At 64.6% G+C, this 54,159-nt stretch carries 59 protein-coding genes and 1 tRNA gene (2 of these 60 only partly in view); 31 read left to right on the plus strand and 29 right to left on the minus strand.

Translation table 11 applies throughout. The annotated features are described in order from the left end of the window. From ACSQ3O_RS17420 to ACSQ3O_RS17480, 13 genes are all read right to left on the minus strand, one after another. A protein-coding gene (locus ACSQ3O_RS17420; RefSeq protein ID WP_436139844.1) for a portal protein crosses the window boundary here: on the minus strand, window positions 1-647 show its 5' portion. The gene continues 1,021 nt to the left of window position 1, outside the view; only the first 647 of its 1,668 coding nucleotides appear in the window; it begins with the start codon at window positions 645-647; the stop codon falls past the left edge of the window. After that, a complete protein-coding gene (locus tag ACSQ3O_RS17425) occupies window positions 647-967 on the minus strand; it encodes a hypothetical protein (protein ID WP_291466664.1) in 321 nt (106 codons plus the stop codon). The genes ACSQ3O_RS17420 and ACSQ3O_RS17425 overlap by 1 nt, the downstream gene beginning before the upstream one ends. A 2-nt stretch (window positions 968-969) precedes the next feature. After that, complete coding sequence (locus ACSQ3O_RS17430) at window positions 970-1,431, minus strand: hypothetical protein (RefSeq protein ID WP_436139845.1); 462 nt, start codon at window positions 1,429-1,431, stop codon at window positions 970-972. After that, on the minus strand, window positions 1,428-1,889 hold the full coding sequence (locus ACSQ3O_RS17435) for a GNAT family N-acetyltransferase (protein ID WP_291466662.1): 462 nt from the start codon (window positions 1,887-1,889) through the stop codon (window positions 1,428-1,430). The genes ACSQ3O_RS17430 and ACSQ3O_RS17435 overlap by 4 nt, the downstream gene beginning before the upstream one ends. A 42-nt stretch (window positions 1,890-1,931) precedes the next feature. Then, the gene (locus tag ACSQ3O_RS17440; RefSeq protein WP_436139846.1) at window positions 1,932-3,389 is read right to left on the minus strand and encodes a terminase; all 1,458 of its coding nucleotides are present in this window, start codon (window positions 3,387-3,389) and stop codon (window positions 1,932-1,934) included. A gap of 7 nt (window positions 3,390-3,396) precedes the next feature. Beyond that, entirely contained in the window at window positions 3,397-3,846 is a 450-nt protein-coding gene (locus ACSQ3O_RS17445; protein ID WP_436139847.1) for a terminase, read from the minus strand. A 14-nt stretch (window positions 3,847-3,860) separates the two neighbouring features. Then, window positions 3,861-4,103, minus strand: coding sequence for a hypothetical protein (locus ACSQ3O_RS17450; RefSeq protein WP_436139848.1), 243 nt, complete (start codon window positions 4,101-4,103; stop codon window positions 3,861-3,863). A 5-nt stretch (window positions 4,104-4,108) separates the two neighbouring features. After that, the gene (locus ACSQ3O_RS17455) at window positions 4,109-4,303 is read right to left on the minus strand and encodes a hypothetical protein (protein WP_436139849.1); all 195 of its coding nucleotides are present in this window, start codon (window positions 4,301-4,303) and stop codon (window positions 4,109-4,111) included. 9 nt (window positions 4,304-4,312) lie between these two features. Next, window positions 4,313-4,546, minus strand: coding sequence for a hypothetical protein (locus ACSQ3O_RS17460; RefSeq protein WP_436139850.1), 234 nt, complete (start codon window positions 4,544-4,546; stop codon window positions 4,313-4,315). A gap of 11 nt (window positions 4,547-4,557) precedes the next feature. Further along, entirely contained in the window at window positions 4,558-5,931 is a 1,374-nt protein-coding gene (locus ACSQ3O_RS17465) for a replicative DNA helicase (RefSeq protein ID WP_436139851.1), read from the minus strand. Next, window positions 5,924-7,018, minus strand: coding sequence for a hypothetical protein (locus ACSQ3O_RS17470; protein WP_436139852.1), 1,095 nt, complete (start codon window positions 7,016-7,018; stop codon window positions 5,924-5,926). The genes ACSQ3O_RS17465 and ACSQ3O_RS17470 overlap by 8 nt, the downstream gene beginning before the upstream one ends. Next, complete coding sequence (locus tag ACSQ3O_RS17475; protein WP_436139853.1) at window positions 7,015-7,356, minus strand: hypothetical protein; 342 nt, start codon at window positions 7,354-7,356, stop codon at window positions 7,015-7,017. Before ACSQ3O_RS17475 ends, ACSQ3O_RS17470 begins: the two co-directional genes overlap by 4 nt. A 107-nt stretch (window positions 7,357-7,463) precedes the next feature. Then, complete coding sequence (locus ACSQ3O_RS17480) at window positions 7,464-7,865, minus strand: hypothetical protein (protein WP_436139854.1); 402 nt, start codon at window positions 7,863-7,865, stop codon at window positions 7,464-7,466. Window positions 7,866-8,015: 150 nt separating this feature from the next. Here ACSQ3O_RS17480 and ACSQ3O_RS17485 point away from each other — a divergent pair, with 150 nt between their 5' ends. Next, window positions 8,016-8,237, plus strand: coding sequence for a hypothetical protein (locus ACSQ3O_RS17485; protein ID WP_436139855.1), 222 nt, complete (start codon window positions 8,016-8,018; stop codon window positions 8,235-8,237). Window positions 8,238-8,244: 7 nt separating this feature from the next. Here the strand turns inward: ACSQ3O_RS17485 and ACSQ3O_RS17490 are convergent, their stop codons facing one another. Continuing rightward, window positions 8,245-8,490: a helix-turn-helix domain-containing protein gene (locus ACSQ3O_RS17490; RefSeq protein WP_436139856.1), complete on the minus strand. Its 246-nt coding sequence runs from the start codon at window positions 8,488-8,490 to the stop codon at window positions 8,245-8,247. Between the two features lie 82 nt (window positions 8,491-8,572). Here ACSQ3O_RS17490 and ACSQ3O_RS17495 point away from each other — a divergent pair, with 82 nt between their 5' ends. The 4 genes from ACSQ3O_RS17495 to ACSQ3O_RS17510 all read left to right on the plus strand — a co-directional run bounded on the left by ACSQ3O_RS17495 (window position 8,573) and on the right by ACSQ3O_RS17510 (window position 11,204). Next, window positions 8,573-9,331, plus strand: coding sequence for a S24 family peptidase (locus ACSQ3O_RS17495; protein WP_436139857.1), 759 nt, complete (start codon window positions 8,573-8,575; stop codon window positions 9,329-9,331). 107 nt (window positions 9,332-9,438) lie between these two features. Then, window positions 9,439-10,008, plus strand: a complete 570-nt coding sequence (locus ACSQ3O_RS17500; RefSeq protein ID WP_436139858.1) for an LPD29 domain-containing protein — start codon at window positions 9,439-9,441, stop codon at window positions 10,006-10,008. After that, on the plus strand, window positions 10,005-10,343 hold the full coding sequence (locus tag ACSQ3O_RS17505; protein ID WP_436139859.1) for a hypothetical protein: 339 nt from the start codon (window positions 10,005-10,007) through the stop codon (window positions 10,341-10,343). Before ACSQ3O_RS17500 ends, ACSQ3O_RS17505 begins: the two co-directional genes overlap by 4 nt. Before the next feature lie 252 nt (window positions 10,344-10,595). Beyond that, complete coding sequence (locus tag ACSQ3O_RS17510; protein WP_436139860.1) at window positions 10,596-11,204, plus strand: hypothetical protein; 609 nt, start codon at window positions 10,596-10,598, stop codon at window positions 11,202-11,204. A gap of 35 nt (window positions 11,205-11,239) precedes the next feature. Here ACSQ3O_RS17510 and ACSQ3O_RS17515 read toward each other — a convergent pair whose 3' ends face one another. After that, window positions 11,240-11,872 carry a toxin-antitoxin system HicB family antitoxin gene (locus ACSQ3O_RS17515; RefSeq protein ID WP_436139861.1) on the minus strand — a complete coding sequence of 211 codons (633 nt, stop codon included), beginning with the start codon at window positions 11,870-11,872 and terminating at the stop codon, window positions 11,240-11,242. Window positions 11,873-11,978: 106 nt separating this feature from the next. Between ACSQ3O_RS17515 and ACSQ3O_RS17520 the strand changes: the two genes are divergently transcribed. The 9 genes from ACSQ3O_RS17520 to ACSQ3O_RS17560 all read left to right on the plus strand — a co-directional run bounded on the left by ACSQ3O_RS17520 (window position 11,979) and on the right by ACSQ3O_RS17560 (window position 19,033). Beyond that, complete coding sequence (locus ACSQ3O_RS17520; RefSeq protein ID WP_436139862.1) at window positions 11,979-12,140, plus strand: YlcI/YnfO family protein; 162 nt, start codon at window positions 11,979-11,981, stop codon at window positions 12,138-12,140. After that, window positions 12,137-12,943 (plus strand): BRO-N domain-containing protein, encoded by an 807-nt coding sequence (locus tag ACSQ3O_RS17525; protein WP_436139863.1) that lies wholly within the window; start codon window positions 12,137-12,139, stop codon window positions 12,941-12,943. Before ACSQ3O_RS17520 ends, ACSQ3O_RS17525 begins: the two co-directional genes overlap by 4 nt. A 252-nt stretch (window positions 12,944-13,195) precedes the next feature. Next, the gene (locus ACSQ3O_RS17530; protein ID WP_436139864.1) at window positions 13,196-14,332 is read left to right on the plus strand and encodes a hypothetical protein; all 1,137 of its coding nucleotides are present in this window, start codon (window positions 13,196-13,198) and stop codon (window positions 14,330-14,332) included. After that, window positions 14,329-15,408 (plus strand): hypothetical protein, encoded by a 1,080-nt coding sequence (locus ACSQ3O_RS17535; RefSeq protein WP_436139865.1) that lies wholly within the window; start codon window positions 14,329-14,331, stop codon window positions 15,406-15,408. Before ACSQ3O_RS17530 ends, ACSQ3O_RS17535 begins: the two co-directional genes overlap by 4 nt. A gap of 2 nt (window positions 15,409-15,410) precedes the next feature. Then, window positions 15,411-15,806, plus strand: coding sequence for a hypothetical protein (locus tag ACSQ3O_RS17540; RefSeq protein WP_436139866.1), 396 nt, complete (start codon window positions 15,411-15,413; stop codon window positions 15,804-15,806). Between the two features lie 459 nt (window positions 15,807-16,265). Continuing rightward, complete coding sequence (locus ACSQ3O_RS17545; RefSeq protein ID WP_436139867.1) at window positions 16,266-16,976, plus strand: hypothetical protein; 711 nt, start codon at window positions 16,266-16,268, stop codon at window positions 16,974-16,976. Window positions 16,977-16,981: 5 nt separating this feature from the next. Beyond that, window positions 16,982-17,182 carry a hypothetical protein gene (locus ACSQ3O_RS17550; protein WP_436139868.1) on the plus strand — a complete coding sequence of 67 codons (201 nt, stop codon included), beginning with the start codon at window positions 16,982-16,984 and terminating at the stop codon, window positions 17,180-17,182. Continuing rightward, window positions 17,179-17,682, plus strand: a complete 504-nt coding sequence (locus tag ACSQ3O_RS17555; RefSeq protein WP_436139869.1) for a hypothetical protein — start codon at window positions 17,179-17,181, stop codon at window positions 17,680-17,682. The genes ACSQ3O_RS17550 and ACSQ3O_RS17555 overlap by 4 nt, the downstream gene beginning before the upstream one ends. Before the next feature lie 175 nt (window positions 17,683-17,857). Continuing rightward, the gene (locus ACSQ3O_RS17560) at window positions 17,858-19,033 is read left to right on the plus strand and encodes a tyrosine-type recombinase/integrase (RefSeq protein WP_436139870.1); all 1,176 of its coding nucleotides are present in this window, start codon (window positions 17,858-17,860) and stop codon (window positions 19,031-19,033) included. Between the two features lie 56 nt (window positions 19,034-19,089). Here ACSQ3O_RS17560 and ACSQ3O_RS17565 read toward each other — a convergent pair. From ACSQ3O_RS17565 to ACSQ3O_RS17575, 3 genes are all read right to left on the minus strand, one after another. Beyond that, window positions 19,090-19,166, minus strand: a tRNA-Val gene (locus ACSQ3O_RS17565). Window positions 19,167-19,286: 120 nt separating this feature from the next. Beyond that, a complete protein-coding gene (locus ACSQ3O_RS17570) occupies window positions 19,287-21,500 on the minus strand; it encodes a RelA/SpoT family protein (RefSeq protein WP_436139871.1) in 2,214 nt (737 codons plus the stop codon). Beyond that, window positions 21,497-22,465, minus strand: a complete 969-nt coding sequence (locus ACSQ3O_RS17575; RefSeq protein WP_436139872.1) for an alpha/beta fold hydrolase — start codon at window positions 22,463-22,465, stop codon at window positions 21,497-21,499. The genes ACSQ3O_RS17570 and ACSQ3O_RS17575 overlap by 4 nt, the downstream gene beginning before the upstream one ends. Before the next feature lie 117 nt (window positions 22,466-22,582). Here ACSQ3O_RS17575 and ACSQ3O_RS17580 point away from each other — a divergent pair, with 117 nt between their 5' ends. Together ACSQ3O_RS17580 and ACSQ3O_RS17585 are read left to right on the plus strand one after the other, a co-directional pair. Beyond that, window positions 22,583-23,365, plus strand: a complete 783-nt coding sequence (locus ACSQ3O_RS17580) for a 3-hydroxybutyrate dehydrogenase (protein WP_436139873.1) — start codon at window positions 22,583-22,585, stop codon at window positions 23,363-23,365. 209 nt (window positions 23,366-23,574) lie between these two features. Beyond that, window positions 23,575-23,997, plus strand: coding sequence for a hypothetical protein (locus ACSQ3O_RS17585; protein ID WP_298453808.1), 423 nt, complete (start codon window positions 23,575-23,577; stop codon window positions 23,995-23,997). A 34-nt stretch (window positions 23,998-24,031) separates the two neighbouring features. On the opposite strand, the gene ACSQ3O_RS17590 is transcribed toward ACSQ3O_RS17585, so the two are convergent. Continuing rightward, window positions 24,032-24,925 (minus strand): AraC family transcriptional regulator N-terminal domain-containing protein, encoded by an 894-nt coding sequence (locus ACSQ3O_RS17590; RefSeq protein ID WP_436139874.1) that lies wholly within the window; start codon window positions 24,923-24,925, stop codon window positions 24,032-24,034. 131 nt (window positions 24,926-25,056) lie between these two features. Between ACSQ3O_RS17590 and ACSQ3O_RS17595 the strand changes: the two genes are divergently transcribed. Then, window positions 25,057-25,836 carry an SDR family oxidoreductase gene (locus ACSQ3O_RS17595; protein ID WP_436139875.1) on the plus strand — a complete coding sequence of 260 codons (780 nt, stop codon included), beginning with the start codon at window positions 25,057-25,059 and terminating at the stop codon, window positions 25,834-25,836. A gap of 87 nt (window positions 25,837-25,923) precedes the next feature. On the opposite strand, the gene ACSQ3O_RS17600 is transcribed toward ACSQ3O_RS17595, so the two are convergent. Continuing rightward, window positions 25,924-26,637 carry an SIMPL domain-containing protein gene (locus tag ACSQ3O_RS17600; protein ID WP_436139876.1) on the minus strand — a complete coding sequence of 238 codons (714 nt, stop codon included), beginning with the start codon at window positions 26,635-26,637 and terminating at the stop codon, window positions 25,924-25,926. A gap of 216 nt (window positions 26,638-26,853) precedes the next feature. Between ACSQ3O_RS17600 and ompR the strand changes: the two genes are divergently transcribed. Together ompR and ACSQ3O_RS17610 are read left to right on the plus strand one after the other, a co-directional pair. Beyond that, window positions 26,854-27,585, plus strand: coding sequence for an osmolarity response regulator transcription factor OmpR (gene ompR / locus ACSQ3O_RS17605; protein WP_010460834.1), 732 nt, complete (start codon window positions 26,854-26,856; stop codon window positions 27,583-27,585). A 7-nt stretch (window positions 27,586-27,592) separates the two neighbouring features. Next, complete coding sequence (locus tag ACSQ3O_RS17610; protein ID WP_436139877.1) at window positions 27,593-29,116, plus strand: ATP-binding protein; 1,524 nt, start codon at window positions 27,593-27,595, stop codon at window positions 29,114-29,116. 90 nt (window positions 29,117-29,206) lie between these two features. Here the strand turns inward: ACSQ3O_RS17610 and ACSQ3O_RS17615 are convergent, their stop codons facing one another. Both ACSQ3O_RS17615 and ACSQ3O_RS17620 read right to left on the minus strand, forming a co-directional pair. Then, entirely contained in the window at window positions 29,207-29,647 is a 441-nt protein-coding gene (locus tag ACSQ3O_RS17615; RefSeq protein ID WP_007854945.1) for a nuclear transport factor 2 family protein, read from the minus strand. A gap of 36 nt (window positions 29,648-29,683) precedes the next feature. Beyond that, window positions 29,684-31,708: an FAD-dependent oxidoreductase gene (locus ACSQ3O_RS17620; protein WP_436141142.1), complete on the minus strand. Its 2,025-nt coding sequence runs from the start codon at window positions 31,706-31,708 to the stop codon at window positions 29,684-29,686. Between the two features lie 189 nt (window positions 31,709-31,897). Between ACSQ3O_RS17620 and ACSQ3O_RS17625 the strand changes: the two genes are divergently transcribed. Continuing rightward, window positions 31,898-32,431, plus strand: a complete 534-nt coding sequence (locus tag ACSQ3O_RS17625) for a PadR family transcriptional regulator (protein ID WP_436139878.1) — start codon at window positions 31,898-31,900, stop codon at window positions 32,429-32,431. A 96-nt stretch (window positions 32,432-32,527) separates the two neighbouring features. Here ACSQ3O_RS17625 and gudD read toward each other — a convergent pair whose 3' ends face one another. The 3 genes from gudD to kdgD form a co-directional block, all read right to left on the minus strand. After that, window positions 32,528-33,880 (minus strand): glucarate dehydratase, encoded by a 1,353-nt coding sequence (gene gudD, locus ACSQ3O_RS17630; protein ID WP_436139879.1) that lies wholly within the window; start codon window positions 33,878-33,880, stop codon window positions 32,528-32,530. 50 nt (window positions 33,881-33,930) lie between these two features. After that, a complete protein-coding gene (locus tag ACSQ3O_RS17635) occupies window positions 33,931-34,911 on the minus strand; it encodes a Bug family tripartite tricarboxylate transporter substrate binding protein (protein WP_436139880.1) in 981 nt (326 codons plus the stop codon). Between the two features lie 89 nt (window positions 34,912-35,000). Then, a complete protein-coding gene (gene kdgD, locus ACSQ3O_RS17640) occupies window positions 35,001-35,912 on the minus strand; it encodes a 5-dehydro-4-deoxyglucarate dehydratase (protein ID WP_436139084.1) in 912 nt (303 codons plus the stop codon). 226 nt (window positions 35,913-36,138) lie between these two features. Between kdgD and ACSQ3O_RS17645 the strand changes: the two genes are divergently transcribed. Next, entirely contained in the window at window positions 36,139-37,176 is a 1,038-nt protein-coding gene (locus ACSQ3O_RS17645; RefSeq protein WP_436139881.1) for a LacI family DNA-binding transcriptional regulator, read from the plus strand. Here ACSQ3O_RS17645 and ACSQ3O_RS17650 read toward each other — a convergent pair. Next, window positions 37,173-38,642: a PLP-dependent aminotransferase family protein gene (locus ACSQ3O_RS17650; RefSeq protein ID WP_436139882.1), complete on the minus strand. Its 1,470-nt coding sequence runs from the start codon at window positions 38,640-38,642 to the stop codon at window positions 37,173-37,175. The two genes, ACSQ3O_RS17645 and ACSQ3O_RS17650, sit on opposite strands and share 4 nt — an antisense overlap. A 105-nt stretch (window positions 38,643-38,747) precedes the next feature. On the opposite strand from ACSQ3O_RS17650, the gene ACSQ3O_RS17655 reads away from it, so the two are divergent. After that, a complete protein-coding gene (locus tag ACSQ3O_RS17655) occupies window positions 38,748-39,404 on the plus strand; it encodes a pyridoxamine 5'-phosphate oxidase family protein (protein WP_436139883.1) in 657 nt (218 codons plus the stop codon). A gap of 17 nt (window positions 39,405-39,421) precedes the next feature. On the opposite strand, the gene ispF is transcribed toward ACSQ3O_RS17655, so the two are convergent. Next, the gene (gene ispF, locus ACSQ3O_RS17660) at window positions 39,422-39,901 is read right to left on the minus strand and encodes a 2-C-methyl-D-erythritol 2,4-cyclodiphosphate synthase (RefSeq protein ID WP_436139884.1); all 480 of its coding nucleotides are present in this window, start codon (window positions 39,899-39,901) and stop codon (window positions 39,422-39,424) included. Between the two features lie 152 nt (window positions 39,902-40,053). Next, window positions 40,054-40,959 (minus strand): IspD/TarI family cytidylyltransferase, encoded by a 906-nt coding sequence (locus ACSQ3O_RS17665; protein WP_436139885.1) that lies wholly within the window; start codon window positions 40,957-40,959, stop codon window positions 40,054-40,056. A gap of 191 nt (window positions 40,960-41,150) precedes the next feature. On the opposite strand from ACSQ3O_RS17665, the gene mfd reads away from it, so the two are divergent. The 4 genes from mfd to ACSQ3O_RS17685 all read left to right on the plus strand — a co-directional run bounded on the left by mfd (window position 41,151) and on the right by ACSQ3O_RS17685 (window position 46,596). Then, window positions 41,151-44,627, plus strand: coding sequence for a transcription-repair coupling factor (gene mfd, locus ACSQ3O_RS17670; protein ID WP_436139886.1), 3,477 nt, complete (start codon window positions 41,151-41,153; stop codon window positions 44,625-44,627). Window positions 44,628-44,709: 82 nt separating this feature from the next. Further along, the gene (locus ACSQ3O_RS17675; RefSeq protein ID WP_436139887.1) at window positions 44,710-45,390 is read left to right on the plus strand and encodes a hypothetical protein; all 681 of its coding nucleotides are present in this window, start codon (window positions 44,710-44,712) and stop codon (window positions 45,388-45,390) included. Window positions 45,391-45,436: 46 nt separating this feature from the next. Continuing rightward, window positions 45,437-46,144: an alpha/beta hydrolase gene (locus ACSQ3O_RS17680; RefSeq protein ID WP_436139888.1), complete on the plus strand. Its 708-nt coding sequence runs from the start codon at window positions 45,437-45,439 to the stop codon at window positions 46,142-46,144. Window positions 46,145-46,422: 278 nt separating this feature from the next. Then, window positions 46,423-46,596 carry a DUF3149 domain-containing protein gene (locus tag ACSQ3O_RS17685; RefSeq protein WP_436139889.1) on the plus strand — a complete coding sequence of 58 codons (174 nt, stop codon included), beginning with the start codon at window positions 46,423-46,425 and terminating at the stop codon, window positions 46,594-46,596. Between the two features lie 117 nt (window positions 46,597-46,713). On the opposite strand, the gene ACSQ3O_RS17690 is transcribed toward ACSQ3O_RS17685, so the two are convergent. Next, entirely contained in the window at window positions 46,714-49,089 is a 2,376-nt protein-coding gene (locus tag ACSQ3O_RS17690) for a putative bifunctional diguanylate cyclase/phosphodiesterase (RefSeq protein WP_436139890.1), read from the minus strand. A gap of 203 nt (window positions 49,090-49,292) precedes the next feature. Here ACSQ3O_RS17690 and serB point away from each other — a divergent pair, with 203 nt between their 5' ends. The 5 genes from serB to ACSQ3O_RS17715 form a co-directional block, all read left to right on the plus strand. Further along, window positions 49,293-50,006 (plus strand): phosphoserine phosphatase SerB, encoded by a 714-nt coding sequence (serB, locus tag ACSQ3O_RS17695; RefSeq protein WP_436139891.1) that lies wholly within the window; start codon window positions 49,293-49,295, stop codon window positions 50,004-50,006. Between the two features lie 22 nt (window positions 50,007-50,028). Further along, window positions 50,029-50,616 (plus strand): redoxin domain-containing protein, encoded by a 588-nt coding sequence (locus ACSQ3O_RS17700; protein WP_137748459.1) that lies wholly within the window; start codon window positions 50,029-50,031, stop codon window positions 50,614-50,616. 166 nt (window positions 50,617-50,782) lie between these two features. Beyond that, window positions 50,783-51,262 (plus strand): (2Fe-2S)-binding protein, encoded by a 480-nt coding sequence (locus ACSQ3O_RS17705; protein WP_137748460.1) that lies wholly within the window; start codon window positions 50,783-50,785, stop codon window positions 51,260-51,262. Next, entirely contained in the window at window positions 51,259-53,370 is a 2,112-nt protein-coding gene (locus ACSQ3O_RS17710) for a xanthine dehydrogenase family protein molybdopterin-binding subunit (protein WP_137748461.1), read from the plus strand. The genes ACSQ3O_RS17705 and ACSQ3O_RS17710 overlap by 4 nt, the downstream gene beginning before the upstream one ends. Window positions 53,371-53,412: 42 nt before the next feature. Next, window positions 53,413-54,159 carry the 5' portion of a helix-turn-helix transcriptional regulator gene (locus tag ACSQ3O_RS17715; RefSeq protein ID WP_436139892.1) on the plus strand. It continues 291 nt past the right edge of the window, so 747 of the gene's 1,038 nt are visible here — the first part of the coding sequence; its start codon is at window positions 53,413-53,415; its stop codon lies off the right edge, out of view.

The following is a 54,159-nucleotide window of genomic DNA, read 5'->3' on the forward strand; positions in this document are numbered from 1 at the left end:
TCGATGGCGTGCATCACCGTCAGCCATTGGTCGAGGCGCCCCATGTCGTACAGGTTGCGCACCGTGCCGCTGCAGTTGGCATACCCAAACTGGCCCACCGCCTGGGCCACCGTCATCTGGAACTCGCGAAACAGGGTGTTCACCTTGCCCTCGGCATCCGTGGCAATGGCGAACTCGCCCGCCGTGAGCGGGTAGTGGTGGATCACCGTGTCGTAGTTGCTCAGGACGATGGTGCTGGCCGTGCCGAAGGCGCCCAGTTCCTCATACATCGAGTGCAGCGCGCGGTAGGTGTTCGACTTCGCAAAGACCATCTGCATGATGCGCGTGACCTCGGCCAGCCAGGCTTTCACGGCGGCGGACTCGTCCAGGTCAGGATCGGAGGTGGTCAAGCGAAACCAGGGGCGCGCCGGGCTGGTCATGCCCGCCATCATCCCAGCCGCCAGCACGCGCAGCGCACGGGTGCCGGTGTTGTCGTAGATCTTGTTGTGCCGCTTGTCGCCCTTGTTGCGGTCCTCAACGAAGAAGCGGCCAGAGCGAGGCAGCAGGCAATCGCTGATCTCCCGCCAGTGCGTCATCCAGCTGCTGCGCTCATCGCGCAGCGCCCCCCATCGTGCTGCAAGGAGTTGGCGTTCGGTCTTGCCCTGCATCACTGGCCCAGCAGAGTGTTACGGCCGAGGTTGAGCGCGCTGGCGTCCACGCCCTGCGGCCCGGTGAGCATGGTGCCCGAGGCACCACCCTTGCCCAGCAGGGATGCGGCATCAACGGCGGCCGAGGTGTTGGGGCGGCGCTGGTTGGCGCGGTTTGTCGCCTCGTCAGCAGCTTTGGCCTGCGCGTCTGCCTGGGTCTTGGCCTGGGTCTGGGCCGACTGCTGAGCCTTTTTCTGCTGCTGGCCGTTGATAGCCGAAATGGCCGTGCCTGCCACTGCTGCACCGGCCATGATGGCTGTGGCGCTGATTCCACCTGACATGGTTACTCTCCTGTGATGTTGATGTGGTTGACGGCCCCAAGCTGGCGCGAGAACAGCAGGTGCGCCTCGTCCGTGAATTCGTCCTCGGCCTCGGCAACGGTCTGGGCTTGGGTGGCGAACACCATGGTTAGACGGGTGTCGGCGTGCGCGATGAAGGCCTGGCGACGGCGCGCGCTGGCGGCCAGGACGTGGTAACCCTGCAGCTCGGCGGCGCCCTCCCCGGTGTTGACCGTGGCATGGCCATCGAACACCAACAGGGTGGGAATGCGGATGAAGGCGCCCGTGAGCACCACCCCCGCCGGGATGCAGATCGTGCGTGCATACAGGCCGCCATGCAGCACATGCTCGGTGGCGATCGGCACTTGGGGCAAACCCAACAGCACAACCTCCAGCGCGCGCACCTTCTGGATGGCCTGAGCGCTCATGGCCGGGATTCGGCTCTGCGCCACAACCAATTCGGTCATTTCAGCCCCCGAAAGAACACCAGATTCGTCGTGTGGTAGCCCACATGCGGCAGCAAGCGCTCCAGGCGCCCCCCAGCGGGTGCGGTCACATACAAGCCGCCCGCGCCTGCACGCACGGCAACGTCCTCTGCGGCGTGCAGGAGCATCAAACCCGCGCCCCCTGCCCGGTGCGCCTGGGCAACAAACAGCGTTTCGGTCGAGGCAATGACACGGCCCGCGAAGTGCAACACGGGCGTGATCAGCACCGCGCAAAACCCCGCCAGCTCGTCGCCCACAAAAACCCCCAGCGGACGCAACACACCCGCCTCGGCCAAGTGCGTGTAGCCCTGGCGGTCAGGCAACGCCCCCATCAAGCAGGGATTGCGCAGAGATTCGGCCTGGTACTCCGCACACAGCGCGGCAAACACGGGCGCGTCAAAGGCCTCATCGACGGTGATGGCGCGAACGGTGGGTTCCATGCGCGGGATGATGGTTCCCGCCCGCCCCGCTACGTGCACCCGTCAGGCGTAGGGGTCGTACTCTCCGCGCTGGCCCCGAGTGCGCAGGGCTTCCAAAGCGTGTCGCTTGACGACGGGGAAGGCGAACGACAGCACCAGCGAATCCGCGCGGTTGGGCGATGGGATGCCCCGCGCCTTCATTTCCTTCTTGGACTCGATCTGGATCTTGCCGTCCAGCCTTGGCACGATCTCGGGCGCCTGCAGCTCGTCGCGCAGCGTGGGGTCTTCTTCGATGGAGCCGCCCGCCTTGAGCCAGTCGCGGGCGGCCTTCCACATTTCCGCGCGCTTGTTGAGGCAGCCAATGTCCCCAGACGCGGCAGCGAACCACACCAGCGTCCAGTTGCGCCCCAGGCCCTGCCCCGCCGAGACAATGCCGGTGCCGTAGCCCGCATCAATGAACACGGCGTCCGCCTGCTCCTCGTCCTCAAACCTGGCGATGATCTGCGCGGCCACCAGGTCGTTGTCGTTCTTCGCCATCCGGTGCAGGATCCGGTAGACCAGCCCCTGGCGTAGCCCGATGACGAATTCATCATCCCCCTCCCAGGCAGGGTCCACGGTCAGAATCTTTGGGGCGAAGTTGTACTGCTCGGGGCGCAACACCCGCCCATAGGCGGCGGTAACGTCCGTCTCGCCGATGAACTGGCGCGCGGACATGGACGGGAACAAGCCGCGCACCCGCACCTTGAAAAAGTCCGAGTCCTCGCCATAGTCGGCCGCCCACTTGGCGATCTGCGCCTTGTTCGTGCCCTCAACCGTGCGGCTGTCGATCTGACGGTGTACCCATCGGTGTTTGAACCGACGGAAGCACTCACGGAACCGCCCAGTGTTTCGCGTGGGGTTCCCGAATGCGATCCAGATGATCTCAGTCCCTTCGTCGGTCAGCGCGCCTTCCGACACCTCCCACACCTTGTCTGCAATGGCCGAGGCCTCATCGAAGATCAGAACAATGCGCTTGCCAACGTTGTGCAGCCCGGCGAACGCCTCGGTGTTGTGCTCTGACCACGGCACGAAGTCCGCCCGCCAGCTCTTCGCGTGCGCCCTGTCTCGGGTCGCGATGCTGGTCGCCTGAACGTCGAGCCAGTGCGAGGTGATCGACATGCGTTGCCACTTCCCGACCTCGGGGGCCGTCTTGGTGCGCAGCTGGGTGTCGGTGTTGGCGGTGATGACGACTTTGCAGTCCTCGCAGGTGGACAGCGCCCAGTTCGTGATCATTCCGATCTCGGCCGACTTGCCGATGCCGTGGCCAGAAGCGACAGAAATCATCAGCGGCTGGTATCGGGTGGCCGGGTTGGACAGATGGTCCCGGATGTCGCCCATCACTTCGCGCTGCCAGGTTCGCGGGCCCGCATGCTCTGCCAGCTCGCCGCTCCCCCAGTCGTATGCCATCTCAGCCCAGCGCACCGGGTCTGTGGAGCACTGGGCAGCCAGCTCAATCAGCTCTTCATCGATGTTCGCAGCCACAGCGCCCCTACCCCGCCGCGCGGGCCCGGGCGCGAGCCAGGCGCTCGGCAAGCGAGTCATTCACCGTGAGGTCAACAGAGCGCTTCTCGCCGTACTTTTCCGGGCACCACTTCGCCAACAGCTTGAGCCGGGTTTCCACCTGCAGCTTCCGGTGCCCCAGCATGTCGCCCGTCTTGATCTTGACCTTCTCGCCGTCATCCTCGGTCTCCTCGCCGAGAACGGGCGTGTTCGCGATCTCCAGGGCTTCCTCTGCGATAGCATCGAACCCCAGTGCACGCGCGCGCGCGATGCGTGCGGCGAAGTCCTTGTCTGCCTCTATCCAGTCGTAAACGGTCCGCCATGCGGGCATGCCCGGCGCGCGGCAGATCTGGCGCAGCGGTTCCCCGTCTGCAATGCGCGCGCAAATCTCGGACTTCAAGTCCGGCTTCTTCGCGGATTTCTTTTCCCTGGTTGCCATCGGGCGATTCCACCCTACGCAGGCTCAGGGATGTGCACACGCACGAACGCGGCGGGCACCTGGCCCCGGCGCTCAAACCGGCAGATGCGGCCGATGGCCCATTTGCTGTACTCGAACTTCTCGGCCAGCACCTCGTAGCTCATCCCCTCGTCGTGCAGTTGGCGGATGAGTTCGATCTCGGCGTCCGTGGCCCGGGCGTTGTGGTGGTCCTCCCCGATGCGCAGGCCCTTGTCGTTCACGGCAACGGTTTTTTGCATGCTGCTCACCCCCGAAAATAGGCAGGCCACTCACGCTTCACGCGGGCGATCGCGCGTTCAATTGCCTTCACCCGGGCCAGTGGGTCCGCGGCGATGACTGTCTCGGCAGCCTGGCGCAGCAGCATTGCGGCGGCGGTAGGCAGCACCCGCGCCAGAGGAGCCACAGCAGCCGATTTCAGTTGATCGGTGTCAGTATTCATGGGATCCCTTCAGGTCGAAACAGATTCAGCGCGAGCGCCCTGGCGTGTGCGCATGGTCTGGCGGACAGCGTCGGCCGCCTGATGGCACTCTTCATCGCTTCCGAAGATGATCGGCACGTAGTCCATGCGTCGGTTCTCCGTGTAGGCCTGGCGGTTCTCACTGAGCATGTCGGCGATAGGTTCGATGTGCATGGCGCACTGGCTCTGGCTCCAAAGGAGCGCGTGTGTTGGTTGGTCTGACATACGGTTCTCCTTCAGAGGTTGCTCGGCGTACGCCGCGTCATGGTTTTTTCTGGCTCGGCCAGGCGCTTGGGGATGTCTCCCATCCAGTCGCCGATTTGCTGCAACTCGCCGATGAGATGCAGCGGCACCAAACCCTGTGGTCCGTTGCGGTGCGCGACGATCTCCAACTCGCAATACCCTTTGAACTGGCCGAGCTTCTTGCTCATGGGGTGGGCCCAGTCGTTGAACAGCAGCGCAACCTGGTCTGCAGCCGCCTCGATGGCACCGGAATCCCGCAGGTGGGTCATCTGCGGCCTGCCGTAGTGCTCATCGGCCTTGCGGCTCATTTGGCTCAGCAGCACCACCGCGAAATCAAGATCCATGGCCATCGCTTTGATGCCGTTGACGATCACGTCCAACTCGCGGTTGCGGCTCTCTTCGCCGCCCCCAGACATCAACTGTAGGAAGTCGATGAAAAGCACGTCGAGGCCGCTCTCACGCTTCACCTTGAGGGCCTTGCGCCGGATGTCCATCAGCGTGAGCCCGCCTTGCTGATCGTGGTGCAACTTCAGCTCCCCCAGTTTGCGGGCAGCCTCGGTAACACCAGTCCACATGTCGGCATCCTCTGGCTTTGCGGCCAGGATGCGCCCCAGATCGACACCACCGCTCGCGGCTGTATGCCGGTGCATCAGCTGGATGATGTTCATCTCTTGGCTCAGGAAAAGGACGCCATGGTCGCGAGCCATGTTTCGGGCCATCGTGAGTGAGAGCGCGGTCTTTCCGTGTTTCGGGCGCGCTCCGATCACCATCAGTTCGCCTCTACGAAGCCCACCATTGAGCATGCTGTCCAGGCCGCCTATCCCGGTGCGGATTGCCGGGTTCTTGCCTTCGCTCAGGTCTTGCAGCACGCCGAGGTAATCGACTATCGACTCGGTAATGCTCTTTGGCTCATGGCGGCTGCGGACAGTCGCCAGCTTCGCCAGCAGCATCTGCGCCTTGTCGATCTGCTCCGCCGAGTTGTAGCCAGGCGTCATGGCCAGCTCGCCAATTTCCCGACCCGCCTCCATCAACTGGCGCAGGCGGTAGCAGTCCATGACGGCACTTGCCAGCATCCGCACGCTTGCCGGACCAGGGGCCGAAGCGGAAAGGCTTTCAATGTCCCCAACGCCGATATCAACTCCTTGCGCCTGCATGTTCACGCTGACGGCTATGGCTTCGATCGGTTGCCCACTGGCGTACAGCCGCTGGATGGCGCTGAAAATGTCGGCGTGCTGCGGATGGTAGAAGGCCTCCGGAGCGAGGCCAGGAACTCGTGCCAGGGAATCTGGGTAGCGGATCAACCCACCCAGCAGCGAGGCCTCGGCATCGATACTGAACGGCACGGCAAAGCGAGGTTTCTCACGCATCTTCGCCTCCCGATTCATCGGTGTAGTTGCCCGAAAGCACCTTTTCGAAGTTGCCCAGCGTCATGAGCCAGCCGATGTCAGCCGACCACCTGCGCCCCCCTGCGACTCGTCGGCCGGTCAGAAAATCAGAGCCAGCGACAACGCTGAAAAACCGCTCGAACCACGCCACGCCTTCATCGACATTGCTCGCCATGCGCTGGCCAGCCAGTTCGCCGGTTTCGTAGTTCTCAGTCAAAACCCACGCCCATCGCTGGCGCATCGCGGTCGCGTTTTTCCCTTTGAGGAAAAGCGTGCGTCTCGGCTGCGGCAGCATCGGCAACGCTGCGGCATAGGCGTCAAGCACTCGGCCGTATGGACACGGTGGAACCCCTCCGGGCTTCGGCAGCTGCCCGTCAGGCTCGGCCAACGGCTCAATGCCGACCAGGCCCTGCTGCCCTGGATGCTGCGAATCGACGGCCGACGCCGCGCGGTCTGGCGGCGAAGCCGACGAAGACCCGATAGGGTCTTGTATAAATTCCTGCTTACTGCTTACTGCTTCCTGATTGGCGGTAGTCTTCGGGGAAGGCTTCCCGGTAGCCTTCCAGGTAGGCTCGCCTGCCTTGTGCTCTTGGTCGAAAAATTTCAATGGGCACGAGGACTTAAAGGCGTCCACGAACCCTTGCCCCAAGGAGCAAAGTGCGTCATGAAGAGCATTCCAGGCCTCGGTTTTCAGGTCACATTCGGGCACCCTGGCCCACATCGAGCCCCAGCTTTTCACCACGTTGGGAGACTGCGGAAGGTTGTGCTTGATGGCGTTCGGCACAAATATCAGGCGGGCTTTCCAGTCTGCTTTCGCTAAGCCTTCCCGGTAGGCTTCCGCAAAGGCTTCATCGAAGGCTTCCACCTCCCATCCCAACATCTCGGAAAACGCCAGACGGCCAACAGGCTGCACGCCGGGGATGTGAGTGGACTGCGGACCGACCATCAGCATCAAGAACAGCGCCTGCCCTGACGGCTGCAGAGGGGTGAGGTTCAACACCTTGCGGTCCGACCACGTCGCTGTCGAGACCTTGCGGTAGGGGTTGACGGTGGACTGGTCGTGGCTCATGCGCTGGCTGCGCCTCCCGCCTCGGCATGCGCCATCTCTGCCGCCTCATACTTGGCGTCCCACTGGGCCGCCAGTGCGGACGCTTCTACGCGCGCTTTATGAAGCGCTGCAACGAGTGCTGGGACGCAGTCAGGATCCAGAACAATGAATCTCGGATTGGCATCCTCATACTCTTGACTGGCCAGCACTACGCTCCCTAAATCGCCTGTGTACACAGCGAGTTTGGAGTCCTCCAGATCAACGATAAGCCGGCCGCTTTCGCGCAGCTCTTCCCAGGTTGGCGGGGCTTCGATCGCATCGTTGACTGGAACTTCTTTGGCTTGGATTACTTCAGGCATTTGCCACCTCAAAACATGATCGGCACCACATAGAAACCAGCGGCAGGCAGGTGGTGGAACTGCTTTTCGGTTTGGGGAGCTACCCCGCCCCTATCCGTGGCCACAACTCAAGCCACGGCCTTCAGGCCCGGTCCGCCTCCGCCCGAAGACTGCTGCAGCTGGGCCAGCGCTTTCAGTGCGGTGTTCAGGGTGGCAGTAGCCCCATCAATCACATCGGCGATGCGAGCGGCCTGGTCTTCGGCCGACTTGCGGTCTGGGCGGGCGTGGAGGGTCTCGTCGCACGCGTACATCAGGGGATCGAAAGTCCCGCAGAAACGCATGGCCGCGATGATTTGGCCGAAGGTCAGGCGCTCATCCTTCTCAGGATTGAGGCATGCACGCAGTCGCGCGTGGGCCGACTCCAGCTTCATGTGCGGGAACAGGTAAACAGCCAACTCCTTGGCCGTCTTGTCACTGCTGGCGATCATTTGAGCCAGCGCCTCGTATTCGTCGTCGTAGATGGTCTTCATGGTGCGATTGCGTTAAGTCGTTGATTCATAAGGGTTGCGGCGTGATCCCCTCGCTGCCACTCAATCTGAGGGGGTCTGAGGGGTGCTTTTTTTGGCCAAAAAAAAGACGATCCAGTCATCGCTGAATCCCAGCGCAACAGGACCACCGACATGAACACCATCACAGCCCCCTTCCACAGCAGCAGCCGCACGGCGATGTCTGTGAACACCGACCCGGTCACTGGCCAGCGAGTGCAGACCATGACCACATCGCAGCTGCAGCTGACCTGGGTGGCAGGGGAATTGCGCATCGCCTGCAAAGCGAGCCGGGTGCAGATGGGCGCGGCTCGCGACAAGCAGCGCCCTGGTGCACGCGGAATTCGCGGTGCGTGAATTGGGGTTAGGCATGAGCGACCTCGTGCTCCACGCTGGGCAGAGGCGCATCGCCATAAACGTGATCGAACGTGATGTGCAGCCCCCGCTCTTTCGCCGACGCGATCAACTTCGCGGCGCGGCGTTGCGGGATCGGCCTGGGATTCGCTTCACGCTCGTAGGCGGTGATGTTTCCCTGGACGCAGCCCATGATGTCGCCAAGCTCGGATTGCGAGAGGCCGAGACGGGAACGGATGGATTTCAGGTTTGCCATCCCCCGGTTTTATCACCGCCGGTGCTTTATTGCAACATCGGCAGTGTTTTGAAGTGCAATTACCTTCGCTGATGATCTCGCTATGTCCCCAAGCAGCTCCCGCACCTCAAAAATCACGACTGAGCATCTTGAAGAATCTGCCAAGCTCCGATCTCTCTGGGAATCAACTCCAGGCAAGCCGCCGCAGGCTGTCTTCGGCGAGTTGTACGGTATAGGTGGGCAAAGCGCGGTAGGTAACTTCCTGGGTGGACGGTCGCCCCTCTCTCTGAAGGCGGCACGCGGATTCGCCCGTGGCTTGAATGTTGCGCTGGAAGACTTCAGCCCCAGGCTTGCCGCTGAGGCGCGCGAAATCGCGGCCGCCGTGTCGCCTGGCGAGCGCCTACCGCAGCCAATAGCGCCCATTGATATGGATCTGCATGGCGACCTCGCACCCGTGCGGGTAGTGCGTCTCACGCTGAAGGCCGGCATGAGCGGTTTTGCCGTGGATGTGGACGAGAGCGAAGCCGCCCCGATCTTCTTTCGGACCGATTGGCTCCGCCGCAGGGGCTTCAAACCTTACAAGCTGATCGCCATCAAGATTCATGGGCACAGCATGGAGCCCACCCTATTTCATGACGATGTCGTGGTCATCAACACGGACGACATCGAGCCGAAGGATGGCGAGGTTTTCGCCTTCAACTTCGAGGGCGAGCCCGTCGTAAAACGCCTGCAGCGAGACGCCGCTACCTGGTGGATGACATCGGACAACCCGGATCAGCGGCGCTATCCGCGCAAGGAGTGCTCCGACGCTCATTGCATCATTCTTGGTCGAGTTGTTCACCGTCAGAGCGAGCGGATTTGAACACCGCAGAAAATATTTCGCCAAATAATCACCGCAAGTGTTGACTTGTTAAAACACTAGCGCTGATAATTCACTCCAACAGCCCACCCCGGGCGATGGAGTGAAGAATGTCAAAGCACGTTTCCTGCGTTGATACCGCCAAGCTGATCCGCCAAGCTCTGAAGGAAGCCTTCAAGGGCATCAAGTTCACCGTTCGCTCCAGCACTTACAGCGGCGGCGCGTCCATCAACATTGACTGGACCGATGGCCCAAACACCGCCCAGGTCGAGGCGGTTGCCAAGCGCTTCAGCGGCGCCTATTTCGACGGCCAGCAGGACTACAAGGGCTGCACCTTCGCCCTGCTGGACGGCCAAGTTGTGCGCTTCGGTGCCGACTTCGTGTTCTGCAACCGGTCCCACTCTGTCGAGCTGATCAGCAAAGCCTGCGCCAGCGTGGCCCGCCGCTTCGGCATGGCCTTCGTGCCCACGGCCGCCGACTTCAAGGCCGGTCGTCTGCACGAGATCTACGCCTCGGAATCGACCTGGGGCCGTACCGTAGGCCAACTGGTGCGCGAAGACCTCGCCAAGCGCAGCGACCGCCTCAGCGTGGGCCACACCAAGACCGCAGCCCGGGTGATCTACCTGGGCAACGATGGCCACAGCGAAGTCGCCGCCCTGGCTGGGGAGGCCGTCGCGTGAGCGCCCTCCCCTCGATCCTCAGCGCCAGCAAAGCGCGTACAGCCAGCACGGACGCTGAGCTGCTGGCCAAAGCCGCCATGAACGCCCAGGGCGCGCTCCAGTGGGCCATGGCCGCCAACCTGTACGACCAGGCCGCAGCGGCCCTGCCCGCAGATCCCCACACCGGCAAGGAAACCATGCAGGCCCAGGCCCACCGCCGCAGCGCCCGCAACTGCCGCGCCCTGGTGGGCACCAACGCGCCCAATCGACTGATCAAGGACGCCCCGGACTACGGCCACATGACCCGCCAAGCCATCGCCGAGCACGACGAGGAATGGCGCGGGCACGGACTTTAAAACCGGTCGCGCCGTTTTACCCCCTTTTTCTGCACCAACAGTCCGCGAGACCATTCGCAATCGAAAGGACGCACATGAAACAGATCACCCTCTTCTGCCGACTGGCCAGCATGCGCCGCGCCGCTGGTGCTGGGCCCGTGGAGTCGCTGGCCTGGGCCGGTGGCCTGCTGTGGCGCGCACGGCATTCCGCGTAACGCAAAAGTGACTTTTCAGTGAGTCGCAATTTCCTGGCAATCCACCTACGCTAACCCCATGCACCTCGAACTCACAGGCGCCGAGACAAGCGACCAACTTATCAAGCAGCTGGTCTACCTGCGCGGCATCGCACGCCGCATCGTCAATGTGCGCATTGAATCCCGGGAGGTACTGGCGGAAAACACGCGACTTCTGGACCGCCTGGGCACGGGCACACTAGAAGGTGCACGGGCAGCAGTCGTCGCGGCAAAGCTGCAGGAAGGCATGCTGCAAGCGGAATCGATGGAAATCGAGATCGGCAACTACCTGATGCCTCTGTGTGACGCACTCGACCGCGCCGCCACGCGCGAGCAGATCTTCGAAGCCCTCAACATCAACCCGGCCGACCGAGACACGGAGCAAGTCCGCGAGTATGGCGACGAAGCTCTGCACCTGATCACCGTGTTGCACCTGGAGAACTCGGCGATGAACCGCCGCGAGGATTGGGCCTCACCTCAAAGCCAGCCGCTGCAGTGGTGTCACACGATGGCCTTCATGCGCGCGATGAAGACCAGCCCGAAGCTGGACAGGATCGTGCACGAAGGCGCGAACGAATTCTTCGGCGGTGTGTTCGGTGAGTACCGCGAGCGCCCTCTGCTGGAGCGCCTCGCTGGGAGGGCGGTGTGATGAGGATGGTGTTTTGCCGCCCCCTTTCAGTGGGGTCAGGGCTTGGGCTTCGTCAGCGAGGACTTCGTTTGACTACCTGCCCGCTGGCGCTTCGTTTGATGCTCATTGACTGGCCCGGGCGCAGCGTTCGGAGGCGAATTCATTTCGGACTCCTCTACGGCGATCGACTTCAACAATTGGTGAAGCGACGGGTCCTCAGGGGCAATTTCGGCAAGCATTGCCGCCACGCCGACGCCACCTGCATCGATTTTATGAACAAGCGCCCGCGCCAAAGCAACATCGGGGTCTGCCAGCGTCTTTGGACTCGGGCTTTTCAGAAGCGTCCTCAAGCCCTGGGTCATCAACCGCATAAGCAGCCGGGATATGCGCTCGCCATCAATTCGCTGCTCTTCGAGTTTTTCCAAGCGAGCGATTTCCGCCTTGTGCCGCTCGGCCTGCCTACGCGCTACTTCGGCCTCATCCTGGGCAATGGCAACTTGAAGCTCAAATTTAATGAGCGTGTCTTTCAGCTTCTCCAACCTGGCGGCGCTCTCGAACCCGTAGGTCAGACTTTCGACGATCTGAGCATTCAGGCTCTTCGAGGTCCGGTCCGCCTCGGCAGTCAGCACCCCATGCAGGTCCTTGGGGATTCGTAGAGTGATTCGGGTGTAGCGGTCTTCGTCGTCCATGCGCCAATTTTCCACCAAAACAGTGTCACAGCCCATTGACACCAAAGCAGTGTCACATTCACAATCCAATAACGACACCAAAACAGTGTCTATTCAAGGAGGCCTTATGAGCCAGCAGAAGGTGCCGCACGAACGCATCACCTTGCGGATTCCGCAGGTGCTGCACGAGAAGGCCAAGGAGGAAGCCCAGGCCCAGCACGTCAGCCTCAACAGCTTCATCGTTCGTGCAGTTGAACGCGCAGCAGCGCAGAAAGGACAGCAGCAGTGAGCAACATCGTCCCATTTAACTTCGACGGCGCGAGCATCCGCGTGCTGGAAATTGACGGCGAGCCGTGGTTCGTTGGCAAGGATGTGGCCGAAGCCTTGGGATACAAGGACACGACCAACGCCATGAAGCAGCATTGCAAGGGGGTGGCGAAACACCACCCCCTTCAGACCCCAGGAGGCAAGCAGGATGTGCGCGTTCTGTCCGAGCCCGACGTGCTGCGCCTGATCGTCAATAGTTCCTTGCCCGCCGCAGAGCGTTTCGAGCGCTGGGTCTTCGAGGAGGTGCTGCCCAGCATCCGCAAGACTGGCAGCTACACCGTGCCCCAGGCCGTGCAGCCGAAGCCCTCCGACACCAGTGGCCTGCCGGAATTTCGCCGCGCCCGTGCCCTCGATCTGGCAGCCAAAACTGCCGAGCGCATCTTGGCCCAACTGCCCAGCCTGGGAGAGCGTGCACGCCAAGTGGTCTTCGCCAAGATCATCAACCCCGTCGCGGGCACTGAAGTGCTGGCGCTACCGCACGTCACGGAGAAGCACTACCAGGCAGGCGAGGTAGGCGAAATGCTGGGTATCACCGGCGCCAAGGTGGGGCGAATCGCCAACCACCACAACCTGAAGACGCCCGAGCATGGGGAGTACCGCATGGACAAGTCGCAGCATTCGGTAAAGCAGGTCGAGTCGTTCGTCTACAACCAGGCTGGCGTCGATGCCATCAAGCGGCACATGGACGCCGACCGGTCCCAGCAGCCAGCAAAGAAACGCCCAGCTGCGGTATCAGTACTTGAGTCCCAGGAAGCCCTGCTGTGAAAAGTGGAGCGCTCCATTTACCGATGCGATCAGCGCCGCGGCACAGTGATTTAGGACAGAAACATGGAAACGTCACGATTTAGCGCGTTTTTCGCCCCCCATTTGGACTGGACGGACCCCTAACATCAGCTATGTGAACCCGAGAAAAAGCAAAAAGCTGGCATAGAGCCAGCTTCCGCCCGAAGCGCCAGAGCAGGTGAGATGGCTCAGGCACTTCTTGATCAGAAACCCGTTTCAAAAAAGGATCAGACCATGTCTGAGGTTACCACTCGCCCGGCTACACGCGCAACCAAGGCCCCATCGAGTGCAAAAGCAGCGCCAGCGCACGCTGCAGCGGATGCACCACCGCCAGACGCGCCAGAAACTGCCTCCATCACACAGGAAGAAGCCCTAGTGGCCAATACGCTGGCCGGGCAGCTGCGGGGCATCTATGACGTGCACAACATGCAAATGAGCGTCAACGGCTCCGAGTTGCTGCACGCTGCCGCGGATGACCTTGAGGCTCCGCAAGATTGCGAACGGGCCATTCACAGAGCTGCCGCTGCTGTGTACGGAGCCATCGCAGTAGAGCGAGCAGAACGCCCCGGAAGTCCAGTCATTGCTCCTTTGGAAGTGGTGCATCAATCCCTGCGAACGGCCTCCAACGGATACAGTTTTGAGGAAGAAGGCTGCGAAGCTATGGCCGAAGGCATCCGTGCAGGCCAGCGCAGCGCGGCAGCCAAAGACGAGTTGACCATCGCCGCCAAAACAGCAGCGTTGTTGACACAGGCTGTTGACCTCATCAATGACGAGGCTGGTACTGTCTACGCTTCGACGTTGCTGGAGTTCGGCAAGAAGGTGCTCCAGCAGGTAGTGGATGGCAATCTACGGATGGGCACAGTTCAGGAGGCGTTCTTCTATGCTGCTGGAGCATGCGCCGGGGCCCTTGCCATGGAGCAGCGCGATCATCCATCGGCCAGACATCGCCATCAGCTACTTGATGCGGCATACCAGGTTCTCAACAATGCAGGCCTGAGTTACGACTGCGAACTGAACGCCAACGATGTCGCGGCTGCCGCAATCAAGGCCGGGGCCCGCCAGTTCCGTGACCGACCAGCCCCTCCGATTCGTAGAGTTGATGAATCTGCACCAACTCGTGGCTACTCCCGTGCACAGATGCTGTGTGTACTTGAGTTCATTGCCGGCGCCGCACACACCTCGCAGCACCTGCTCATGTTGGCGCAGCAATCAGACGAGCTTTTCGAAATTCAGCGCATGGTTGATGGCGTTGAGTTAGTGATGCGACAGATCGGAGGCGCCGCAGATGCAGCTTCCGGAAGCGGCATCGTCGGCGATTTTGCCAGCTGGAACTGCGGCCCAACGTTTCCTCGCACGGGGGTGACTGAATGACCACCGTCGAAGCACCGATCCGCAAAGCTGCTGCCACAGCTAACCCAGTGCCCTCCACCAATGTCGAAGCCCCTCCAGAATGGGAACGACTAGCAAAAGCAGTGGCCTTGGATCTCGCCGAGGCAACCGAAAGAACCAAGGCCCTGGCAGACCTCGCCGTGAACGAACTGACGCCCGTTGCTACTCTCTTGGACGAAGCTCACGTCTTGCTGGGCCAGATCACCTGCAGTGTCAACGCAAAGCCCCTCAACAGCGCGGTCACTGATGAGGCATACACAGCCCTGTTTAAGCCCATGGCATTCGTGCAAGGCGCCGCAGCGATAACCGCAGCAGGGAATGCAAACGTGCTTCTGCTGCCCTCTCTGCGTAGCCTTCACACTTCACTGGATGAGATTCAGAACAACCTGGGAGATCAGGTGCTTGGTGCAATGCTGCCGAATTCAACGGCAACAGCGCCCGACGCTACGCCGCAAAATGACGCAATTCAGGTTGCTTTCGGGCAGATCGAGTACCTGCTGAACCACGCACAGGGGACGGAAGAGGATCACTCTTGGAGTGGAGATTCAGAGCGCCTCATCCGAATTGCCCATGGGCTGGCAGACGAAGCAGCCCTCCGCCCGCCAAAAGGGGTCGAGATTGATCAAGTCGCATACGACATTGCCGCCCTGATCCGCGCTTCTCGCCTTGTGCCGGGAGACACGGAATCGAAGGAACGCACGGCCATTCTTACGCAGGTAGAGCAGCATCTTCGATCAATTACGGAGTGTCTAGAAGACTGCTGCGATCCGGGGGCGCCACGGCCACCAGCTCCGGGGGAAGCTGCGGAAGAGTCCGCTCAGAAAGCAGAAATGCGAGAGTGCGCGCGCACTGCCTGTTACGAGATCCAGTGTTTGGCCGAGGCAATGCAGACCGTCGCAGAGAAGTTCGGCAGCTCCGAAGACCAGCCAGTGGCCCACGGAATCATGGCCCGCATCATCGTCCTTTCGGAGATCGTCTATCACGCAGCGCAGCTTCACGGCGAGGCGCCCATGGCCACACTGGCCGAGTTGCGGAACAGCTTCAAGGGGAGGCTTTGAACATGCGCAACCGCATCGAGATTCACCCCGGCGTCTTCCGCCACCTGGACCACTACCAAGCCGTCTACACCGGCACGGCTGACCGCCTTGTCTCTGCCGGCCTGGTGCTGGCCGGGCAACTGCCTGGGCAGCCCGGGAATGGGCGCGGCATGTGCACGTACAACCCGGACGGCACCAAGGTCGGCAAGGGGAGCCCCACGGGTCGGGGCCCTGGCCGCAAGTACGTCATTGCCAAGAAGAGCGCCGAGGGGGTCGTGTTTGAGGTCCGTCTGAACCTGAGCCCCGAGCGCCGCGATTCCATCGAAGCCCTGCAGGCTCGCGCGTCAGCATGCTGGCCGTTTCCAGTGGTGCGCGGGATGCAGTTCCTGGGCGCCTCGGCGCTGGAGGCTCGCGCATGACCTATCGCCCCATCCCCGATAGCTTGGCCAGCCTGGTGCTGGGCTTCCTCACCCTCAACCCAGATGAAGAGCTGACCCTTGATGACATCGCGGCCAAGTTCATCCAGCCAGGGGACAGCCGCAACGTGCACACGCAGCTGATGGCCGCGCTCGATCACGACATGATCACCTATGACCCGGACGGCGACGTGTACCGAAAAGGGCCGGTGGGCCTGCCATCCATCCGCAGGCCCGATGACGGCGACGACGGCACTGGCGCGAAGCCGGGCGCGGCGGTCAAGGCACCACCACGCACCATCAAAGCAGCCACTCGGCCACCAGCATGTGAAGTGCCATCGACTCATACACAGCAAGCGCAGATTGCTATCAATAGTGAAGCAAAAGCGCAATTTGGCCACCAGCATCCGGCCACCCCTTTTGATGTGCTGAAGCGCATCCCACCGCGCGGCGGAGAGAGCAATGGAATGGACGGATCCGGAGATCGAGCTGGTGCGCCAGCTGCTGCCCACGGTATCAGTGAAGTCGCTGATGCAGTTGCTCCCGGGGCGGTCGGAGAAGGCGATCAGGAATTTGGCCGCAAGCCACGGACTGAAGCGGCAGGTTCCAGCGAACTGGCGCCCGATTGGGGCCGAGAGGATGGATCGCGGGTATCTGATCCGCAAGGTCACCGACACGGGCAATCCGAAGAAGGACTGGAAGCGCGTGGACGTGATCGAGTGGGAGACCATCCACGGGCCTGTGCCGCCGGGGATGGTCTTGGTTCAGGAACGGAATCCAACGACCTTGCAGGTGGATCTGGTGCCCGTGCCCAGGGATCAGCAGCTCATCAAGTCACGGTTCGAGACGCGTCACCCATTGGGCAAGGAGAGGGTGAGACACGGTGTACTTCAGCGCAAAGTGGCGGAGACGGGGGACCGACACGACGACTGGAAGAGGGTGGATGTGATCCTCTGGGAGTCGGCGCACGGCCCAGTACCTCTGGACAAAGTGGTGATGGCGATCGACAACACGAAGCCACGGACACTGGACAACTTGGCGCTGTACTCCAGGGAAGAGCACATGCTCAGGGTGAGCGTGAACAATCTCCCGCCCGAGCTGCGCCAGATCGTGCAGCTGAAGGGGCAGATCACCCAGGTCATCAACCGACGAAAGAAGGAGGAAGCGCAGTAGACACCGTGCGCGACCTGCTGGTGCAGACGCTGGCTGACCTGCGAGACAAGTCGAATCCCATGGACCTTGCCCGGGCAAAGACGATTGCTGAGGTATCCACGGCCTTCGTCAATTTGGCCAAGGTGCAGGTGGACTACGTGAAGGTCACGCAGCAGCAGCGCGGCACGATTTTCGAAGCGCTTCCCGCGCCTGGAGGTGGAGCATGAAACCGACCGATACCACCCTGACCCTGAGCGGCACCCTGTGCAGCATGGGAAGCCTTGGCCCGGACGACATGGCCACGATCACGCCTGACACGCCGCGCATTACCGTGCAGTTGGAAGATGGCCATGTTGTCCACCTTCTGGGCCTGACCCGGGACCACGTTAGCAGCATGGCGCCCCTGTTTTACGAACCAGTGCAGATCGTCGTGCACTCGATGGCAACGGGGCGAAGCATGAAGCAGGCCGACACCAGTCTGACAAAGGCCGACACGGTAGCCCTGTGGCACGCAGTGCAGGCTCAGAGCGACCTGTTCCGGGCAACCCGGGAACTTCACCGTGAGGATGGCCAGTTCACTGCTGAGCAGATTGAGGGCGAACGCCTGCGGCTTCTGCACTCGAAGCGCGCGCTGCGCAAAGTGAACGCCATCCGGAAGCTGCGGGACATGCAGGTGCTGCAGGTCGAACACAAAGCTGCAGGAGGTGCAGGAGGTGCAGGACCATGACAGACGCTGTGATGGTAGCCCCCACCCGATTCGTCACGATCCGCCTGTACGCGACGATCTCAGGGCACACGGAAAAGGCTATTCGCCGAAAGATGGAGCGCGGTGTGTGGCTTGAGGGCAAGCACTGGCGCCGGGCCGATGGCGTCATTTACATAGACACGAAAGAGACTGAGCGATGGGTCGAGACGGCAGCGGGGTAGAGCCCCGCGACAAATCAATCCGGGTGAATTTCACCCTGGACGGACGTTGGCAGCGCGTGCGCTTGGCACTTCCCCCAACCCCTGTGAACCTGCGCTACGCGGAGAAGCTGGTGGACAGGGTGCGCAAGGCAGTAGCGCGCGGCACATTCGACTGGGCAGAGTTCTTCCCCGATGCGCCACAGGCGAAAAAGGCGAAGCCCGCCCACACGTTCAAGCAGTGGTGCGACCTCTGGCTGGACACCAAGGGCCGCTTGGCCAAGAACACCTTGAGCCAGTATCGAAACGCGCTTGAGGTGTGGCAGGGCCTGCTGGGGCCAGAGTCGGCCATGGAAAGCCTCAGCCATGCGGTCGTGGCCGCAAAGGTAGGCAAGACGCCGTGGAAGTCGGCGAAGCTGCTGAACAACTACCTGATTCCGCTGCGGGGTGTCTTCGCGCTGGCCGGCCGCGAGCTGGAACTGGGCGACCCGATGGATGGCATCGAGAACAGCAAGCACCAGGCGCAGCCACCTGACCCGCTGAGCCCCCAGGAAATGGAACAGGTGCTGTCCCACATGCGAGAGCGCTATGACGTGCGGGTTTGGGCCTATTTCGAGATGGCCTTCACGACCGGGATGCGGCCAGAGGAACTGATCGAGTTGCGATGGGGGGATGTGGATTGGTCTGCTGGCACCATCCGCGTGCAGCGAGCTCGCACGGCGGGCGAGGTGAAGCCCCTCAAGACGTACAACGTGCGGGATGTTGACCTGCTGGCCCGCGCGGTCGCAGCGCTGGAGGCCATGAAGCCCTGGACAATGGTGGGCAGCACGGACAAGACCGACCAGGATCTGGGCCGCAGGATTTTCGAGAGCCCGATAACAGGGAAGGCCTGGCACGATGAGCGCAGCCAGCGCGACACGTTCTGGCGCCCTACCCTGCGCGCATGCGGTATCCGGTGGCGCAGGGCCTACCAAACCCGGCACACGTACGCCACAAACGCCTTGGCGGCAGGCGCCAACCCGGCCTACATCGCCCGGCAGATGGGGCACAAGAACGCCAAGATGCTTTTCAGCGTCTACGCGAAGTGGATCGATGGAGCGGACCGGGGAAGGGAGAAAGCCAAGATCGAGGCGATGCTGGGCCAGAAAGACAAAACCCGGCATGTAGCCGGGTAATCTCCCATAAATCTCCCGTCAGTTCCCGACGCTGGTTCCGTCGAGAGGGAGAAAGATGGTAGGCGCGATTGGACTCGAACCAACGACCCCCACCATGTCAAGGTGGTGCTCTAACCAGCTGAGCTACGCGCCTGTCGTTGTTAAGACCACGATTATAGCCATAAAAATCAACCGCTCCAGAAAACCTGCGGAACAAATCGCGAAGGTCACCACCAAGCCACCGCTTTGACACAAGCGCTCCCGGGAGTCAGTCTCACCGTCTGCGTGCTGAACGGACGCCCTGCACGCTGGCCACAATACCCAGCACCTTGTTCAGGCGCCCCGAATCGGCCACCTCCACCGTGAACGTCATCCAGGCAGTGCCTTTGACCGACTGGGTCTGCACGCCGATCACATTGGTTTTCTCGCGAGCAAAGACCTCCGAGATGTCGCGCAGCAGGCCTTGGCGGTCAGCGGCTTCCACAGCCACATCCACCGGGTACACGGCGGCAGTTGCAGCCTGCTTGGGAGCCCCCCACTCCACATCGATCACACGCTCGGCACTGCGGGCGGCCATCTCGCGGAAGTTGCTGCAGTCGGCGCGGTGCACGCTCACCCCCTTGCCCCGTGTGACAAAACCACGGATCGTGTCGGGCGGTGCGGGTTTGCAGCATTTGGCCAGCTGGGTCATGAGCGAATCGATGCCCACCACGAGCACCCCTCCCTTGGGGGCGGAGTCGTTGGTGCGCGTCTTCTTGAGCAGCAGGAAGTCATCAGGCTGCAGCACCGGCTCGGGCGGGCGCAGTACCGTCTCGATGTTGCGCAGCGAGAACTCGTCCTTGCCCACCACTTCAAACAAAGCATCGGCCGACTTGAAACCCAGCTGCACAGCCAGGTCGTCGAGCTTGACGGCGGTCTTGCCTTCGCGCTGCAAGAGTTTTTCGACCGATTCGCGGCCACGGGCGACGGTTTCGTGGGTGGCCTGGGCGTTGAACCAGGCACGCACCTTGGCTTTGGCGCGGTGGCTGGTGAGGTAGCCCAGTTCGGCGTTGAGCCAGTCGCGCGAAGGGCGCCCTTCCTTGACGGTAGATATCTCCACCGTCTGTCCGTTCTGTAACTGCGTGTTCAGCGGCACCATGGCGCCATCGACCTTGGCACCTCGGCACCGGTGGCCCAGGCTGGTGTGCACGGCATAGGCAAAGTCCACCGGCGTGGCGCCTTGCGGCAGCTCGACCACGGCCGCATCGGGCGTCAGCACATAGATGCGATCCTCGAACAGGCCCCGGTTGGGCAAGGCTCCGGCCAGATCGCGCTCCCAGGCCAGCAACTGGCGCAGCACCGCGATCTTGGCGTCGTACTCTCCCGTGGCAGACACACCCGCGTAGCCCTTGGATCCGGCCTCCTTGTAGGCCCAGTGCGCCGCCACGCCGTGCTCGGCGTGTTCGTGCATGGCCTGGGTGCGAATCTGGATCTCGATGGGCTTGCCGTTGTCGTCGCGCACGATGGTGTGCAGCGACTGGTAGCCGTTGGGCTTGGGCTTGGCGATGTAGTCGTCAAACTCTTCCACAATGGGTTTGAACTGCTCGTGCACCCAGCTCAGGGCGGCGTAGCAGTCCTTCACCGTGGGCACCACCACGCGCAGCGCGCGAATATCGAACACTTGGTCGAAGTTGAGCGACTTGCCGCGCATCTTCTTGACGATGCTGTAGATGTGCTTGGGACGCCCCTGCACGCTGGCACTGATGCTGCGCGCGCGCAGATCAGATTCGAGCCGGGCGCGCAGCTGCTCCATGTACACCTCACGCTCGCCCCGCTTCTCGTCGAGCAGGCGGGCGACTTCCTTGTAAGTGTCAGGCTCCAGGAAGCGGAAGGACAGATCTTCCAGCTCCCACTTCACCTGCCAGATGCCCAGGCGGTTGGCCAGCGGCGCGAACACTTGCAATGACTCGCGCGCCAGGCTCGGCGACACGGGGCGCTTGCTGGCCGCATGAAAGCGCAAGGTCTGCAGCCGCGAGGCCAGGCGCAGCATCACCACCCGCAGGTCGCGTGAGAAAGCGAGCAGCATCTTGCGCACGTTCTCGGTCTGCACCGCAGGGTCTTCCAGGTGCTCTGCGGTGCGGGCCTGCTGCTGCACGCGCATGAGCTTGGTCGTTTCCACCGCCAGGGCTGCAAAGTTGTCGCCAAACGCCTTGGCAATGACCTCTTCTGGTTTGTTGAGGTGTACGCAGGCATAAACGAGGTAGCTGGCCGCCTGCATGGCCTCCGAGCCCCCGATGCCTTTGAGGATGGAGGCCACGGCATCTGCGTGGGCCAGCGTGTTCTCGCCTGAATCCAGGGTTTCGCCCGCCATCAGCGGCTCGGCAAAGGCACGGGCGCGCGCCAGCGCATTCACCTGCTCGGGCAGCGTGTGCGCAGTGGCGGCAATGAGCTGCGGAACGGTGTCGGTCTGGAGGGGAAGGGACGCAAGTGCGGGAGGGTTGGTTTTCATCCGGCCACAACACCTTCTGCCGCCAGCAGGAACTCCGTGACGGCCACGACCTGATCGTCAGCCACCAAGGTGGGCGCATGCCCCACCCCATCAAATTCGATCACGCGCGCCCGGGGCCCGCGCTGCGCCATCGCCTGCGCGGTTGCGCGCGAGAGCAGGTCTGACTGCGAGCCGCGCAACAACAGAGTGCGCGCCTGGATATGGTCGTACAGCTGCCACAACGCGGCCTCGCCAGCGGCAGCGGACTCCGGGGTCAGGGCCTTGAAAGGCACGGCAATGGCGGGGTCATAGTGCAGTGTGATGCCACCCCCTTCAGACTCGGGTAGCGCGCGCACCATGGCACGCGACAGCTCCAGCCACTGGGCGGGCGTGTGCGGACCAAAGCTGGTGGAAATAGCCCACATGGCATCGGCCGCCTGTTGCAGCGAGGCAAACCGCGCCAGCTGCCCCAGGTACTGGCCGATGCGCTGCAGGGCCTCCCACTGAATGACCGGCCCCACATCGTTGAGCACAAGCCGGCGCACTGGCGCCGGCAAGGGCAACCCTGGCTGACCCGCAATGCCCATGCCAATCAGCCCCCCCATGCTGGTGCCCACCCAGTCCAGCGTGGCGATAGGCCCCTGCTGGTGCAACTGAGCCAGCAAAGCCAGCATGTCAGCTGCGTATTGCGGAATCTGGTAGCCCGTGGGGTCTGCCAGCCAGTCGCTCTGGCCACGCCCCACCACATCGGGGCAGATCACCCGCGCATGGAGGCTCAGTGCGCGTGCCAGGGTGTCGAAGTCGCGCCCCTGGCGCGAGAGTCCATGCACACAAACCACCACGTGCGGATGCACCGGATTGCCTGTGGCATTCCACTCCCAGTAAGCCATGCGGTGCTGCTGCGCCGGAGCTGGCGCGCGATCCGGGGCCACTGGCGGGGCCGCAGGGCCCGGGCACAGTACGTAGTTCAGCGTAGGTTCATTCATGGGTGCGAAATCCGGGATCGGCGCTCGATAATGCTTGCAGAAGTCGGCACACATCGCACACGCCATGGTTGCCGACTTTCCCTTGCGTGGCATCGTAATTCATTCGGAGAGACTCTCATGCTGAAAGGCAAAACTGCCCTCGTCACTGGCTCCACCAGTGGTATTGGCCTCGGAATCGCAAAAGCCCTGGCCCGCCAGGGTGCCAATATCGTGCTCAATGGTTTTGGCGACGTGGAAGCCCCCCGCGCCGAAGTGGAGGCCGCGGGCGCGGCAACCGGTGCCCGGGTGGCATACCACGGTGCCGACATGAGCCGGGCGGCGGACATCGAAGACATGATGAAGTACAGCGCCGCGCAGTTCGGGCGCGTGGACATTCTGGTGAACAACGCTGGCATCCAGCATGTGGCCAATGTGGAGGATTTCCCCGTGGAACGCTGGGATTCCGTGATTGCCATCAACCTCACCAGCGCCTTTCACACCTCCCGCCTGGCGTTGCCTGCCATGAAAAGTGCCAACTGGGGCCGCATCATCAATGTGGCTTCGGTGCACGGCCTTGTGGGCTCTGCGCAGAAAGCCGCCTACGTAGCGGCGAAACATGGCATCGTAGGCCTGACCAAGGTTACCGCACTGGAAAACGCCACCACAGGCGTGACCTGCAACGCCATCTGCCCGGGATGGGTGCTGACGCCTCTGGTGCAAAAACAGGTGGATGCCAAGGCCGCTGAACACGGCCTGTCGAATGAAGATGCCAAGAAGCTGCTGCTGGGCGAGAAAGAGCCTTCGATGCAGTTCACCACGCCCGAAGAGTTGGGCGAACTGGCTGTGTTCTTCTGCTCCCCTGCGGCCAACAACGTGCGGGGCGTGGCCTGGAACATGGACGGCGGCTGGGCTGCACAGTAACCCCCCAGCGGACAGACATCTGCGGCTGCAGCCCCAGGGCCCCTGCCCTGCGGGCCCTAGCCACACCGCAGCCTGCCGTTCTCGCATTCCCCTAGTCTGAGGGCGAGGCAGCTTCCTAGAATGGGGTTGTTCTCCAGAAAAACGCTGGTGCGCAACGCCCCTCTCTTGCAAGCCCCTGGACGACACCCCACCACGGGAGGAAATCCACGATGTCTGCCGCACTGATTGCCGCCATGTTCTTCACGGTGGCGCTGCTCGTGACCACGGCGTACTTCATCATGGGCTCCATCCCGCTGCTGGTCCTCAAGCACGACACGCCGCTGGATGCCCGTTTTGTGCGCGGCTTCTTCCATACCTACTACGTCTGTGCTTTTGTGACAGCCTCCGCCACAGCGATCAGTTTTGCGCTGGCGGGCTATATAGGCATCGCCTGCGGCGCAGCCGTACTGGCAGCAATCGCTGTTGTATTGCGCAGCAGAATCATCCCGAAAATGGACGCACTCGGGGCGCAGATCCAGTCCAACTATATGGATGCCATCCCGGGGTTCCGCAGAACCCATACCATCGCCATCCTGATCAACCTGGCCCAGCTCGCCGTGATCGTGTGGGGACTGATCGACTACAGCAAATAGTTTTATCGGCCCGACAAGCACAAGCAAGGACTGTTCACGCTGCCGAACGCGTTCTGTCTTTTGCAGCTTGTGTATCGCGTACTGGCGGCAAACCAAACAGTCGGCCATATTCGCGGGTGAACTGGGGCACGCTTTCATAGCCCACGGCAAATGCAGCGCTGCTGGCGCTGGCTCCCTCAGCCAGCATCAGCCGCCGAGCCTCGATCAAACGCAGCTGTTTCTGGAACTGCAGCGGCGACAAAGAGGTGACAGCCCTGAAATGCTGATGAAAGGACGAGGGACTCATGCCTGCCAGCGCCGCCAGGCTTTCTACTGGCAGGGGCTGGGCAAAATCGGCACGCAGCACGGCAACGGCGCGCGCCACCCGCTGGGCATGGCTGCCAGGCCAGCCCAGGCGGCGGATGGCGGCGCCATGTCGCCCTGCCAGCAACCAGTAGTGCAACTCGCGCACCAGGGATGCGTGCAAAAGCGGCACGGCTTCTGGCCGCTCAAGAAGACGCATGAGGCGCAGTGCCACATCGGCCACCTCAGCATCGGTGGGGTCCACATGGACGGGGACATGGTCGCCACCGGGCACCGCCTCCATCTGCGCCGACAGGTCGGCAATTACCGGCAGGCTCAGCTCGAGCGCGATCGAGAGATACGGCGCTGCGGCGCTGGCACGGGTAATCTGGCTCACCGTGGGCACATCCGCCGTGATCAGCAGTGACTCACCTGCCGAGAATCCATAGGTCTGCGCCCCCATCGCCACCTGCTTGCTGCCCTGCAGAACCAGGCAGACAAGGGGCTGCGCAATCGCGTGCAACAACCCGCTGGGCTCGGTAGCGCGCACCGTGCTCAGTCCGGGGATAGGGGTCTGCACCACACCGCCCTGGCGGACATGGGCTTCGGCATAGCGGTTCACCGCCTGGAACAAGGGCGTCGTCATGCCGCTAGCGTACCTGTTTACAAACCTCTCGCCACTGGATTTAGAGAATCAGGCAAAAACCAAATGGATTTCAGCAACCAGCAAAAGCCATGGAACCGGACACTGGATGGCGTCACACACAGGAGTTCGCCATGACGCAAAGCACCACCCCGCACACCCCCACCATCACTCTCGTTACCGGCGGCAGCCGGGGCCTGGGTCGCAATACCGCATTGAGCATCGCGAAAGGCGGTGGTGACGTGATCCTCACTTATCGCAGCCAGGCCGCAGAGGCGCAAGCCGTCGTGGCCGCAATCGAAGCCCTGGGTCGCCGGGCCGTGGCACTGCAGCTCGATACCGGAGACATCACCAGCTTCGCCTCTTTTAGCCATCATCTTGGCGCCTTGTTGCAAGAGACCTGGCAACGCGACCGCTTCGACCACCTGGTCAACAACGCAGGCCATGGCGACTACGCGGCATTTGCAACCACGAGCGAAGCGCAGTTCGATCACCTCGTCAATGTTCACTTCAAAGGTGTGTTTTTCCTCACCCAGGCGCTGCTGCCACTGATCGTGGACGGCGGACGCATCGTTAATTTCTCGACAGGTCTCACCCGCCTGTCGCTTCCTGGCTACGCCGCCTATGCAGCAGCCAAGGGAGCGGTAGAGGTGTTGACACGCTACCTGGCCAAGGAACTCGGCGCACGCGGCATCACCGTCAACACTGTGGCGCCGGGAGCCATCGAAACCGACTTCGGCGGCGGTGTGGTGCGCGATAACCCTGAACTCAACCAGCATCTGGCCCACATGACAGCCCTGGGCCGCGTGGGTCTGCCCGATGACATTGGCCCCATGGTGGCAGGTCTGCTGGCGCCTACGAACCGCTGGGTGACGGCACAACGGATCGAGGTGTCGGGCGGACAGGCCCTGTGAGCCTACCGGCAAGGGCTAGGCCGCAAAATGACTGTATGGGGAGCGTGAGCCATCCAATGGCAACGAGCGGTTGACGGTACACCTGCCTTAGCGCATTTGCACTGAGCCAGAGACGGTCACCACCACCTGTGCCTTGCCCGCTTCCACGGGCACCGCCGCATCGGAAAACGAAGACGCCTTGGCTTCCATCGCCATCATGCGCGGGCGGGGGCCGGGCGCCATTTCGTTGCTGTTCACCGCCACTTCGCGCAAGCTGTAATTGGCAAAACCGAAGCCCTTGGCCAACTCAGCGGCTCGGGCCTTGAACTGCTCGATGGCCTGGGTTTGTGCCTCGGTTTCAACCTTGGCACGGGCCTCGCGCGAAAGCGCAAAAGCGACTTGGCTGATGGGCATGGACGGGATCTTGCCAGCCGTTGCAGTGATGCGCGCAAAGTCACGCCCCTCCAGCACCAGCTCGGCCCGGCCCTGCCAGCCATTGATCTTGCCGTCCTTAGCATAACGCGGGTACAGCCCGAAAGGGCCGGTGCGCACCTCAAGCTGGCCCGCCTGCGCATTGCGCTTGGCTTCAGCCAGGGCTGCGTCGAGAGCCTGCTTGAGTTGGGCCTGTACGGCAGCAGCGTCCGGGCCGTCTTTGCTCGCAGAGAGAATAAGCACCAGCAGGTCCTGCTGCGCCTCAACCGTGCCGGAGGCCGCCAGTTGCACCACATTGCGCGGCTCCTGAGGGACTGTTGCCTGCGCCATGGCGGACCCCAAACAGGCCAGCAGAGCAGCGGTGGTGATCAGACGGGTCGTGATTTTCATGGAAAGTAGCCTTCTGGAAAGAGCGCGCAACAGACAATCCGATTGCGCAGGCCGCCACCTTACCTGCCGCAAAGCACCGTCCCGTGAAACGGCGGTAGCGAGTGTGCGAAGCCGGGCAAAACTTGTAACAGTTGGTCAAACACACCCCAAAAAACCGAACTTCGGCGTTCCAAGTGGTCAGAATCGGCTCTGTTACAAATTGGACTTGGGATCAACATGGCCACAACAACCAATCGCACCGACAAAGTTCTGGTGGTAGATGACGACGCGCGAATCCGCGATCTGCTGCGCCGCTACCTCACACAAGAGGGCTTTGAAGTCATGGTCGCCGAAGACGGCAAGGCGCTGAACCGCCTGCTGTTGCGCGAAACGGTGGACATCATCGTGCTGGACCTGATGATGCCTGGCGAAGATGGCCTCTCCATCTGCCGCCGTCTACGCGCCGCGAATGACCGCACGCCCATCATCATGCTCACCGCCAAGGGCGAAGACGTGGATCGCATCGTGGGCCTGGAAGTGGGTGCCGATGATTACCTGGGGAAGCCTTTCAACCCCCGCGAGTTGCTGGCCCGCATCCACGCCGTGCTGCGCCGCCGCCCGGCCCAGGAGGCGCCCGGCGCCCCATCGGGTGACAACGAGGTCGTGACCTTCGGCCCCTTCACCTTCGATCTGGGCACACGCGCCCTACAGCGCAACGGCGAGGAACTGCCCCTGACCACCGGCGAGTTCGCCATGCTGAAGGCATTGGTACGCCACCCCCGCCAACCCCTGTCGCGCGAAAAGCTAGCCTTGCTGGCCCGTGGCCGTGAGTTTGAACCCTTCGACCGCAGCCTGGACGTGCAGGTCTCACGCCTGCGCAAACTGGTCGAGGTGGATGCCGCAGCGCCGCGCTACATCCAGACCGTGTGGGGCGTGGGCTACGTGTTTGTGCCGGACGGCACGAGCTGATCCGCTCATGTACAAGACCGAGGGCAAGCCACGGCCGTCGCCCCGCAAATCGGTGACGGCCTCGGAGGCCACCAGTCCCGCGCCCCTGGAGGCCATCCGCCGGGCACGCGAACAGCGCGCACGTGTGGGCCTCAACCTGTTCTGGCGCACCTTTTTCCTGCTGGCTTTGTTGTTGGTGGGCAGCATCCTGGCCTGGCTGCAAACCCTGCGTGCGCTCGAATTCGAGCCACGCACGTTGCAGACGGCCCAGCAAATTGCATCGCTCGTCAACCTGAGCCGTGCGGCCCTGGTGCACTCCGATGCCATTGCACGCGTGTCTCTCATTAAGACCATGGCTGACCAGGAGGGTGTGCGCATTTTGCCGAGGGAGCCCAAGGACAAATACGCGCTGCTGGACCCGACCGCCTTGGGCAACCGGCTGACCGACGAGCTGACCATGCGCCTCGGGCCCGACACCATCGTAGCCCAGAGTGTGAATGGAGAAAACGGCCTGTGGGTGGGATTCAACATCAATGGAGACCCCAACTGGCTGCTGATGGACCGCTCGCGTTTCAGCCCGGCCGGTGGCCGCACCTGGTTGATCTGGCTCATCACGGCGGCCGCGCTCTCGCTGGCGGGCGCAGCCGCCATTGCGCGCCTGATCAACCGCCCGCTCAAGCAGTTGTCCTATGCCGCCAACCGGGTCAAGGACGGTGACTTTGCCGCCAGCCATCTGGATGAAGAAGTGGTAACCAGTGAAATCCGCGAGGTGAACATTGGCTTCAACCGCATGGCCCAGAAACTTGCCAAGCTTGAACAGGACCGTGCGGTGATGCTGGCTGGCATCTCCCATGACCTGCGTACGCCCTTGGCACGCCTGCGGCTGGAAACCGAGATGAGCGTGAACGACGAGGTGGCCCGCGAGCACATGGTGGCCGACATCGTGCAGCTCGACGCCACTATCGACAAGTTCCTCGACTATGCGCGGCCAGACCATGTAACGCTCACGCCCATCAATCTGCATGCCGTGGTCTCATCCTGTGTGTATGCCGTGCAAGACCACCGGGAGCTGCAGATCACCATGAACGTTCCCGAGGACTTGAACGTGCTGGCTGACGAAGTGGAGCTGGCCCGCGTGATTTCCAACCTGCTCGAGAACGCCCGGCGCTATGGCAAGACCGAGGAAACGGGCATCACCAGCGTGGACATCGTCGCCAAAAGCCGTGAGCGGTGGGTGCTGGTCAAGCTGCGCGACCATGGCGCAGGGGTTCCCCCCGAACAGCTGTCCAACCTGACCAAGCCGTTCTTCCGGGGCGATTCGGCACGCACGGCGGCTGCGGGCGCGGGCCTTGGTCTGTCCATCGTGGACAAGACGGTACAGCGCATGGGCGGGATATTTGCCCTCGCCAACTCCAGCACCGGAGGACTGGTGGCCCACCTGCAACTGCAGCGCGCTACAGACCTGCCGGATGGCGTGGACCCCAAGCAACGTTTGCAACGCCCCTCCGTCAAGCGGCAACTGCCGCGCCGACGAGCGGAAGACAAGCTGTAGCCATCGGCTGCGCCGCTTCGATAACGGCACCGTTCAACAAAAAGCCAAGAATGAGGACCACACCGGACAAGTGTGGTCCTCATTCTGTTTTCAGGCCTTGGCTTTGAAAGCAGGCAATTTGTCGCCCAGGCGGGCGCCCATCTCGGCACCCAGAGCCTGCAGGCCACTGAGTGGCCGCACCATGACCTCGAACTCGGTGATCTGGCCCTGCTCATTGAAGCGCACCAGGTCGATCCCCTTGAGCTGCTTGTCGCCCACGCGGGCGCTGAACTCCAGCACGATGTTCAGGCCGTCGTCGGTGGCCAGCTGGCGGTGGTAGGTGAAGTCCTCGAACACCTGGATCACGGTGGACAGGGCCAGCATCAGCGCCGGTGCCGAGGTGTAGGCCGTGTTGGCCATGGGCGAGCGGAACACCGCGTCGGGGTGCACGATGGACAGCAGGTTCGACAGGTCGCGGCTGGCCACCATGTGGTGCCAGGTGTCGAGCGAGCGGGCGACGGCGGGGTGAATGTTCTTCGGGGCTTCGGTCATGGGATGTCTCCTGGGGTATGAATGGAATAAAAGAAATCAGATGCGGGCGGCCAGCGTCGTGCCCTGCAGGATGGCGCGCTTGGCATCGAGCTCGGCGGCCACGTCGGCACCGCCGATGAGGTGGGTGCTCTGGCCCGCGGCCACCAGCGCGTCGTACAGCGCGCGCAGCGGCTCCTGGCCGGCGCAGACCACGATGTGGTCGACGTCGAGCACCTGGGGCGCGCCGCCATCGATGGTGATGTGCAGGCCCGCGTCGTCCACGCGCTCATAGGCCACGCCCGAGCTCATGCCCACGTTGCGCGCCTTCAGGGACGTGCGGTGGATCCAGCCCGTGGTCTTGCCCAGTTGGTCTCCCACCTTGCTGGTCTTGCGCTGCAGCAGGTGCACCTGGCGCGCGGGTGCTTCCACCTGGGCCGGGCGCAGGCCGCCGGCCTGGACATAGGCGGGGTCGATGCCCCACTCCGCATTGAACTTGGCGGGTGCCAGCGCGCCGCTCTCGCCTTCGTGCGTGAGGTACTCACCCACGTCGAAGCCGATGCCGCCCGCGCCGATGATGGCCACGCGCCGGCCCACGGGCTGCTTGTCGCGCAGCACATCCAGGTAGCTCAGCACCTTGGGGTGGGTGATGCCTTCGATGTCCGGCGTGCGCGGCTGTATGCCGGTGGCCACCACCACCTCGTCAAAGCCCTGGCCCGCCAGGTCGCCCGCTTCCACGCGGATGTTCAGGCGCATCTCCACGCCATGCAGCTCCAGCTGGCGGCGGTAGTAGCGCAAGGTTTCATAGAACTCCTCCTTGCCCGGCACCTGCTTGGCGATGTTGAGCTGGCCGCCGATCTCGCTGCCGGCATCGAACAGCACCACCGCATGGCCGCGCTGCGCGGCCGTGACGGCAAAGCTCAGCCCGGCCGGGCCGGCGCCGACCACGGCGATGCGCTTCTGGGCGGCCGTGGGGGCAATGACCAGCTCGGTCTCGTGGCAGGCACGGGGGTTGACCAGGCAACTGGTGATCTTGCCGCCGAACGTGTGGTCCAGGCAGGCCTGGTTGCAGGCGATGCAGGTGTTGATCTCGTCGGCCCGGCCCTGGCGCGCCTTGCGCACGAAGTCGGCATCGGCCAGCAGCGGCCGCGCCATCGACACCATGTCGGCCACGCCCTCGGCCAGCAAGCGCTCGGCCACCTCGGGCGTGTTGATGCGGTTGGAGGTAATGAGCGGTATGCCCACCTGCCCCATCACCTGCCTGGTCACCCAGGCATAGGCCGCGCGCGGCACTTTGGTGGCGATGGTCGGGATGCGCGCCTCGTGCCAGCCGATGCCGGTGTTGAGGATGGTGGCGCCCGCCGCCTCGATGGCCTGGGCGAGCTCGATCACCTCGGCCAGCGTGGAGCCGCCCTCCACCAGGTCGAGCATGGACAGGCGGTAGATGATGATGAAGTTGGGGCCCACCCGCTCGCGCGTGCGCCGCATGATCTCGACCGGAAAGCGCATGCGGTTGGCATAGCTTCCGCCCCAGGCGTCGTCGCGGTGGTTGCTGCGCGCGGCGATGAACTCGTTGATCAAATAGCCCTCGGAGCCCATGACCTCCACGCCGTCGTAGCCCGCGTGCTGGGCCAGCGCCGCGCAGCGCGCGAAGTCTTCGATGGTCTGCTCCACCTCGTCGGCCGTGAGCGCATGTGGCACATGGGGGTTGATGGGCGCGCGCAGGGCACTGGGCGCCACCAGATCGCGGTGGTAAGCGTATCGGCCGAAGTGCAGGATCTGCATCGCGATCTTGCCGCCCTCAGCATGCACGGCCTGGGTCACCTTGCGGTGCTGCTCGGCCTCGTGCTCGTTGACCAGCATGGCCCCGCCCTGCATGGGCCGGCCACGCTCGTTGGGCGCAATGCCGCCCGTGACGATGAGCCCCACCTCGCCGCGCGCCCGCTCGGCATAGAAGGCGGCCATGCGCTCGAAGCCGCGCTCCACCTCCTCCAGCCCCACGTGCATGGAGCCCATGAGCACGCGGTTCTTGAGGGTGGTGAAGCCCAGGTCGAGCGGGGCGTGCAGGTGCGGGTACGGGCTAATGCCTTTGGCCAGGGATGCCTGGGCGGGCTTGAGGATGGTGTTCATCGATGGGGTCCTTATCTTTTATGCAACCAGTTGCACAAATATAGCCCCGCACACTTTTTTATGCAACTGGTTGCATAAAGTGAAAAGCATCTGCGATTCAGGCAAGATGGCGCACTTCCAGTCTGCTGCCACGCCTTTCCTCCGATGTCGCTGCCCCACGCCCTTCTCACCGCTTTGGTCGAACACCCCTGTTCGGGCTCGGAACTCGCCGAGCGGTTCGACCGGTCCATCGGCTATTTCTGGCACGCCACCCACCAGCAGATCTACCGCGAGCTGGCCAGGCTCGAAGCAGCGGGGTGGATTGAGGCACTGCCTGCCGAGACGGGCCGAGGCCGCAAGCGCCAGTTCCGCCTGCTGCCCGCAGGCCGCAAGGAGTTGCGCCGCTGGATCTCCGAGCAGCAAGACCCCACGCCCCTGCGCGACGAACTCATGGTGCGCCTGCGGGCTGAGGCTGCTGTCGGCCCCACCGGACTGGGCAAGGAAATCGCCCGCTTGCAGGCCATGCACCAGGAGAAGCTGGCCGTCTACCAACGCATCGAGCAGCGCGACTTCATCGGCAAGGAGCCCAGTCGCGAACGCCGCCTGCAGCACCTGGTGCTCAAGGCCGGCATCCTGCAGGAAGAGCTTTCGCTGGCGATATCCAAAGAGGCGCTGGAAATACTGGGTGATGCCGCCTGACCTCGGCGAGCTCTCCCCCCAAAAAAAAGAAAAAGGGCACCCGCCTTGCATGCGGATGCCCCAACGAATGCCGGTGCAGGTGAGAGCGACAGCCGCTCAGCGCACCATACACGGCGACTTGTTGTTGAACTTCCAGCCCGGAATCAGGTACTGCATGGCAATCGCGTCATCGCGCGCACCCAGGCCATGCTGCAGGTACAGGCGGTGGGCACGCTCCACCGCGTCCATGTCCAGCTCCACGCCCAGGCCGGGCTTCTGGGGCAGGTCGATGAAGCCGTTTTTGATCTGGAACGGTTCCTTGGTCAGGCACTCGCCGTCCTGCCAGATCCAGTGTGTGTCGATCGCCGTGACGCGACCGGGGGCGGCAGCCCCTACGTGGGTAAACATGGCCAACGACACATCGAAGTGGTTGTTGGAGTGCGAGCCCCAGGTCAGCCCGAAGGCCTGGCACATCTGGGCCACGCGCACCGATCCGGCCATGGTCCAGAAGTGCGGGTCGGCCAGCGGAATGTCCACCGACTGCAGCGCCAGGCTGTGCGCCATCTCGCGCCAGTCGGTGGCCACCATGTTGGTGGCGGTGGGCAAGCCGGTAGCGCGGCGGAACTCGGCCATCACTTCGCGGCCGGAGAACACGCCTTCGGCGCCGCAAGGGTCTTCGGCATAGGCCATTACGCCGTGCAGGTCGCGCGTGATGCGGACCGCATCCTTGAGCAGCCAGCCGCCGTTGGGGTCCAGCGTCACGCGCGCTTCGGGAAAGCGATCGTGCAGTGCGCGGATGGCCTCGACTTCTTCCTCGCCGCGCAGCACGCCGCCCTTGAGCTTGAAGTCGGCAAAACCGTAGCGCGCATATGCGGCCTCGGCCAGGCGCACGATGCCCTCGGCCGTCATGGCTTTCTCATTGCGCAGGCGGAACCAGTCGTTGTCGGCGCCGGGCTCGGTGCGGTAGGCCAGGTCGGTCTTTGCGCGGTCGCCCACGTAGAACAGGTAGCCCAGCATCTGCACTGACTCGCGCTGCACGCCATCGCCCAGCAGCGCGGCCACGGGCACGTTGAGGTGCTGGCCCAGCAGGTCCAGGAAGGCCGACTCCACTGCCGTCACCGCGTGGATGGTGATGCGCAGATCGAAGGTCTGCAGGCCGCGCCCACCCGCATCGCGGTCAGCGAACTGGGCGCGCATGGCATTGAGTACGGCGTTGTGGTGGCCGATGGGCTGGCCCACGATCAACGGGCGCGCGTCCTCGATGGTCTGGCGGATCTTCTCGCCGCCAGGCACCTCGCCTACCCCGGTGTTGCCCGCGCTGTCGCGCAGGATGATCAGGTTGCGCGTGAAGAAGGGGCCGTGCGCACCGCTCAGGTTCATGAGCATGCTGTCATGGCCTGCCACGGGCACCACGCGCAGTTCGGTGATAACGGGGGTGCTGGTGACCAGGGGGGTGGAAGAGGCGTTCATGGTGGTCGATAAACAGATGGGGAGGCGCCCCAGGGCGCCTCGTGAGGGGGTCAGTCGGCTGTGATCTTGCGGGTTTCGATCACTGTTTTCCAGCGTGCGAATTCGCGCGCCTGGTAGGCGGCGAAGGCCTCGGGCGTGCTCGCCACGATCTCCAGGCCCTGATCGAGCATGCGCTTCTTCACGGCAGGGTCATTCATGGCGGCGATGGCGGCGTCCGAGAGCTTCTTTTTGAGCGCGGGCGGCAGGCCCTTGGGCGCGGCCATGCCCTGCCACGAGTACACCTCGGCGCCTGCCACGCCAGCCTCGGCCAGGGTGGGCACATCAGGCAGCACAGGGCTGCGCTTGTCGCCCGTCACGGCAATCGCATGCAGCTTGCCGGCGCGGATGTGCTGCAGCACGGCGTTCACGTTCTGGAACGAGAACTCTACCTGGCCGCCCAGCAGGTCGTTGATGGCTGGAGCACCGCCCTTGTAGGGGATGTGCAGGCCTTCGGTACCGCTCTGCTGCCAGAACACTTCGGCCGAGAGGTGGTCCGACGAGCCGTTGCCCGAACTCGCGAAGCTCACCTTGCCGGGGTTGGCCTTGAGCTGGGCGATCACCTCCTTCACGGTGCGCGCCTTCTGGCCCGGCGCAGCCACCAGCACGTTGGGCGCCTGCACCGGCACGGTGATGTAGTCGAAATCCTTGAGTGCGTCATACGGCACGCTCTTGAGCAGGTGCGGCGCCACCACAAAGGCACCGAGCGAGGACACCAGCAGCGTGTAGCCATCGGGCGCAGCGCGCTTGACCGCGCCAGCACCCAAGGTGCCTGTGGCGCCGGGGCGGTTGTCCACGACAAAGCTCTGGCCCAGCTTGTCTCCCATGTGCAGGGCCATGGCGCGGGCCACCATATCGGTGGAGCCCCCGGCAGGGAACGGCACAACAATGGTCACGGGCTTCTCAGGCCAGGCGGCGGGCGTGCCCGTCTGGGCAGATGCGGCAAAAGCCAGGCTGCAGGCGCTGGCAACCATCAGCAATTTCTTGAGGATCATGGTGAATGTCTCCGGAGTGGGTGGTGTCGATGGCCCTCTGCGGGGCCTCTTTCGAAAATCTTCGTGGAGCAGGCGTTGGTCTCTGCGGTTTACTGCGGGCCGAGCTTCTTGATGAGCGCAGCCAGCTCTTCCACCTCATGGGGCTTGAGGTCCGTCAGCGGCGCGCGCACCGGCCCGCCGTCATGGCCCACGATGCGTGCACCCGCCTTGATGATGGACACGCCATAACCCTCCACCCGGTTGCGGATGGCCAGGTACGGCATGAAGAACTCCTTGAGCAGCCGGTGCTGCGTGGCCGTGTCGTCTGCCGCCACCGCCTTGTAGAACTCCATGGCCGTCTTCGGGATGAAGTTGAAGACGGCTGACGAATACACCGGTGTGCCCAGCGCCTTGTAGGCCGCCGCATACACCTCGGCGGTGGGCAGGCCGCCCAGGTACGAGAAGCGGTCACCCATCTTCATGTAGATGGAGGACATGGTCTCGATGTTGCCCACGCCGTCCTTGAAACCGATCAGGTTGGGGCAGCGCTCGGCCAGGATGGCCAAAGAGTCGGCCGTGAGCTTGGTGCGGTCGCGGTTGTAGACGATCACACCGAACTTCACGCTGTTGCATACCTGGGCCACATGCTCGATCAGGCCTTCCTGCCCGGCTTCGGTCAGATAGTGAGGCAGCAGCAGGATGCCGTGGGCACCCAGGCGCTCGGCCTCTTGGGCGTGGGCAATCGCTGTGCGGGTGGGGCCACCGGCACCGGCAATGATGGGCACCTTGCCCCGGCAGGTGTCCACGGCGGTCTTGATGACTTCGCTGTACTCAGGGCCCGAGAGGGAGAAGTATTCACCCGTGCCCCCAGCGGCAAACAGGGCGCTGGCACCGTAGGGGGCCAGCCACTCCAGGCGCTCGATGTAGGACTTGGGGCGGAAGTTGCCTTGCGCGTCGAAGTCCGTGATGGGGAAAGACAGCAGGCCGGAGCCCATGATGGTTTTGAGGTCTTGGGGGGTCATGGTGAATAGCGCGCAGTGAATGGTGAAAAACAAATCACAAGGTCGTACAAGCTGGTTGATTTCGAGGTTAACCGCTACTAAATTGCTTGAATATGTTAATGTTAACGTTAACGTTGTCAGACAACATAGGATAAACCCTTATTTCTCAATTCCATGGTCAGACAATGCCCCCCCGAGGGCAACTGTGGCACCGATCCAGTGACTTCCCGCTTTAGACTCCGCCACCATGCACGCCCCCGACCCGGCACAGCCCGCCCCCCTCCCCGGCCGCGACCGCCCCGCAGTCACGTTGCGTGAAGTGGCCGAGCGCGCTGGCGTGTCGATGATCACTGTCTCGCGCGCCATCAACACCCCGCAGCAGGTGTCCGAGCGCACGCGGGAACGCGTGCAGGAGGCCGTGTCTGCGCTGGGCTATGTGCCCAACCTGGTGGCGGGCGGCTTGCGCTCTGCGCGCAGCCATGTGGTCACAGCACTGGTGCCCACGCTCACAGGCCCCTTGTTTGGCGAAATGGTGCAGGCGCTCACCGAGGCGCTGGAGCAGCGCGGCTTTCAGGTGATGTTGGGCCAGGTGGGCTACGCGCACTCGCGCGAGGACGCGTTGCTGCGGGCCATCGTCGGGCGGCGGCCCGACGGCATCGTGGTCACTGGTGTGATGCATTCACCCGAAGGGCGGCGCCTGCTCACCGCCTCGGGCATCCCCATCGTCGAAACCTGGGACTTCACCGACACCCCCATCGACATGCTGGTGGGTCTGCGGCATGAAGCACTGGGCGCGGCCGTGTGCGAGCACCTGTTTGCCAAAGTGCGGCGGCACCTGGCGCTGCTCAGTGGTGGTGACGAGCGTGCCGCCCGCCGCGCGCGCGGATTCACTGCAGCGGCCCAGCGCCTGGGCCTGCGCCCGCCCACGGTGCGCCTGGGCAAGTCGCCCACCACCCATGCCGATGGCCGCGAGGGGCTGGCAGCCCTGCTGGCTGAGGCGCCCGACCTGGACGCCGTGTTCTGCAGTTCCGACATGCTGGCACTGGGTGTGCTGACCGAGGCGCGCGTGCGCGGCATCGCCGTGCCCGATCAGCTCGCGGTGATGGGTTTTGGCGACATCGACTTTGCGCAGACCGTGAGCCCCAGCCTCTCCACCGTGCGCATTGATGGCACCCGCATGGGCCAGACGGCAGCGCAGCTGATCGCCGACCGCGCCGAGGGCAAGCCCGTGACGGAGCGCGTGGTGGACATCGGCTTTTCCATCATCGAGCGCGACAGCGCCTAGGCACCACCGCGCACCACGTTAGCAAGCTTCTTTACTAACGGCTCCATCGCCTCCACCGGCACCTGCGCATAGCCCAGCAAAAAGCCGCGCCAAGGCTGCGCGCGCAAGCCCACGGCATGCAGGCTCAACGCGGGCGCCATGATGCCGTGACGCGCCATGAGGCGCGCGCTCAGCGCCACATCATCTGCCGCACCGTCGTGCAGGCGCAGGGCCAGGTGCATGCCCGCCGTGCCGCCGTGCACGCTGGCCACATCGCCCAGGTGCTGCGCAAGTGCGGCCACCAGCGCATCACGCCGCTGGCGGTAAAGGCGGCGCATGCGCCGCAGGTGCAGCGCGAACTGGCCGCTCACGATGAATTCCGCCAGCGCGCGCTGCTCGGCCGTGCGCCCGCGCGGTGCCGCGCGGTCCAGCAGCAGGGCCAATGCGGGGGCCAAGGCCGCTGGCACCACCATGAAACCGATGCGCAGCCCCGGGAACAGCGTCTTGCTGAAAGTCCCCAGATAGACCACGGGCGCATCGGGCGCCAGGCCCTGCATGCAGGCCAGAGGCGGGCCATCGTGGCGGAACTCGCTGTCGTAGTCGTCCTCGATCACCAGCGCGCCCGCCTGGCGCGCGCCCTCGATCAACGCCAGGCGCCGCGCGAGGCTCATCACGCTGCCCACGGGGTAATGGTGTGACGGCGTGGTGTAAATCAGCCGTGGCCGCTGGCGCAGCCAGTCGCTCGCCACAGGGGCCATGCCCTCATCGTCCACCACAATGCCCACGGCCTTGAGCTGCGCGGCACGAAAAGCCGCCACCGCGCCCTGGTAGCCGGGGTTCTCCATCCACACCTTGTCGCCCGCATCGGCAAATGCGCGGGCGCACAGGTCCAGGCTGCTTTGCGTGCCGTCGGTGATGAAAATCTGCGAGGCGTCCACCAGCGCGCCGCGCGCCACGCGCAGGTGGCCCGCGATGGCCTCGCGCAGCGCAGGGTCACCCGCCGGATCAGCGTAGTTGAGCTGCGCGGGCGTGAGCGTGGCCCAGGCCCGCTCCAGCATGCGCCGCCAGCGCAGCACCGGGAAGTCGGCGAGCGCGGGCACGCCGGGGGCGAACGCGGCCGCAGTCTCTGCCCCGGGCAACAGCGGCATGTTCTGTGCGCGCCGCGACAGCCCTGCGCGCGCCGCAGCCACAGGATGCGCTGGCGCAGCCCCAGCCACCAGCCGCCCGGCCAGCGGTGCCACCACACTGCCACGCCGGGTGGCCACGATAAAGCCCTCGGTCGCAAGCTGCTCGTAGGCATACAGCACGCTGTTGCGCGCCACGCCCAGCTCGGCGGCCAGCGTGCGGCTGGCGGGCAGGCGCATGCCACTGGCCAGGGTGCCGCTGCGGATGCCCTGGCGCAGGCATTCGTGCAGCTGGCGCTGCTGCGGCCAGCGTGCATGCGCAGGCTGCGCCTGGAAGGTGCTGAACAGGAGCTGAAAATCCATGGCGTTCTGTGGCCCTAAAAAACAGTGGCTTTGTGGGTCTTATTCTGGCGCCATAGAAGACCTACATTGCGCCCCTTCTTCCACTTTTTTTCGGAACCTAGCCCCGTGAACGACACAGCCTCCCACCAGCCCGCCAGCGGCCGCACCCGCGTCCGCCGCGTGGCCGAGAACGCCCGCTACGACCGCGCCACGCTGCACGCCATCATCGATGCCGCCTACCTGTGCCATGTGGCCTTTGCCGACGACAAGGGCACGCACAACATCCCCACAGCGTGCTGGCGCATGGAAGACCACCTGTACATCCACGGCTCCAACGGCGGGCGCATGGTCAAGTGGCTGGGCCAGGGCACACAGGCCTGCGTCACCATCACCCACCTCGACGGCCTGGTGCTGGCGCGCTCGGCCTTCAACCATTCGATGAACTACCGCTCGGCCATGGTCTATGGCCGCTTCGAGCCAGTGGCAGATAAACACGCCGCGCTGGATGCACTGATGAACCACATCGCCCTGGGCCGCCAGGCAGAAATCCGCGCGGGCAACGACAAGGAGTTTGCCGCCACCACGGTGCTGCGCATTGCCCTGGACGAAGCCGCCTGCAAAGTGCGCAGCGGCGCGCCGGTGGACGACGCAGAAGACATGCAGCAACCCGTGTGGGCGGGCGTACTGCCGCTGGTGCAGGTGCGTGGTGCGCCCGTGGCCGACCCGCTGAACACAGCAGCCACGCCGGGCTATGTGGCGGCCTGGGCTGCGCAGACCGCCTGAGAACCTGTTCTGAAGGCTCAGGCCTTGTAGATCAGCGCCACTGCCCGCGCTTCCATCGCCAGGCCCTGGCCCACGGGCCCCAGGCGCTCGGCTGTCTTGGCCTTGACGTTGACCTGGTCAGGTTCAACCGCCAGCGCCTTGGCAATGCAATCGCGCATGCCCGGGATGTGCGCGGCCAGGCGCGGCGCCTGCGCCACCACGGTGCTGTCCACGTTGCCGATGCTGTAGCCCGCAGCGCGCACACGGCGCGCCGCCTCTGCCAGCAGCACGGCCGAATCGGCGCCACGGAACTGCGCATCCGTATCGGGGAAATGGCTGCCAATGTCGCCCAGGCCCGCCGCCCCCAGGATGGCGTCGGTGATGGCGTGCAGCAGCACGTCGGCATCCGAATGGCCGAGCAGGCCCATGGTGTGGGGAATGTGAACGCCACCAATCACCAAGGCTCGGCCGGGCACCAGCGCATGCACATCCCAACCCTCACCAATCCTGAAATTCATCTCTGTCCTTTTCTGAGCGATTCACAAAGCCGTTGTGTCGAGGCTGCCCCGCCTTGCCAAAGCCGCTGCGCTGAGCTTCGTGAACCGCTACGGGTCTATTGATCCATCACTTTCCTGCGCCCACGCCAACCACCAAGCGCGCAGGAAGTGCTTCAAAAAATCGTCTTGCGCCCTGTTTCGCTGGCGCCCAGCCCACGCTCGCCGCCAAAACGGGCCAGCGTGGTGCCATAGCCGCGCTGGGCCAGCACGGCCTCGGCCAGCGCGAAGTCGTCGGGATAGGTCACCTTGAAGTTCTGCGCACCACCAGGCACCAGGCGCGGGTGCAGGCCCATGGCCTCCATGGCACTGGCCTCGTCGGTCACATTGGTGCCCACCTTGGCCAGCGCATCGAGCAGCGGGCCGATGCGAAACATCTGCGGCGTTTGCGCCAGCCACTTGTTGCTGCGGTCCACGGTGGATGCGACGCGCACACCGCCCGGCCCGTCGATGGAGGTTTTGAGCGTATCCGCCAGCTGGTGCGCCAGCAGGCCGCCCACGGAATCATGGATGCAGGCGTCGATGAGCCGGTCGATCTGCTCGGCTGTGACCAGGCAGCGCGCGGCATCGTGCACCAGCACCCAGTCATCGCGGTCCGCGCCACGCTCCAGCAGGGTGGTGATCCCACCCTGCACCGTGGCGGCGCGCGTGGGCCCGCCGCAGTGGACTACAAAAAAAGAGGGGTGGGCATGGGCGTCCAGGAAGTGGTCTCCTGCCGCCACCGCCACCAGCGTGCCCGCCAGCCGCGCCACGCCCGCAAAGGCGGCCAGCGTGTGCATGACCATCGGGTGGCCCGCCACCAGGTGGTACTGCTTGGGCAACAACGGCGGCGCGGCCTCACCCGCCGCACCGGCCAGCGCGCCAAAGGCCGACACCGTGCTGCCTGCGGGCGCCGCCGGTGGTTGCGCCACAGCCCGCGATCCCACCCCGGCGCAGGGCACCAGCGCCCACAGACGCCCCGGTGCCGACGTGGGGGCATGGGAAGCGGCGAGCGAAGGTTGCAACAACGGGTCGATGGTCATGAGACGCGCATTCTAGGAGGATGCCCCCGGCGCCTGTGCTGCAGCCCACCGCCCCATGGGGCACCGGCATCCGCAGCGACATGCAGCACATCCGGCCATGGGTCACTAAAATGCTCCGTTGCCCCCGATCCAGCCCGTGCGCGCTTCGCGCCCCAGGGGATGCGGCGGGCCAGACGACCGACTCCGTCCGCATGGAACTGCCCAAACTCTCCCCCGGAAAACGCTTCACCCTGCCCCGCCCCGTGGGCAGCGCCGATTCGCTGCTGCTGGCCCGCCTGGCCGAACGTGACAAGGCCGCCGGCCGCACCACCGCCATCGTCACGGCCGACGCCACCGATGCGCAGCGCCTCATCGAGGAAATGGCCTTCTTCGCGCCCACGCTGCGCTGCGCGCTGTTCCCTGACTGGGAGACGCTGCCGTATGACACCTTCTCGCCGCACCAGGACCTGATCAGCGAGCGTCTGGCCACGCTCTGGCGCATCAGCCAGAAGGACAAGAACACCGGGGCCGACGTGGTGCTGGTGCCTGCCACCACGGCGCTGTACCGGCTGGCGCCGCCGTCGTTTTTGGCGGGGTACACCTTCCACTTCAAGGTCAAGCAAAAGCTCGACGAGGCCAAGTTCAAGGCCCAGCTCACGCTGGCCGGGTACAGCCACGTCTCGCAGGTCGTGAGCCCGGGCGAGTACGCGGTGCGCGGCGGGCTGATCGACCTGTTCCCCATGGGCTCGCTGGTGCCCTACCGTGTGGATTTGTTCGACGACGAGATCGACAGCATCCGCACCTTCGACCCCGACAGCCAGCGCAGCCTGTACCCTGTGCCCGAGGTGCGCCTGCTGCCCGGCCGCGAGTTCCCCATGGACGACGATGCCCGGGCCAAGTTCAGGAGCCGCTGGCGCGAGATGCTGGAGGGCGACCCGACCAAGAGCCGCATCTACAAGGACATGGGCGCGGGCGTGGCCACCGCCGGTATCGAGTACTACCTGCCGCTGTTCTTCGACGAGACCGCCACCGTGTTCGACTACCTGGGCGGCGAAGCCACGGTGGTTCTGCACGGCGACCTGGAACCCGCCTTCCAGCGCTTCTGGCAAGACACCAAGGACCGCTTCCGCCTGGTACAGGGTGACCCCGAACGCCCGGCGCTGCCGCCGGAAGCGCTGTTCCTGTCGGCCGACCAGTTCTACACCCGCTCCAAGGAGCATGCCCAGCTGTCCATTCGCCCCGGCGTGGAGGATGTGGATGACAACCCCCACTTCCACAAGCTCGGCGACCTGTCGGTGGTGCGCGGCGCCGAGGACCCGCTGGCGCGCCTGCACGCCCACATCCGCAACACCCAGCACCGGGTGCTGCTGCTGGCCGAGAGCGATGGCCGACGCGAGAGCCTGCTCGACTTCCTGCGCGCCAGCGGCGTGAACCCGCCGGCCTTCGACTCGCTGGCCGAGTTCCAGGGCGCGGACGACGAGAAGGTGGGCATCGCCACCGCCGGCCTCACCGTGGGTTTCAGCTGGATCGAGGACGGCATCGACTTCGTCACCGAGACCGAGCTGTTTGCCGCCGGCCCCACCACGCGCCGGCGCAAGAAGCAGGAGCAGGTGAGCGACGTCGAGGCGCTGATCAAGGACCTGGCCGAACTCAACGTGGGCGACCCCGTGGTGCACAGCGCCCATGGCATCGGCCGCTACCGGGGCCTCGTCAACATGGACGTGGGCAACAAGAACCCCGACGGCACGCCCGCCATGCAGGAGTTTTTGCACCTCGAATACGCCGACAAGGCCGTGCTCTACGTGCCCGTGAGCCAGCTGCAGCTGATCAGCCGCTACACCGGCGTGAGCGCCGACGAGGCGCCGCTGCACAAGCTGGGCAGTGGCCAGTGGGAAAAGGCCAAGCGCAAGGCGGCCGAGCAGGTGCGCGACAGCGCGGCCGAGCTGCTCAACATCTACGCCCGCCGCGCGGCGCGCGAAGGCCACGCCTTCCGCTACAGCCCACAGGACTACGAGACCTTTGCCAACGACTTCGGCTTCGAAGAAACGGCCGACCAGAACGCCGCCATCCACGCGGTGATCCAGGACATGATCAGCCCCCGCCCCATGGACCGCCTGGTCTGTGGCGACGTGGGCTTCGGCAAGACCGAGGTGGCGCTGCGCGCGGCCTTCGTGGCCGTCACGGGCGGCAAGCAGGTGGCCTTTCTGGCGCCCACCACGCTGCTGGCCGAGCAGCACTACCAGACGCTGGTGGACCGCTTCAGCAAATGGCCCGTGAAGGTCGCCGAGGTCTCGCGCTTCCGCTCGGGCAAGGAGATCACCTCGGCCATCAAGGGCATCGGCGACGGCACGGTGGACATCGTGGTGGGCACGCACAAGCTGCTCAGTGAATCCACCAAGTTCCACAACCTGGGCCTGCTCATCATCGACGAAGAACACCGCTTCGGCGTGCGCCACAAGGAGCAGATGAAGGCCCTGCGCGCCGAGGTGGACGTGCTCACCCTCACCGCCACACCCATCCCGCGCACGCTGGGCATGGCGCTCGAAGGCCTGCGCGACCTGTCGGTCATCGCCACCGCGCCGCAGCGGCGCCTGGCGATCAAGACCTTTGTGCGCAACGAGGGCACGGGTGTGATCCGCGAGGCGGTGCTGCGCGAACTCAAGCGCGGCGGTCAGGTCTACTTCCTGCACAACGAGGTGGAGACCATCGAGAACCGCCGCCAGAAGCTCGAAGAGATATTGCCCGAGGCCCGCATCGCCGTGGCCCACGGCCAGATGCCCGAGCGCGAGCTGGAGCGCGTGATGCGCGACTTCGTGGCCCAGCGCTTCAACATCCTCTTGTGCTCGACCATCATCGAGACCGGCATCGATGTGCCCACGGCCAACACCATCATCATGAGCCGCGCCGACAAGTTCGGCCTGGCGCAGCTGCACCAGCTGCGCGGGCGCGTGGGCCGCAGCCACCACCAGGCGTACGCCTACCTCATGGTGCCCGACACCGAGGGCCTGACCAAACACGCCGCGCAGCGCCTCGATGCCATCCAGCAGATGGAAGAACTGGGCAGCGGCTTCTACCTGGCCATGCACGACCTGGAGATTCGCGGTGCGGGCGAGGTGCTGGGCGAGAACCAGAGCGGCAACATGCTGGAGGTGGGCTTCCAGCTGTACAACGAGATGCTCAACGAAGCCGTCAAGGCACTCAAGGCCGGCAAGGAGCCGGACCTGCTCAGCCCGCTGAGCGTCACCACCGACATCAACCTGCACGCCCCCGCCCTGCTGCCCGACGACTATTGCGGCGACGTGCACCTGCGCCTGTCGTTCTACAAGAAGCTGGCCACCGCCAAGACGCCCGACCAGATCGACGGCCTGCTCGAAGAGATCGTGGACCGCTTCGGCAAACTGCCGCCGCAGGCCCAGACCCTCATCGACGTGCACCGCCTGCGCGTGCTGAGCCAGCCCTACGGCGTGGTGAAGGTCGATGCCGCCCCGGGCGTGATCAACATCACCTTCAAACCCCAGCCGCCCATCGACCCGATGCGCATCATCGAGCTCATCCAGAAGAACAAGCACATCAAGCTGGCGGGCAACGAAAAGCTGCGCATCGAGCGCGAACTGAAGGACCCGAAGGACCGCGCCCAGATGGTGCGCGACGTGCTGCGCAGCCTGGGGCAGCCGCTGGTGGCTGCGTGAGGGTTCAATTGTGAGAAAAATTGGCCTTCCCCGCGCGTCCATCATGCCACAATAGCTATCAATAGCATAGCAAAAGGCAGCCATGTGGCTTGAAGCCGCCCTCCTCCTTGTGGCCCTGGTGGCCGCCCTGGCCGCGCGGCCCTGGCGTCTGCTGGCCAGCCGCAAGCCGCTGGCGCACGAAAGCCATGGCGCGCCGTCTGCACTGTGGACGCCGCTGCTCGCCACACTGGTCTTTCTGCCCTGGCTGTGGGCCCTGCCCACACTGCACGCCATGCCGCTGCAACTGCAGTGGTCGGGTGCCTGCCTGGTGGTGCTGATGCTGGGCTGGCCGCTGGCAGTGCCCACACTGCTGGCGGTGGGCGCCACCGCTGCGCTGCTTTCGCCCAGCCTGGGGTGGCAGGACGCCATGGGCGTGGCCGTGTGGCAAGGCGTGGTGCCTGCCACGCTGGCGCTGCTGCTGGGCGTGGTGCTGCGCCGCTTGGCGGGAACACGCGCGCTGGTTGGCGTGCGCGCCTTTGTCTATGTGCTGGGGCGGGGCTTTTTGGGCACGGCACTGTGCCTGTTTGTGGCGGGCAGCTTGGCGCAATGGGCCGGCCACACGCTGCCGGGCGTCAGCGATCAGCTCTCGCTGGTCGCCCGCTGGCTGATGGCCTGGGGCGATGCCGTGATCACCGGCATGTTGTGCGCGGTGTTCGTGGCCTTCAAACCTGGGTGGTTGGCCACCTGGTCGGATGCCGTGTACCTAGATGGAAAAAATAGCTGACGCCGGGACGAAACCGAAGCAGGAAGCCCTGCGCAGGCCTTTTACCGTGCCCCACGGCCCCCACCGGCTGCACGGCAGCACCTGGAGCACCACGACCGCTGCAGTGCCGCGCCTGTTGTCCCTGCACGGCGGCGGCGCGGCCACCGACCACCGGCGCATGGACTACCTGCTGCAGCCTCTGGCCAGCCAGGGCTGGGCGGGCGCCGCCTTCGACTGTGTGGGCCATGGCGCAACGGGTGGCAGCCTGCTGGGCTCCAGCCTGGCCGACCGCCAAGCGCAGGCGCAGGCCGTGGCCGCCCACGTGGGGCTGCGCCCGGCCCACCCACCCCTGGCATTGATGGCTTCGAGCATGGGCGGCCACACGGCTTGCCAGCTGCTGGACACCCTGCAGCCGCGCGCCCTGGTGCTGTTTTGCCCTGCGGCTTACACGCCAGCAGCCGAGCACCAGCCCTTCGGCCCGGCCTTCCAGCAGGCACTGCGCGCCACCACGGACTTTGTCAGCGCCCCGGCCTGGTCGGCGCTGGGGCGCTATCGCGGCCGGCTGCTGCTGGTCTGGGGCACGGAGGATGCGGTGATTCCACCCGCCGTCATCCAGGGCTACGGCCAGGCCGCCGTGGCTGCACGCAGCGTGGAGGTGGTGAAGTTGCCCGGCGTGGGCCATGCCCTGCACACGTGGATGCAGGCCCAGCCTGCGGCGGCACAAGCGCTGCGGCAGCGCATCGCCTCCCTGCTAACGGCGGCAGAGCGCGATTGAGTCACACGACACCAAACACGCACCCACCGCCGGAGATGCCAAGCGTGAGGCGCGGCCCTGTGGGGTGCACAACCAGGTTGGCAGACTGAAGCCGATCCGCAAGCCGCCGCCATCCCGCGCCATGCCAGATGGCAACACGTGCATCGCCTCGCACCCAGGCTTTCGCAGCGCGGACGCCAGCTGCACCAGCCTGCAGCCGATGCTTGACACAGCGCAAGGGGCTTGGCCCTGCGCCGCGCGATAGTGGATGCCACACCCACCACAAGGAGTGCCCCACCATGAAGCTGCTGAACGATCTTTTCTCTACCGACTACGGGCTGATGAGCATCATTGGCATCGGGTTCATGCTGTGCATGGCCGCGTTCTTTCTGCGCATGTTCCTGGTCAAGATGAACGAGCCGCCTGCGCCCAACCCTGCGATCAAATCCCCGAAGCACCCCCAGCAAGGCTGAGCCTGTGCCGGAAAGCGCACAAACGGCAAACAACAACTCTTCTTGCGCTATTGACGCGTTTCGTCGTACCACGCGGTGCGCAGCCAAAACTGCTGCGCTAAGTTCTGTTCGCCGCCGTCAGCACTCCTGGGCCAGCGCGGCGAAATCCTCTACTGGCAAAGGCCTGCCATAGAGATACCCCTGAAAATGCTCGCACCCGTGGCTAGAGAGAAAGTCGCGCTGCGCGGGGGTCTCGACACCCTCTGCTATCACGGAAATTCCCAGACCTTGGCCCAGCGCTATGACAGCCCGAACGATGGACGCATCGTTCGTATTCGTGGTGACATCCCTCACAAATGATTTATCGATCTTCAGTTGATCCAGCGGCATGCGCTGCAGATAGCTCAGAGAAGAGAATCCGGTACCGAAATCATCCAGGGAGAAACTCAGTCCCAGGGCCTTCAACCGCAGCATTTTTGCGACGACGTCATCCACATCCACGGCCAAAACACTCTCCGTGAGCTCGATCTTTATCTGCTGTGCACGCGCTCCCGTCCGCTCAAGCACCTGCCTGACAACATCGACGTAGCCCTCCTGGCGGAAATCTTTGGCACTGACGTTCACTGCAATGACCAAGTGGCTCAGGGCCGGCTCCCTCTCCCAAGCCTTGAGTTGCAAGCAGGCGGTTTCGAGCACCCAGCGGCCAATGTCAACGATGACCCCGATGTCTTCGGCCACTGGAATAAAGCGGTCAGGGGAAACCATGCCCATGGTGGGATGCTGCCAACGGACCAGCAGCTCAGCACCGAAAAGCCCGGCGTCCATGTTGAACTGCGGCTGGTAATGAGCCACCAATTGGCCGGGAACAGCCGCACGCAACGCCTGCTCGAAAGCCACGCGTTGCGTGAAGGCGTCCTGCATGCGCTGATCGAACAGCACAGCTTGGTTTTTTCCTCTCTTCTTTGCCTCCAGCATGGCCAGCTCCGCATGCTGCAGCACTTCTTCTACTCTCACCACGCCATCACCGACGGGAGCAATACCTATCGACAGCTGGCACTGGTAGGTGGCCCCGGCAAGAGTCAAAGGCATGCCGCACGCTGCAAGGACAGCATCCGCACAGCTGCTGGCTTCGCGCATGGCAACGGTATGGTCAGCACCCAGGCTTTCCATCAACACCAGAAATTCATCGCCTCCTGGGCGCGCCAGCACCGCATGCTCCAGACCCAGTGCCTGCAAACGTGTGGCTACCGTAACCAGCAGTTGGTCGCCCACATCATGGCCCCGCATGTTGTTGAGCACACTGAAGTTATCCAGATTAATGAGCAAGAGTGCGCCGACACCCGTTGAGCGACCCGGGAGATCAAGTCTTGCATGCAAGCGTGCCAGAACTTCACTGCGGTTGAACAACCCTGTGAGTCGGTCGTGGTGAGCCAGCTGCTCCATGACTTCGCCCAACACACTGGTCTCGTCCCTGGCGCGCATGCTCGGCCGGCCAGCCACAGAGCTGGATTCGCCCGCGTGGGTCTTTGCCACGTCAGCCAGTTGCACGATCGGCCGAGTAAAACGCCCCGCGAGAAGCCAGGACACCCATGCAAACAGCGCGATCATCACAACCAGTGACAACAAAACGACCCCACGCACCCGGTCCACCGGAGCAAACGCAGTCGCCGTGCTTTCGCGTACTACCACGGTCCATCCAGGCAAATCACCGACTTCCGCCACTTTCACTCGCTGAAAGGCAACCAGATAGCGCCCGCCCTCACCCAGCGTTTGCGGCTGCTCCAGCCGCAAACGCTGTTCACCGCGCTCCTCGTTGACGCCCAGCAGCCAAGTACCGTCCGCTCCGAAGATTTGCACCTCTACGGGGCTGTGGCGCCCCGTCTTCAGGGCCACAGATGACACGACTTCCCGCACCCAGTCCATATGGAGATGCGCAGCCAGCACACCATGCAACGAGCCCTGCGCGTTCCTCAATGGCACTGCCACATCAAGAAAGCGCAAGGGTTCTCCGTCAGCCCCCGTTTCTTGCAAGTGCTTGGCAAGTAGCACAGCTTCATGGGGATCACTGAGGAAATCTCCACGCAATCCGGCGGAGAACCAGGGCCGTGCCGCTACGTTCTGTCCCATCAGGAGCCCACCTGTCGCCGCAGTCACGGTGCCTTGCATATTGGCCAATCCAATCCAAGCATATGCGGCATTGCGCGCCTGGAGGCTGTCCACCATCTTGCGCAAAGCAGCAGCGCTGGCCGCGCTACCGCCCAAACCATAGACATCGGCCACCAAAGCAATTTCGCGCCGGCGATTTCCCAGATCATCCGCCAATTCGTAGGCAATTTCATCCGCCAGGACTTGAACAGCCTGTGTCGCAGCTGTTCTCAGACTCTCTTCCAGATGCCACTCCATAAAAAGCGTCAACAGGAGCCCCAGAACCAGCCCTGAGGCGGCAAGGACGACCGAAAACCGCGCTCGGACGCTGCGAAACGGGGACAGCCGGTTCAATAGCCTGTTGATCATTAAGCGCCTCCACTCCGGAGATTCTGGCAAGCTACTTCAAAATCACTAAGCAACTTTTGGCATATGCAGAGGCATAGCAGGCACTTTTTGACGAAAATCAAGCCGCCTGGGCCACTGAATGCACGCAGTCACACGCCCGCCCCTCCCACAGCCCTGCGCGGTGAGACGGACAACACCACTCTCTTTCTCTTGCGCCTTTATCCATGACCCACGCTACCGAATTCGCCCCCGGCCTTGTCATCCAGGGCATCACGCCCCCGCTGTCCCTGTCGGCCTACAAGCTCATCGCGTTTGACATGGACTCCACCCTCATCAACATCGAGTGTGTGGACGAAATCGCCGACGCCGCAGGCCGCAAGGCCGAGGTGGCAGCGATCACCGAAGCAGCCATGCAGGGCGTGATCACCGACTACAAAGAGAGCCTGCGCCAGCGCGTGGCCCTGCTCAAGGGCGTGACGGTGCAGCACATGGAGCAGGTGTTCACCGAGCGCCTGCGCTTCAACCCCGGCGCCCAGGAACTGATCACCACCGCCAAGGCCGCAGGCCTGACCACGCTGCTGGTCTCGGGCGGTTTTACCTTCTTTGCCGACCGCGTGAAGGCGGGCCTGGGCATCGACTTTGCACGCTCCAACATGCTGGAAGTGCAAGACGGCCAACTCACCGGCCGCATGGTGGACCAGGCCTGGGGCGACATCTGCGACGGCGCCGAGAAGCGCCGCACGCTGCTGGAAGTGGCCTCGCTCATGGGCATCTCGCCGCAGCAAGCGATCGCCGTGGGCGACGGCGCCAACGACCTGCCCATGATGGGCGCGGCGGGCCTGTCCGTGGCCTACCACGCCAAGCCCACCGTGCGCGCACAGGCCAAGGTCGCCATCAACCAGGGCGGGCTGGACAGGCTGCTGGAAGTGCTGCGCTGATTCGCAACGCCGCAGCCCCAGCATGCTGAAGGCACTCGCCACCCGCGCTGCGCAGTCCCTGCGCCAAGGCTGGAAGCAGCACTTGGCCACCCTCGCGCTGGCCTGGATGGCCGTCGTGGCGGTGGACACCTGGCGCACACGCGACCTGCCCCAGGGCCCCGCGCCCGATGTGGCGCTGGTGATGGCCCCCAACGCTGGTGCCACTGGTGTCACCACCACCCTGGCCGCATGGCGCGCCCAGCACCCCGGTCAGGCCGTGGCGGTGCACTTCTGGGCCGAGTGGTGTTCCATCTGCAAGCTGGAAGAGCCCAGCATCGCAAGCCTGTCCAACGACTGGCCCGTGCTGGGCGTGGCCATGCAGTCCGGCAACGCGGAGAAGGTGGCCCAGGTGCAGCGCCAGCGCAGCATGCCCTGGCAGACGGCGGTGGACCCACAGGGCACCCTGTCGCGCAGCTGGGGCGTGCGCGCCGTGCCTGCGCTGGTGGTGATCGACGCGCACGGCCAGGTGCGGTTTGCCACCTCGGGCTACACGCCCGAATGGGCCATGCGCCTGCGGCTGTGGTGGGCGCAAGCCATGCCGCAGTGGAATGCTTTGCTTCAAAAAAAATAGCTATTTGCGCTGGATGGACGTGCGCAAACGGCCATTTTGACCACCATTTTCCGCCCCACCCACCGCGCAGCCGGCTGAAACAGCCCGGCAGCGTTTGGCGCAAATCTTCAAGACCCGCCGCGCCCGGCTTTGCACACTGGCCTCCGTTCCACCCACGGAGGCTTGTATGCACATCACCCTGAACCAACAACCCCGGCCCGTGCCCCCAGGCTGGGAGGACGAACCCCTGCTCTGGCTGCTGCGCGAGCCGCTGGGCCTGGCGGGCACCCGCTTTGGCTGCGGCATGGGCCAGTGCGGCGCCTGCACCGTGCTGGTGGACGGCGTGGCGCAGCGCGCCTGCCTGCAGACCGCGCGCGGGCTGCAGGGGCGCAGCATCACCACCATTGAGGGGCTGGCCGCAGCCGATGGCACCCTGCACCCGGTGCAACAAGCCTGGCTGGACCTGCGCGTGCCCCAATGCGGCTACTGCCAAAGCGGCCAGATCATGGGCGCCGTGGCCCTGCTGCGCGCCACGCCCCGCCCCAGCGATGCGCAGATCGATGCCGCCATGTCGGGCCACCTGTGCCGCTGCGGCACCCAGCACCGCGTGCGTGCAGCCATCCACCAGGCGGCTGGGCACCCAGCGGCTGGGGGCACCACGCCATGAAGCGCCGCCAGTTTTTTGCAGCAGCGGCGGCAGGTGCACTCACCGTCACGCTCGCAGGCTGCGGCCTGGTGCCGGTGATCCCCAAGCGCCCCACCTCCACCGCCGACGACGCGCTGGGCTGGATACGGCACGAAAATGGCCGCTTCACCCTGTGGCTGCCCAGCGCCGAAATGGGCCAGCAAATCAGCGCCGCACTGCAGGGCCTGGCCGCTGCAGAGCTGGGTGTGCCGCCCGCGCAGGTGCATCTGCAACTGCCCGGCACCCGCCACATTGCCCGCGTACGCGCCACCGTGGGCAGCGCCAGCGTGCAGGACTTTGCCCTGCCCCTGGCCCGCGCCTGCGCCACCCTGCGCGAGGCCCTGGCGCAGGGCCAGACCACGGGCACGCTGGCTGCGCGCGACATTGCACCCAGCGCGCTGCGCAGCCTGCAGCCGCGCGCGGGGGCAGCCCAAGAAGCGGCGGCAGCGCCCGGCCAGTTGCACGCCCTCGTCACCGGCCAGCCGCTGTTTGCGGGCGATACGCGCCTGCCCGGCCTGCTCTATGGCCGCGTGCTGCGCGCACCGGTGTCGGCTGAACTGGCCTCGCGCCCCCAGGCGTGGGACGAGGCGACCGCCCGCGCCGACCCGGCCTGCGTGGCCGTGGTGCAGCACCCGCGCCTGATGCAGATGGGCAGCCTGGGCCTGGGCATCGTGGCGCGCACGCCTGCCGCGCTCGACCGCATCGCCGCTTCGCTGGCCGTGCAATGGCAGGTGGAAGATGGCAGCGCGTTCGAGCAGGCCGCCATCGATAAGCGCATCGACATCGACACCCACCTGCGCCGGGGAGCGCTGCAGCACTGCCTGCGCAAAGACGACATGCCCACAGACACAGCATGGACGCTGGACCTGCGCATGGACGTGCCCCTGGCAGCCCACGCACCCATCGAGCCCCGCAGCGCCACGGCGCACTGGCTGGCCGACCCAGACAAAAAAGACATCGCCCTGAAGGTATGGGCGGGCACCCAAGACCTGTTCTACATGCGCGATGTGCTGGCTCGCCAATTCAGCCTGGATGCAGAACGCATCGAGGTGCAGGCCTGCCGCATCGGCGGCGGATTTGGGGGGCGCACGCTGTGCACGGTGGAGCTGGAAGCCGCCGTGCTCGCCCAGGCCGTGGGCGCGCCCGTCAAGGTGCAATGGAGCCGCACGCAGGAGTTTGCCCAGGGCTTCCAGCGCCCGCCCTCCAGCCACCGTGTGCGGGCGCGCGTGCAGGGTGGGCGCATCACCCACTGGTGGCATGCGCTGGCCAGCAGCCACATCCTGTTCACGCCCGCCGCCATGCCGGTGTGGATGCAAACCCTGGCCGACCTCGCAGGCGACAGCGGCGTGGCGCGCGGCGCACAAATGCCATACGACGTGCCCCAACAGCGCATCGAGTTCACCGCCCAGCGCCTGCCCGTGCACACCGGTCCATGGCGCGGCCTGGGCGCGGGGCCCAACACCCTGGTGGTGGAAAGCGCCATGGACGAATGCGCGCGCCTGGCCGGGGCCGACCCACTGGCCTGGCGCCTGCAGCACACCACCGACGAACGCCTGGCCCAGGTGCTGCGCCGCGCCGCCGCCGAAGCCCGCTGGCCCGAGCACCCCGCCAGCGACGCCACCACCTTGCGCGGGCGCGGCATCGCAGGCGGCATCTACAAGGGCGTGAGCTACGCCGCCGCCGTGGCCGACGTGGAGGTGCACCGCGCCACCGGCCAGGTGCGCGTGACAGCGCTGTGGTGCGCGCACGACTGCGGCCTGGTGCTGCAGCCCGACGGCGTACGCGCGCAGACCGAAGGCAACCTCGTGTGGTGCCTGGGCATGGTGCTGCACGAGCAACTGCCCGTGGCACGCTCGGGCGTGGCCGCTGCCAGCTTTGCCGACTACCCGCTGCCACGCATGGGCGATGTGCCACCGCTGCATGTGCACCTGATCGACAGCAATGCGCCACCTACAGGTGCGGGCGAGACCGCGATGGTGGCAGGGGCAGGCGCCGTTGCGAATGCGCTGCGCGACGCCACCGGGGTGCGCTTTGCCCGCCTGCCAGTGCGCAGCGCAGATGTGCTGCAGGCCCTGGGCGCGCGGGGCTGAGCGATCCTGCACCAGCCACAGCGCCAACGGCACAATCCGCCCATGCAAGACTTTGCCAGCGCCGCCATGGTCCGCCTGCTGGTGCGCGCCATGTCCGCGCACGGGCTGCCCCCGCCACCGCCCCCACCGGCTGCAGACGGGCTGGCCGCCAGCCATGTGCCCCTGGCCTACAAACGCAGCGTGGTCCAGGCGGTGCTGCAGCAGGGGGGCCTGGCCACCTTGCTGCAACTGGCCCAGCGGGTGGACCTGCTCGCGGGCGACCCGGTGCACCGTGCGCTGCTGGGCGCGACCGATGTGCCCGAACTGCTGGCGCGCTGGCAGCGGCTGGAGCGGTACGTGCATTCACGCCACCAGGTCAGCATCACGGCCAGCGCCCCTGGCACCGTGGCGCTGCGCCACCACGCGCGCCCCGGCGTGCCGGAAGAGCCCCACCCCATCGAAAGCCTGGCCGTGCTGGGCGTGATGCTGGGCGCCAGCCAGGCCCTGGGCGTGCACGGCTTGCAGGTGGAGATCGGCGCGCCCGCGGCCACACGCCAGCGTGTGAACCTGGAGATAGGCACACCCGCCGCCACCCCAGCCCATCTGAACGCCGCGCTGGCCCCGCTGGCCGCCCAAGGGCAGATGGGCCAGTGGACCTTGCGCTGGCACACACGTGCCGACGAACGCCCGCCCCACGCCATCACACCGCAACCCCAGCCCCCCACCCATCTGTGCGACGCCCTGCCCTGGCCGCCGCTCGCGCACCGGCTGGCGCGCCATGTGCTGCACGACCCTGCAGCGCAGCACACG

Source organism: Acidovorax sp. LjRoot74, from assembly GCF_964254355.1.
GTDB lineage: Bacteria > Pseudomonadota > Gammaproteobacteria > Burkholderiales > Burkholderiaceae_C > Acidovorax.

Coding starts and splice junctions, on each gene's coding strand:
- kdgD (WP_436139084.1), bottom strand. CDS start 35,912: ATGACCCCCCAAGACCTCAAAACCATCATGGGCTCCGGCCTGCTGTCT.
- ACSQ3O_RS17600 (WP_436139876.1), bottom strand. CDS start 26,637: ATGAAAATCACGACCCGTCTGATCACCACCGCTGCTCTGCTGGCCTGT.
- ACSQ3O_RS17460 (WP_436139850.1), bottom strand. CDS start 4,546: ATGTCAGACCAACCAACACACGCGCTCCTTTGGAGCCAGAGCCAGTGC.
- ACSQ3O_RS17560 (WP_436139870.1), top strand. CDS start 17,858: ATGGGTCGAGACGGCAGCGGGGTAGAGCCCCGCGACAAATCAATCCGG.
- ACSQ3O_RS17590 (WP_436139874.1), bottom strand. CDS start 24,925: ATGACGACGCCCTTGTTCCAGGCGGTGAACCGCTATGCCGAAGCCCAT.
- ACSQ3O_RS17480 (WP_436139854.1), bottom strand. CDS start 7,865: ATGAAGACCATCTACGACGACGAATACGAGGCGCTGGCTCAAATGATC.
- ACSQ3O_RS17635 (WP_436139880.1), bottom strand. CDS start 34,911: ATGATCCTCAAGAAATTGCTGATGGTTGCCAGCGCCTGCAGCCTGGCT.
- gudD (WP_436139879.1), bottom strand. CDS start 33,880: ATGAACGCCTCTTCCACCCCCCTGGTCACCAGCACCCCCGTTATCACC.
- ACSQ3O_RS17685 (WP_436139889.1), top strand. CDS start 46,423: ATGAAGCTGCTGAACGATCTTTTCTCTACCGACTACGGGCTGATGAGC.
- ACSQ3O_RS17520 (WP_436139862.1), top strand. CDS start 11,979: ATGAGCCAGCAGAAGGTGCCGCACGAACGCATCACCTTGCGGATTCCG.
- ACSQ3O_RS17675 (WP_436139887.1), top strand. CDS start 44,710: ATGTGGCTTGAAGCCGCCCTCCTCCTTGTGGCCCTGGTGGCCGCCCTG.
- ACSQ3O_RS17545 (WP_436139867.1), top strand. CDS start 16,266: ATGGAATGGACGGATCCGGAGATCGAGCTGGTGCGCCAGCTGCTGCCC.
- ompR (WP_010460834.1), top strand. CDS start 26,854: ATGGCCACAACAACCAATCGCACCGACAAAGTTCTGGTGGTAGATGAC.
- ACSQ3O_RS17430 (WP_436139845.1), bottom strand. CDS start 1,431: ATGACCGAATTGGTTGTGGCGCAGAGCCGAATCCCGGCCATGAGCGCT.
- ACSQ3O_RS17455 (WP_436139849.1), bottom strand. CDS start 4,303: ATGAATACTGACACCGATCAACTGAAATCGGCTGCTGTGGCTCCTCTG.
- ACSQ3O_RS17495 (WP_436139857.1), top strand. CDS start 8,573: ATGTCCCCAAGCAGCTCCCGCACCTCAAAAATCACGACTGAGCATCTT.
- ACSQ3O_RS17615 (WP_007854945.1), bottom strand. CDS start 29,647: ATGACCGAAGCCCCGAAGAACATTCACCCCGCCGTCGCCCGCTCGCTC.
- ACSQ3O_RS17465 (WP_436139851.1), bottom strand. CDS start 5,931: ATGCGTGAGAAACCTCGCTTTGCCGTGCCGTTCAGTATCGATGCCGAG.
- ACSQ3O_RS17485 (WP_436139855.1), top strand. CDS start 8,016: ATGAACACCATCACAGCCCCCTTCCACAGCAGCAGCCGCACGGCGATG.
- ACSQ3O_RS17575 (WP_436139872.1), bottom strand. CDS start 22,465: ATGAATGAACCTACGCTGAACTACGTACTGTGCCCGGGCCCTGCGGCC.
- ACSQ3O_RS17650 (WP_436139882.1), bottom strand. CDS start 38,642: ATGGATTTTCAGCTCCTGTTCAGCACCTTCCAGGCGCAGCCTGCGCAT.
- ACSQ3O_RS17710 (WP_137748461.1), top strand. CDS start 51,259: ATGAAGCGCCGCCAGTTTTTTGCAGCAGCGGCGGCAGGTGCACTCACC.
- ACSQ3O_RS17625 (WP_436139878.1), top strand. CDS start 31,898: ATGTCGCTGCCCCACGCCCTTCTCACCGCTTTGGTCGAACACCCCTGT.
- ACSQ3O_RS17610 (WP_436139877.1), top strand. CDS start 27,593: ATGTACAAGACCGAGGGCAAGCCACGGCCGTCGCCCCGCAAATCGGTG.
- ACSQ3O_RS17705 (WP_137748460.1), top strand. CDS start 50,783: ATGCACATCACCCTGAACCAACAACCCCGGCCCGTGCCCCCAGGCTGG.
- ACSQ3O_RS17425 (WP_291466664.1), bottom strand. CDS start 967: ATGTCAGGTGGAATCAGCGCCACAGCCATCATGGCCGGTGCAGCAGTG.
- ACSQ3O_RS17645 (WP_436139881.1), top strand. CDS start 36,139: ATGCACGCCCCCGACCCGGCACAGCCCGCCCCCCTCCCCGGCCGCGAC.
- ACSQ3O_RS17510 (WP_436139860.1), top strand. CDS start 10,596: ATGCACCTCGAACTCACAGGCGCCGAGACAAGCGACCAACTTATCAAG.
- ACSQ3O_RS17690 (WP_436139890.1), bottom strand. CDS start 49,089: ATGATCAACAGGCTATTGAACCGGCTGTCCCCGTTTCGCAGCGTCCGA.
- ACSQ3O_RS17530 (WP_436139864.1), top strand. CDS start 13,196: ATGTCTGAGGTTACCACTCGCCCGGCTACACGCGCAACCAAGGCCCCA.
- ACSQ3O_RS17475 (WP_436139853.1), bottom strand. CDS start 7,356: ATGCCTGAAGTAATCCAAGCCAAAGAAGTTCCAGTCAACGATGCGATC.
- ACSQ3O_RS17515 (WP_436139861.1), bottom strand. CDS start 11,872: ATGGACGACGAAGACCGCTACACCCGAATCACTCTACGAATCCCCAAG.
- ACSQ3O_RS17500 (WP_436139858.1), top strand. CDS start 9,439: ATGTCAAAGCACGTTTCCTGCGTTGATACCGCCAAGCTGATCCGCCAA.
- serB (WP_436139891.1), top strand. CDS start 49,293: ATGACCCACGCTACCGAATTCGCCCCCGGCCTTGTCATCCAGGGCATC.
- ACSQ3O_RS17700 (WP_137748459.1), top strand. CDS start 50,029: ATGCTGAAGGCACTCGCCACCCGCGCTGCGCAGTCCCTGCGCCAAGGC.
- ACSQ3O_RS17490 (WP_436139856.1), bottom strand. CDS start 8,490: ATGGCAAACCTGAAATCCATCCGTTCCCGTCTCGGCCTCTCGCAATCC.
- ACSQ3O_RS17555 (WP_436139869.1), top strand. CDS start 17,179: ATGAAACCGACCGATACCACCCTGACCCTGAGCGGCACCCTGTGCAGC.
- ACSQ3O_RS17450 (WP_436139848.1), bottom strand. CDS start 4,103: ATGCAAAAAACCGTTGCCGTGAACGACAAGGGCCTGCGCATCGGGGAG.
- ACSQ3O_RS17435 (WP_291466662.1), bottom strand. CDS start 1,889: ATGGAACCCACCGTTCGCGCCATCACCGTCGATGAGGCCTTTGACGCG.
- ACSQ3O_RS17445 (WP_436139847.1), bottom strand. CDS start 3,846: ATGGCAACCAGGGAAAAGAAATCCGCGAAGAAGCCGGACTTGAAGTCC.
- ACSQ3O_RS17540 (WP_436139866.1), top strand. CDS start 15,411: ATGCGCAACCGCATCGAGATTCACCCCGGCGTCTTCCGCCACCTGGAC.
- ACSQ3O_RS17470 (WP_436139852.1), bottom strand. CDS start 7,018: ATGAGCCACGACCAGTCCACCGTCAACCCCTACCGCAAGGTCTCGACA.
- ACSQ3O_RS17595 (WP_436139875.1), top strand. CDS start 25,057: ATGACGCAAAGCACCACCCCGCACACCCCCACCATCACTCTCGTTACC.
- mfd (WP_436139886.1), top strand. CDS start 41,151: ATGGAACTGCCCAAACTCTCCCCCGGAAAACGCTTCACCCTGCCCCGC.
- ACSQ3O_RS17665 (WP_436139885.1), bottom strand. CDS start 40,959: ATGACCATCGACCCGTTGTTGCAACCTTCGCTCGCCGCTTCCCATGCC.
- ispF (WP_436139884.1), bottom strand. CDS start 39,901: ATGAATTTCAGGATTGGTGAGGGTTGGGATGTGCATGCGCTGGTGCCC.
- ACSQ3O_RS17570 (WP_436139871.1), bottom strand. CDS start 21,500: ATGAAAACCAACCCTCCCGCACTTGCGTCCCTTCCCCTCCAGACCGAC.
- ACSQ3O_RS17580 (WP_436139873.1), top strand. CDS start 22,583: ATGCTGAAAGGCAAAACTGCCCTCGTCACTGGCTCCACCAGTGGTATT.
- ACSQ3O_RS17535 (WP_436139865.1), top strand. CDS start 14,329: ATGACCACCGTCGAAGCACCGATCCGCAAAGCTGCTGCCACAGCTAAC.
- ACSQ3O_RS17585 (WP_298453808.1), top strand. CDS start 23,575: ATGTCTGCCGCACTGATTGCCGCCATGTTCTTCACGGTGGCGCTGCTC.